Source organism: uncultured Sphingosinicella sp., from assembly GCF_963974575.1.
GTDB lineage: Bacteria > Pseudomonadota > Alphaproteobacteria > Sphingomonadales > Sphingomonadaceae > Sphingosinicella.
The window spans coordinates 336818-394488 of sequence record NZ_CAXBBQ010000003.1 but is presented as its reverse complement, the minus strand read 5'-3'; the positions used below and the strand labels follow the sequence as shown (position 1 = coordinate 394488).

General features: G+C 61.3%; 47 protein-coding genes (2 of these 47 running past the window's edge). 30 read left to right on the top strand and 17 right to left on the bottom strand.

The window, feature by feature from the left end; translation table 11 throughout:
* Together AAC014_RS07670 and AAC014_RS07665 are read left to right on the top strand one after the other, a co-directional pair.
* Positions 1-962: the 3' portion of a cytochrome P450 gene (locus AAC014_RS07670; RefSeq protein ID WP_339706409.1), read on the top strand. 337 nt of this gene lie to the left of the window's left edge; 962 of the gene's 1299 nt are visible here — the last part of the coding sequence; its start codon lies beyond the left edge, outside the window; it ends in the stop codon at positions 960-962.
* Positions 963-976: 14 nt separating this feature from the next.
* A complete protein-coding gene (locus AAC014_RS07665) occupies positions 977-2215 on the top strand; it encodes a cytochrome P450 (protein WP_339706406.1) in 1239 nt (412 codons plus the stop codon).
* Between the two features lie 15 nt (positions 2216-2230).
* On the opposite strand, the gene AAC014_RS07660 is transcribed toward AAC014_RS07665, so the two are convergent.
* Entirely contained in the window at positions 2231-3277 is a 1047-nt protein-coding gene (locus AAC014_RS07660; protein WP_339706403.1) for an aromatic ring-hydroxylating dioxygenase subunit alpha, read from the bottom strand.
* Positions 3278-3339: 62 nt separating this feature from the next.
* On the opposite strand from AAC014_RS07660, the gene AAC014_RS07655 reads away from it, so the two are divergent.
* The 11 genes from AAC014_RS07655 to maiA all read left to right on the top strand — a co-directional run bounded on the left by AAC014_RS07655 (position 3340) and on the right by maiA (position 16289).
* Complete coding sequence (locus AAC014_RS07655; protein ID WP_339706400.1) at positions 3340-4233, top strand: IclR family transcriptional regulator; 894 nt, start codon at positions 3340-3342, stop codon at positions 4231-4233.
* Positions 4234-4258: 25 nt separating this feature from the next.
* Positions 4259-5155 (top strand): LysR family transcriptional regulator, encoded by an 897-nt coding sequence (locus AAC014_RS07650; protein WP_339706397.1) that lies wholly within the window; start codon positions 4259-4261, stop codon positions 5153-5155.
* 250 nt (positions 5156-5405) lie between these two features.
* Entirely contained in the window at positions 5406-7718 is a 2313-nt protein-coding gene (locus AAC014_RS07645) for a TonB-dependent receptor (RefSeq protein WP_339706394.1), read from the top strand.
* A 22-nt stretch (positions 7719-7740) separates the two neighbouring features.
* Complete coding sequence (locus AAC014_RS07640; protein WP_339706390.1) at positions 7741-9540, top strand: thiamine pyrophosphate-binding protein; 1800 nt, start codon at positions 7741-7743, stop codon at positions 9538-9540.
* Positions 9541-9564: 24 nt separating this feature from the next.
* Positions 9565-10554 (top strand): SDR family NAD(P)-dependent oxidoreductase, encoded by a 990-nt coding sequence (locus tag AAC014_RS07635; protein WP_339706387.1) that lies wholly within the window; start codon positions 9565-9567, stop codon positions 10552-10554.
* Entirely contained in the window at positions 10551-11318 is a 768-nt protein-coding gene (locus AAC014_RS07630; protein WP_339706384.1) for an SDR family oxidoreductase, read from the top strand. The genes AAC014_RS07635 and AAC014_RS07630 overlap by 4 nt, the downstream gene beginning before the upstream one ends.
* Positions 11312-13018, top strand: coding sequence for a GMC family oxidoreductase (locus AAC014_RS07625; protein ID WP_339706381.1), 1707 nt, complete (start codon positions 11312-11314; stop codon positions 13016-13018). The genes AAC014_RS07630 and AAC014_RS07625 overlap by 7 nt, the downstream gene beginning before the upstream one ends.
* On the top strand, positions 13015-13869 hold the full coding sequence (locus AAC014_RS07620) for a TIM barrel protein (RefSeq protein ID WP_339706378.1): 855 nt from the start codon (positions 13015-13017) through the stop codon (positions 13867-13869). Before AAC014_RS07625 ends, AAC014_RS07620 begins: the two co-directional genes overlap by 4 nt.
* Positions 13870-13882: 13 nt before the next feature.
* Positions 13883-14944, top strand: coding sequence for a gentisate 1,2-dioxygenase (gtdA, locus tag AAC014_RS07615; RefSeq protein ID WP_339706375.1), 1062 nt, complete (start codon positions 13883-13885; stop codon positions 14942-14944).
* Between the two features lie 23 nt (positions 14945-14967).
* Positions 14968-15636 carry a fumarylacetoacetate hydrolase family protein gene (locus tag AAC014_RS07610; RefSeq protein WP_339706611.1) on the top strand — a complete coding sequence of 223 codons (669 nt, stop codon included), beginning with the start codon at positions 14968-14970 and terminating at the stop codon, positions 15634-15636.
* Complete coding sequence (gene maiA, locus AAC014_RS07605; protein WP_339706372.1) at positions 15636-16289, top strand: maleylacetoacetate isomerase; 654 nt, start codon at positions 15636-15638, stop codon at positions 16287-16289. The genes AAC014_RS07610 and maiA overlap by 1 nt, the downstream gene beginning before the upstream one ends.
* 5 nt (positions 16290-16294) lie before the next feature.
* Here the strand turns inward: maiA and terL are convergent, their stop codons facing one another.
* From terL to AAC014_RS07580, 5 genes are all read right to left on the bottom strand, one after another.
* The gene (terL, locus tag AAC014_RS07600) at positions 16295-17245 is read right to left on the bottom strand and encodes a phage terminase large subunit (RefSeq protein WP_339706369.1); all 951 of its coding nucleotides are present in this window, start codon (positions 17243-17245) and stop codon (positions 16295-16297) included.
* Positions 17246-17263: 18 nt separating this feature from the next.
* Entirely contained in the window at positions 17264-17926 is a 663-nt protein-coding gene (locus AAC014_RS07595) for a hypothetical protein (protein ID WP_339706366.1), read from the bottom strand.
* Positions 17923-18291 (bottom strand): DUF5681 domain-containing protein, encoded by a 369-nt coding sequence (locus AAC014_RS07590; RefSeq protein WP_339706363.1) that lies wholly within the window; start codon positions 18289-18291, stop codon positions 17923-17925. The genes AAC014_RS07595 and AAC014_RS07590 overlap by 4 nt, the downstream gene beginning before the upstream one ends.
* Before the next feature lie 87 nt (positions 18292-18378).
* The gene (locus AAC014_RS07585; protein WP_339706360.1) at positions 18379-19686 is read right to left on the bottom strand and encodes a DNA methyltransferase; all 1308 of its coding nucleotides are present in this window, start codon (positions 19684-19686) and stop codon (positions 18379-18381) included.
* A 30-nt stretch (positions 19687-19716) separates the two neighbouring features.
* Positions 19717-20412 (bottom strand): hypothetical protein, encoded by a 696-nt coding sequence (locus AAC014_RS07580; protein WP_339706357.1) that lies wholly within the window; start codon positions 20410-20412, stop codon positions 19717-19719.
* A gap of 1160 nt (positions 20413-21572) precedes the next feature.
* Between AAC014_RS07580 and AAC014_RS07575 the strand changes: the two genes are divergently transcribed.
* The 10 genes from AAC014_RS07575 (at position 21573) to AAC014_RS07530 (ending at position 32906) form a co-directional block, all read left to right on the top strand.
* A complete protein-coding gene (locus AAC014_RS07575; protein WP_339706354.1) occupies positions 21573-22523 on the top strand; it encodes a LysR family transcriptional regulator in 951 nt (316 codons plus the stop codon).
* A 96-nt stretch (positions 22524-22619) separates the two neighbouring features.
* Complete coding sequence (locus AAC014_RS07570) at positions 22620-24764, top strand: TonB-dependent receptor (protein ID WP_339706351.1); 2145 nt, start codon at positions 22620-22622, stop codon at positions 24762-24764.
* A 7-nt stretch (positions 24765-24771) separates the two neighbouring features.
* A complete protein-coding gene (locus AAC014_RS07565; RefSeq protein ID WP_339706348.1) occupies positions 24772-25764 on the top strand; it encodes a VOC family protein in 993 nt (330 codons plus the stop codon).
* The gene (locus tag AAC014_RS07560; protein WP_339706345.1) at positions 25764-26903 is read left to right on the top strand and encodes an FAD-dependent oxidoreductase; all 1140 of its coding nucleotides are present in this window, start codon (positions 25764-25766) and stop codon (positions 26901-26903) included. The genes AAC014_RS07565 and AAC014_RS07560 overlap by 1 nt, the downstream gene beginning before the upstream one ends.
* Positions 26904-26913: 10 nt before the next feature.
* Positions 26914-27942, top strand: coding sequence for an aromatic ring-hydroxylating dioxygenase subunit alpha (locus AAC014_RS07555; RefSeq protein WP_339706342.1), 1029 nt, complete (start codon positions 26914-26916; stop codon positions 27940-27942).
* Complete coding sequence (locus AAC014_RS07550) at positions 27942-28868, top strand: 3-keto-5-aminohexanoate cleavage protein (RefSeq protein ID WP_339706339.1); 927 nt, start codon at positions 27942-27944, stop codon at positions 28866-28868. Before AAC014_RS07555 ends, AAC014_RS07550 begins: the two co-directional genes overlap by 1 nt.
* Before the next feature lie 2 nt (positions 28869-28870).
* Positions 28871-29647 (top strand): cyclase family protein, encoded by a 777-nt coding sequence (locus tag AAC014_RS07545; RefSeq protein ID WP_339706336.1) that lies wholly within the window; start codon positions 28871-28873, stop codon positions 29645-29647.
* A gap of 1 nt (position 29648) precedes the next feature.
* Entirely contained in the window at positions 29649-30707 is a 1059-nt protein-coding gene (locus AAC014_RS07540) for an SMP-30/gluconolactonase/LRE family protein (protein WP_339706333.1), read from the top strand.
* Positions 30704-31738: an aromatic ring-hydroxylating dioxygenase subunit alpha gene (locus tag AAC014_RS07535; RefSeq protein ID WP_339706330.1), complete on the top strand. Its 1035-nt coding sequence runs from the start codon at positions 30704-30706 to the stop codon at positions 31736-31738. The genes AAC014_RS07540 and AAC014_RS07535 overlap by 4 nt, the downstream gene beginning before the upstream one ends.
* A gap of 10 nt (positions 31739-31748) precedes the next feature.
* Complete coding sequence (locus AAC014_RS07530; protein WP_339706327.1) at positions 31749-32906, top strand: alpha/beta fold hydrolase; 1158 nt, start codon at positions 31749-31751, stop codon at positions 32904-32906.
* 313 nt (positions 32907-33219) lie between these two features.
* Here AAC014_RS07530 and AAC014_RS07525 read toward each other — a convergent pair whose 3' ends face one another.
* Entirely contained in the window at positions 33220-36498 is a 3279-nt protein-coding gene (locus AAC014_RS07525; RefSeq protein ID WP_339706324.1) for an amidohydrolase family protein, read from the bottom strand.
* 88 nt (positions 36499-36586) lie between these two features.
* Positions 36587-37651: a PepSY-associated TM helix domain-containing protein gene (locus AAC014_RS07520; protein WP_339706321.1), complete on the bottom strand. Its 1065-nt coding sequence runs from the start codon at positions 37649-37651 to the stop codon at positions 36587-36589.
* Between the two features lie 183 nt (positions 37652-37834).
* On the opposite strand from AAC014_RS07520, the gene AAC014_RS07515 reads away from it, so the two are divergent.
* From AAC014_RS07515 to AAC014_RS07500, 4 genes are all read left to right on the top strand, one after another.
* Positions 37835-39238 carry a P1 family peptidase gene (locus AAC014_RS07515; protein WP_339706318.1) on the top strand — a complete coding sequence of 468 codons (1404 nt, stop codon included), beginning with the start codon at positions 37835-37837 and terminating at the stop codon, positions 39236-39238.
* A gap of 19 nt (positions 39239-39257) precedes the next feature.
* Positions 39258-40430 carry an acyl-CoA dehydrogenase gene (locus AAC014_RS07510; protein WP_339706315.1) on the top strand — a complete coding sequence of 391 codons (1173 nt, stop codon included), beginning with the start codon at positions 39258-39260 and terminating at the stop codon, positions 40428-40430.
* 125 nt (positions 40431-40555) lie between these two features.
* Positions 40556-42685 carry a TonB-dependent receptor gene (locus tag AAC014_RS07505; protein ID WP_339706312.1) on the top strand — a complete coding sequence of 710 codons (2130 nt, stop codon included), beginning with the start codon at positions 40556-40558 and terminating at the stop codon, positions 42683-42685.
* A gap of 120 nt (positions 42686-42805) precedes the next feature.
* A complete protein-coding gene (locus tag AAC014_RS07500) occupies positions 42806-43774 on the top strand; it encodes a LysR substrate-binding domain-containing protein (protein ID WP_339706309.1) in 969 nt (322 codons plus the stop codon).
* A gap of 6 nt (positions 43775-43780) precedes the next feature.
* Here the strand turns inward: AAC014_RS07500 and gabT are convergent, their stop codons facing one another.
* From gabT to AAC014_RS07470, 6 genes are all read right to left on the bottom strand, one after another.
* Complete coding sequence (gene gabT, locus AAC014_RS07495) at positions 43781-45094, bottom strand: 4-aminobutyrate--2-oxoglutarate transaminase (protein WP_339706306.1); 1314 nt, start codon at positions 45092-45094, stop codon at positions 43781-43783.
* 13 nt (positions 45095-45107) lie between these two features.
* Positions 45108-46571, bottom strand: coding sequence for an NAD-dependent succinate-semialdehyde dehydrogenase (locus tag AAC014_RS07490; RefSeq protein ID WP_339706303.1), 1464 nt, complete (start codon positions 46569-46571; stop codon positions 45108-45110).
* Positions 46571-47944, bottom strand: coding sequence for an aspartate aminotransferase family protein (locus AAC014_RS07485; RefSeq protein ID WP_339706300.1), 1374 nt, complete (start codon positions 47942-47944; stop codon positions 46571-46573). Before AAC014_RS07485 ends, AAC014_RS07490 begins: the two co-directional genes overlap by 1 nt.
* Positions 47945-48083: 139 nt before the next feature.
* Positions 48084-49037 carry a hypothetical protein gene (locus tag AAC014_RS07480; RefSeq protein WP_339706297.1) on the bottom strand — a complete coding sequence of 318 codons (954 nt, stop codon included), beginning with the start codon at positions 49035-49037 and terminating at the stop codon, positions 48084-48086.
* 19 nt (positions 49038-49056) lie between these two features.
* Complete coding sequence (locus AAC014_RS07475; protein ID WP_339706294.1) at positions 49057-50436, bottom strand: peptide MFS transporter; 1380 nt, start codon at positions 50434-50436, stop codon at positions 49057-49059.
* A gap of 28 nt (positions 50437-50464) precedes the next feature.
* Positions 50465-51550, bottom strand: coding sequence for a serine hydrolase (locus AAC014_RS07470; protein WP_339706291.1), 1086 nt, complete (start codon positions 51548-51550; stop codon positions 50465-50467).
* Between the two features lie 438 nt (positions 51551-51988).
* Between AAC014_RS07470 and AAC014_RS07465 the strand changes: the two genes are divergently transcribed.
* A complete protein-coding gene (locus AAC014_RS07465) occupies positions 51989-52663 on the top strand; it encodes a M24 family metallopeptidase (RefSeq protein WP_339706608.1) in 675 nt (224 codons plus the stop codon).
* Here AAC014_RS07465 and AAC014_RS07460 read toward each other — a convergent pair.
* The 3 genes from AAC014_RS07460 to AAC014_RS07450 all read right to left on the bottom strand — a co-directional run bounded on the left by AAC014_RS07460 (position 52620) and on the right by AAC014_RS07450 (position 55282).
* Positions 52620-52922: a hypothetical protein gene (locus AAC014_RS07460; RefSeq protein WP_339706288.1), complete on the bottom strand. Its 303-nt coding sequence runs from the start codon at positions 52920-52922 to the stop codon at positions 52620-52622. The genes AAC014_RS07465 and AAC014_RS07460 overlap by 44 nt on opposite strands.
* A gap of 132 nt (positions 52923-53054) precedes the next feature.
* Positions 53055-53504: a YaiI/YqxD family protein gene (locus AAC014_RS07455; RefSeq protein WP_339706285.1), complete on the bottom strand. Its 450-nt coding sequence runs from the start codon at positions 53502-53504 to the stop codon at positions 53055-53057.
* Positions 53504-55282: a DEAD/DEAH box helicase gene (locus AAC014_RS07450; RefSeq protein WP_339706282.1), complete on the bottom strand. Its 1779-nt coding sequence runs from the start codon at positions 55280-55282 to the stop codon at positions 53504-53506. Before AAC014_RS07450 ends, AAC014_RS07455 begins: the two co-directional genes overlap by 1 nt.
* 183 nt (positions 55283-55465) lie before the next feature.
* On the opposite strand from AAC014_RS07450, the gene AAC014_RS07445 reads away from it, so the two are divergent.
* Both AAC014_RS07445 and AAC014_RS07440 read left to right on the top strand, forming a co-directional pair.
* A complete protein-coding gene (locus AAC014_RS07445; RefSeq protein WP_339706279.1) occupies positions 55466-56149 on the top strand; it encodes a GntR family transcriptional regulator in 684 nt (227 codons plus the stop codon).
* Between the two features lie 207 nt (positions 56150-56356).
* Positions 56357-57671: the beginning of a TonB-dependent receptor gene (locus AAC014_RS07440; RefSeq protein ID WP_339706276.1), read on the top strand. The gene runs 1433 nt beyond the window's last position; 1315 of the gene's 2748 nt are visible here — the first part of the coding sequence; the start codon lies at positions 56357-56359; its stop codon lies off the right edge, out of view.

Here is a 57671-nt window from a genome sequence, read left to right as displayed (position 1 = left end):
CCAAGCGCGTTCTGGTCACTGTCTTCCAGAAGGCGCTCGTCGGAATGGACGACTGGATCGTGTCGCGTCTCAACCAGCTTGTCGACAGCTTTGTTGCCGACGGCGAGGCGGACCTCGTCTCCGCATTCACATGGCCGCTGACCGTGAGTGTCCTTTCACGTCTCATAGGCGTACCCCGCGAAGATACTCACCGTTTCAAGGAATGGGCCGAGAACTGGTTTGAACTTACCGGTTCCAACCAGCTTCCTCCCGAACGTGCGGAGGCGTGCTGGATGGGCTTCGTCGACTTTGAGGCGTTCGTGTTCGATCTCATTGAAGATCGCCGTAAGAATCCGCAGCATGATCTTATCTCCAGGCTCGTGGAAGCACAGGGGGGCGGAGCGCCAATCAGCGATCGCCAGATCGTCACCAATATGATTGGCTTGGTCGCTGCAGGAACCGATACCACGGCCAACTCCATTGGCCAGATGGTATACATGCTGCTCTCCAACCCGGAGCAGTTACGGGAAGTTCGTGAAAATCCCGCGTTTCGGCCGCAAATGATCGAGGAACTGCTGCGATTGCGTGGGCCGGTGCGCGGCCTCATTCGCACGACCACGCGTATGGTCGAGCTGGGCGGTGTTGCAATCCCGGAAGGCGCAAGGGTTTACGTTCATATCGGCTCTGCTTCACGCGATGAAACGGTATTCGATGATCCGCATCGTTTTGATATCCACCGCCCCAACATCCACAAGCACATGGCGTTTGGCGCGCTCAGCAGGCTCTGCCTCGGCGCTCCTCTTGCACGCCTTGAGATGCGAAAGGCGCTGGATGTGCTTCTCGACCGGTTGCCGGATTTGAGACTGGCTCCCGACCAGGGCCCGCTCCACTATACGCAAAGCCTGATCGTGCCGTCCCTGAAAGGCCTTCGGGTTCTTTGGTCCCCGCCTGCATCGGATACGCGGCCGCAGGTCGGTTTATGAGAGGAGTATCGGACGTGGGTGAGCAGCCGCTCTTTCAGGAATTCAAGCCGTTCTCGAAGGCTCAATTGGCAGACCCGTATACGGTGCTCGCCCGTGCACGCGATCAGGCACCCGTCTTCTATGCGCCCGAATTCGATTTCTGGGTTGTGACACGGTACGAGGACGTTAATCGCATCTACGGGGAGCCCGCGCTTTATTCCAGCTCGTCTGTGCTTTCGCCGCGTATGGAGCGGCCTGCCGAAATCGATCGCGAATTCGGGGATCGGCAGCTCGGCTTGCATCACCAGCTTGTGATGTCGGACCCGCCCGCGCATACGCGACTCAAGAAACTGATGTCTCCCGCCTTTCTTCCGCGCCGTATCCTTGCGCGCGAGGAATGGATTCGTGAGCTTACGCACAAGCTGATCGATGCCTTTGAAGCCAATGGCGAAGCCGATCTCGTGCGGTCTTACGCGGCGCGGATTCCGACAGCGGTCATCGGCAAGATCATTGGTGCGCCGGAAGATGACGCGCGGAATTTTGCGCACTGGGTCGACGATATCTTCACGCTTACGGGAGCCTGGGACATTCCGGAAGCAGAGCGTGCACGTGCATGGCGCGGCGTCTTCGCCTTCGAAGACTACATCCGGTCATTGATCGCCGAGCGGCGGTGCGAACCCCAGGATGACCTGACCACCGATTTCATTCAGGCGCGCTCGGATGACGGTAGCCCCGCAATGAACGACACCGAGGTGTTGTGGAACGTGTTCAACATTGCCGGCGCGGGGGCAGACACGACCGGAGTGTTGATCGCGCAACTTATCCATCTGCTGCTCACTCATCCGGATCAGTGGGAGGCCGTCCGGCGCGACAAGTCCCTGATCACGAATGCCGTTGACGAGACGATGCGCGTCCGCTCGCCCGTGCGCGGTCTGATGCGAAAGACCACCGCAGAGGTTTCGATCGCAGGCATCACCATTCCCGCCGGCGCATTCGTCTTCATCCATCTCGCGTCGGCAAACCATGACAGCCAGATCTTTACCGATCCGAGGCAATTCGACATTCGTCGTCCGAACGCCAACCGTCATCTCGGCTTCGGAAGCCGCAGTCATGCCTGTATCGGCGCCCCCCTTGCGCGCCTGGAAGCGCGTATTGCACTTGAGACACTCATTGATCGTTTGCCGGGGCTGGAACTGCTCGAAGACAGCAAGATCATACAATACAAGCCGAACCTCATGCTACCGGCAGTCGCATTCCTGAAGGCCCGTTGGTAGCGCCCCCGTCAGATTTCAAACGACATTGCGCAGAGGTATTGCTGTGGCTTCCTGACGCAGCGCACGATCAATCAGGCGCCGAACGAGGACACCGCCGCGGTCAGCGGCCAGGTCAACAACGGGCCGCGATGGGTCGCGCGCTAATGCGTGTTGCTGGGCTTCGAAGATGTCGACGTCTTCCATAAAAGTCCGATGGATTTCTTCGAAGATGGCATTGGTGACACTTTCCTCATCCGGCGAGAAATCGTGCGCCTGAGCCCAAAAATAATGGCTGCTGGTCTCCGTCTCGGGTGTAATGAGATTGATGTTCTGCATACCAATTCCACCGACGCGTTTACCCTCGCGGACACCTGTTCCGGCGGCGCAGGCGCCCACATCAATGCGGACCAGAGACGGCAGCGTGAAGTTAATGATCTGCCAGCGATCGACCGGACCAGTGAAGCCGCCCGCCCGGATGTAGGTAGGAGGCGGCTCCGCATTCATCATCCACCGTGTAACTCGAACGCTGGCATCGCCGGCCCGTTCGGCGCGAGTCTCGGCACCGATGATCGTTGCCGCATTGCCGATGGTCCGCCCGTGGACGAAGGTCAGGTGGGTCAGGTCCATGAGGTTGTCGATGATCAGCCGCCAGTTGCATTTGACGTTAAAGGTCGTGCCCCGTGCGCCCCAATGCGGGTGGGAAAGCCAGTACAGGTCCGGGATCTTGCTGCTGTCTGCCCGGGAGGCGTCGCCCGGCCAGATCCACAACAGGCCATTGCGTTCGACAAGCGGGAACGCCCGAACTCTTGCGCTCGGCGGAATTTTGTCTTGGCTTGGAATTCTGACGCATGTGCCCGTCCCATCGAATTCCATTCCATGATAGGCGCACCGCACAATACCCCGCTTCACGTCTCCCATGCTGAGCGGTAGCGCGCGGTGTGGGCAGCGATCCAGCAAGGCAGCCGCCGCCCCATCGCCAGAACGGAAAATCAACACCGGTTCGCCGAGAACGGTTCGGGCGATATTGCCGGACCCGAGTTCTGAAGCCCAACCGGCGACATACCAGCTTTCGCGAATGAACATCTCAACCTTGCTCCTCTGATTGATTTGAGTTAACAACTATATTGTACGTAAACAATATAGTTTTGATTCTTGTTTTCCGCGGGGCAATCACTCAGCGTGATGGAATGGAAATAACAAAAGGCATTCAGGCTGTTGAAACGGCCGCGCGTATCCTCGGAGTGCTGGCGGTCGAGAGTCATCCAGTGCCGTTGCGGCACATCGCAGCGGTTGCCGGCATTCCCCCGAACAACCTTCGTTTCTATCTGATCAGTCTTTTGAAAACGGAGCTCGTCGCGCAGGATCCCGTGAGCGGCTGTTACAGTCTGGGCCCCGCCATCATAGGGCTGGGCCTCTCTGCCCTTGCGCAGTTCGACATTGTTCATTCTGCCCGCCGCGAACTCCACCGGCTTGCCGACAGTCTTGGTTTCACGGCATTCCTGACCGTTTGGGGGAACCGCGGCCCGGTTGCCGTGGACAGAGTGGACGGACGTGTAAGAACCGTTCTCGAAATTCGCGTGGGGACGGTCTTTCCGATGCGCAGATCGGCGGTTGGGCGCTGCTTCCTCTCGACCCTGCCCCAGTCGGAGTGCGATCTCGCCTTGAAGATCGAACACGATGCGGCGGGCACTGGGCCATATCGTGACAATGCGATTGCCGAAGAAGTTGCGCGACTTCGAGCCGATTTCGAGCGTGACGGGGTAACAGCAGCGCGTGGTCTCCTGCTCTCGGAATTCACGGCGATGGCGGCTCCGATCCTTGATAGGGCGGGTTTCCCGCTCGCGACACTTTCCATTGTGGGCCCCGTCGGAATTCTTGATGACGACCCTTCCGGGCAGCCGGCAAAGCTATTGCGAGAAGCCTGCAACTCACTTTCGGGTCAACTGGGTTGGCGTACTGAGCGGGCGGTCGCAGGTAAAATTGCGGAGAAGAAAATCTCTGTCAGCCAGCGACGCCCGCCGGTTGATGGCAGGCTCTGAAGGACAAAAAATGGATTTAAGGCGAGTGCGCTATTTCGTGGCAGTGGCCGAATACCTGCATTTCGGGCGCGCCGCAGAGCGGATGAACGTCGTTCAACCAGCGATCAGCCAGCAGATAAAGCGGTTCGAAGAAGAGCTGGGAACCGATCTGTTCGAAAGATCGGGCAACGAGGTGCGGCTTACCGAGGCGGGGCGGCAAATGCTGCCGGAATGCATCCGCCTTCTCGAGCAGGCGGAAGAAGCGGTGAGGGTTGCCAAGGCCGCAGGAGCCGGAACGCGCGGTCGGATCAGGTTCGGTTTCGTGGACAACAGCATATGCGCCTTGCTTCCGCCTCTGGTCCGGGAGTTCCGGCGTCGGTTTCCCGATGTCGAGATGAACCTTGAGGCCATGACCCGTGCCGAACAAAGCGCGGCGTTGCTCGACCGCCGCCTTGATGTCGGGTTGATGCCCGGACCACTTCCCAAGGGCGATTTTGAAAGCGAAACTTTCGTCTCCGCTCCCCTTATGGTCGCACTGCCGGCAAATCACCGGCTTGCGTCGCATCGCGCCGTTTCGCTCGAGATGCTAACAAATGAACCGTTTGTTCTCTTTCCGGCATCCATGCGTTCACGCGTGCTTGAAATCATTCTCGCGGCGTGCGCCGCTGCATCCTTTACACCTTATGTGACTCAGGAGGCCACCCAAATGCACACGCTGCTTGCGCTTGTCGATGCGGGTCTCGGCGTGACTCTGGTGCCCCGATGGGTGGCGAGAGGAAATGTGCACCAAGTAGTATTCAGGCCAATCAAGGGAGATGCGTATCCCTACGAACTGATCTTCGCTTGGCATAAGGACCCGACAAATCCCGCGCTAGAAGGTCTGCGAGAGGTTGCACAGTACATAGCGCGCAGCTCTGATATAAACAGCCTGGCGACTGCATGAAGTATAGAATAACTATTTGATAAGGGCGCCGAACTGAGGTTCCGCCTTTCGAACGTTTTCGAGCCGTTCCGTATCTATCTGATAGCGGGTTGCAAGCGGCACCCGAAAAATCGCCCATAACGGAGTGTTATCAGCAAATCATAATAGATTAATGGACATGATGACGATCGTGGCTGACTAGTCTGGCTAACAGTCACGCTTCGCAATGGCTTCGAGTGCGCGACAAAAAAACTGTAGGGGAGGAAAACGGATGAAAATTACCGCGCACTACTATCTGCGCATCGCTCGCAGGCCGCTTGCCGGGCTTCTCGCTGTTGGAATCGGCGGCTTTGCATTGTCGGTGCCTGTGAGGGCGCAAGAAGCCACAGCGTCCGAGGTTTCGACCGATCAACTTCAGGAGATCGTGGTTACGGCCAACAAGCGCTCGGAAAATCTCCAGAAGGTTCCGATTGCAATTTCTGCGGTCACAGCCGAGCAACTTGCCAATTCCGGGATCAACAGTACTGCCGAGATCGCGCAGGTGGTGCCGGGCCTCGTTATTCAGAACAGCATGAACGGTACGCAAGCGCACCTGCGGGGCGTGGGCACCACGGCAATTCCCGCGGGCACCGAAAATTCAATCGCGACCTATATCGACGGCGTTTATATCCTGAGCCTCAGCGGTGCCATGATGCAGCTCAACAGTATCGAGCAAGTGGAAGTGCTGAAGGGGCCGCAGGGAACGCTTTTTGGTCGTAACGCAACCGGCGGCGTGATCAATGTACGCACCAGAGATCCGGATCAGGAGTTCGGCGGTAGCGGTGAAATACGGTACGGTAACTACGATACGGTCTCCGGTCAGCTTTACCTCACGGGCGGCCTCTCGACAAACCTTGCAATGGATGTCGCGGGCTATTTTTCGATCCAGGGAGATGGTTGGGGTAAGAACCTGTTCAACGGTCGCGATGCCAACAAGATGAATGAATATGCAGGACGGACGAAGGTCCTGTTTACGCCCGGCGATCGCGATGAATTCAGGTTTGCAATGGACTATTCAAGGTCGAAGGGGAGTACCTACAATAGTTTCAGTCCTGTAGGCGGACGGCCGACGCAATATGGCCCTGGGGCGACAACAGCGGCCGATCGTCCTGACCTGGCTGGTGCCGTAGAGTCCGGCGCGCTGGCGCCGATTGCGGTCGTCGGCGATCCCTATATCTTCCAAGGGGGCTTCTACGACATTGACCTTTATTCGCATCCCCGCTTCCTCTTCAAACATGGCGGCGCCAGCCTGCAGTGGGATCACGACTTCGATGCCATCCGGCTGACCAGTATCACTGCTTACCGCAAGGCCACGAAGGACCAGTACTGGAGCTCACAGCCGGTCCCTGCATTTGTCGCAAGTGCCGGATGGTATCAGAAGGAGTCGCAATTTTCCCAGGAACTCCAGCTCGGTTCAGACCAGAGCAGCGTCGTTCAGTGGGTGGCCGGGCTATACTACCTTAAGGGTAAAGCTAGCTACGATCCCTTCATTATTGAGGGGACGTCATTGCTGCCTCTGCAACAGCTGCGCTTTCTTGCTTTCACGGAGGTCGAGTCCGGAGCTGCGTTCGGTCAAGCGACGGTGCCACTTGGCGAAAACACAAACTTGACCGGCGGATTGCGCTACACGATCGAGAAGCGGTCGATCACAGGGCAGACCGAGGCCGATTTTATTCCGGCGCTTGAATTGCCAACAGCGATCAGTGGCGTAACCGACGCTGACAAGACCTTCCGAAAGCTCACCTGGAGGCTGGCGCTCGATCATCAGCTCGCATCAAATCTCCTTGTCTATGCGTCGTACAATCGCGGCTTCAAGAGTGGTATCTACAATACGATTCCACCTGGCGGTCCCGGCGCTCAGCCGGTCAACCCTGAGGTGCTCGATGCATATGAGGTCGGGATCAAGACTGATCTTCTGGACCGGCATTTGCGGGTGAATGTTGCCGGTTTCTATTACGACTATTCAGATCTACAGGTTACCGTATTCGACAATGTCGCGGCCGTGATCCAGAACGGGGCGAAGGCAGAAATTTACGGTCTCGATCTCGATGTTGTCGCTCGTATTGACGATCATCTCAATCTCTCGGCCGGCCTCAATTGGACGCATTCGAAATTCAAGTCTTATCCGAATGCAATCTTCCTTGTCCCGCAGCCAGTTTCGGCTGGCGGAGGCAATGCGCCTGTTTCTGGCAGCGCCCGGGGCAACGAGCTTCCCTATGCGCCCGATCTATCGATCAGCGCATCGGTCGATTATAGTGTTCCGGTTGGGGACGGCGAGGCCAGGTTCAACCTTAACTACAGTTATAACGACGGATGGTTTGCGGGGCCCGACAATATTCTACGGCAGCCTTCCTATCATCTGATGAACGGGCAGATCAACTATACCCTACCAGGCGGCGCCGTTACCGTTGGCGCATGGGCCAAGAACATCTTCAAAGAGAAATATTATGTGTTTCTCAGCGCCGGGAACAACCCGGGCGGATATGATGAGGGATTGGTCGGCGCTCCCCGAACGTACGGCGTCTCTCTTGGTTACAAGTTCTGAGCAATTTCTGGAGGTAGATGCCATGGATGACGATACGCTGAATACCAACCCCGTGGAGCAAGTATCGTCTTCGGGCTCGGCGCCGGCCAGCCGCTCGGGCGCCGAGGCGATCGTCGAAGCTCTTCACGCGTGCGATGTGGAGATGGTGTTCGGTTACTCCGGGGGCGGGACCGGCGCACTCATCCATCACATAGCCACCACCGGGCTTGCGAACATGAACGGCCGCACCGAGTTGTCAGGTGCATGGATGTCCTATGGCTACAATCGCATCTTGGGGCGTGCAGCCTCGGCCTGCGTCTTCCACTGCGTGGGCGCGTTGCATGCCAGCCCTGTGGTACATGCCGCACGCGTCGATAGCACGCCCTTCTTCATGATGGACGTGAACCTCGACAATGCACTCGATTTCCGCGAAGGGCTCCAGGACTCCGCGGAGGTCTATCCTGCGCTCAAGCAACTTTCCAAGTATGCGCGTAAAGTGGTCACGTCTGATGACTTGCCACTCGCAGTGCGCCAGTCGGTGCTGTCAGCCAGCACCGGTAGACCGGGGCCGAGCGTTCTCGACCTAGGCTTTCAGGTTCTCGTTAATAACACGTCCTGTCCCGCCGAACCGCTCATACTACCCGAGCCACCGGCGGCATCCGATGCGACCATCAGCCGTATTCTGGAGATGGTCGCCGCTGCGAAAAATCCCGTGCTATTTGTAGGCGCGGGTGTGCATCTTGCCAAAGCTGCGGTGGAGCTTCAGCAATTTGCCGAAGCACTCGGCATTCCCGTGGTCTCGACCTCGTGGGGCGGACGCGGTGCGATCTCGGACGATCATCCGCTGTTCGCTGGCGTGGTTGGCTCGTTCGGCTGGAACAGCGCCAACGAGGTCGTTCAGCGGTCCGACATGTGGATCGCTATAGGTACCACCTTCTCGCAGATGACGACGGGCGCGTGGAACCTTGAGAAGCCCGCGAACGTCATTCACATCGACATTGACCCCAACCAGCTTGGCAAGATTTTCCAGCCGACGCTCGGCGTCACCGGTCATGCCAAGGCAGTGCTTCAGCAATTGATCGATAGGGTCCGTCGCGACGGCCTCGAACGCCCGGCAAGCGCAGCGCGTCTCGAAGCAATTGCTACAGGGAAGCAGGAATGGCACGACTATCATAACCAGCTCTCCGGTGAGAGCGGGACGCCGATTAATCAATATTATCTGATCCGCCGGATGGCCGAGACCTTCCCAGCGGGAACGATCATGGTCGGTGATTCGGGTGGTCAGGCCTTCATGCTCTACCGCTCCTTCCACTACAAGGACATGACGCCGATGCCGCTCGGTTCGCGTTACATGTCGCTTGGTGCGGGTTTGCCCGTGGCCATCGGCGCAAAGCTGGCGGCTCCTGAACGAACGGTTGTCTGCTACCACGGAGACGGCGGCTTCTATTACGACTTCATGGAGCTTTCGACACTCGCCGAACGCAAGATCAAGGTGATCGTCGTCATCGACAACAATCACTGCCTTTATGCGAACCGTCAGGGAATGAAGCTGTGGGGTATTCAGAATCCTTGGGTTGATCTGCCTGAGTCCACCGATTTCGTGGCGCTCGCCAAGGCGCAGGGTGTTGATGGTGAGCGGGTCACAGATCCGGACGATATCGTTCCGGCCTTACAGCGCGCACTTGCGTCGGAAGGTAGCTACGTGATCGACGTATGGACTGATCCGGAAACCCGTATCCGGCGTGCGATTCGTGACGTGATCCCGATCCTCTCGGATCGCAAGCCAGAGCAGGGCGCGGAGCGCCACATCTCTCCGCCGCTCGAGGGAAGCTGGCCGAACTGATCGGGACAGGCGGGGTGTGTTGAAATGAACGAGATGCGTTTCGACGGTCGGGTCGCGATCGTAACCGGCGGTGGTCGTGGACTGGGCCGGGCGCACTGCCTCGAGCTCGCTTCCCGCGGGGCTATGGTGGTGGTTAACGATCTCGGTGTTACGATGGATGGAACGGGCTCATCCACGTCCGTTGCCGAGGAAGTGGTCCGCGAGATCGTTTCAACGGGAGGCATCGCTGTCCCCAACGTCAGCAGCGTGGCGAGCGAGGAGGGTTCCGCCTCGATTGTGCAGACGGCGCTTGATGCGTTCGGCAGGGTCGATGTGGTTGTGCATAATGCTGGTACGGTCACTTTCGCGCCCTTCTCGGAGCTGACGTTCGAGGAGTATCGCCGGCTCGTGTCGGTCCATCTCGATGGCGGATTCCTCGTCGCCAAGGCTGTCTGGCCGCATATGCTGCGCGCAGGCTACGGCCGCCTGGTTTTCACGACCTCGCAGGCGGCACTGGCCGGACTTCCCAACCTTGCCCACTATGGTGTTGCGAAGACTGGCCTGGTGGGTCTTTCGCGGGCGCTTTCAATCGAGGGCGCTGAGCACGGTATCAAGTCGAATGCCCTTGGTGTCGCTGCCTATACGCGCATGATGGAAGGATTTTTCAAGCCTTCGGAAACGGGTCGTCCGGACGCAATGCGTGGACAGGGCGAGAGCTGGTGGCGCCGCTACGTGCGTTCCGAAATCGTATCCCCCGCGGTTGCTTTTCTCGCCCACGAGGATTGTCCTCTTTCGGGCGAGATTCTTGACACGAGCGGAGGCCATACATCCTTCCAGTTTCTTGGCACGACCCGCGGCTATGGCGACCTCCAGCTCACGGCTGAAGCGCTGCGCGACCATCTCGACGAAATTCTCGATTCTGGAGGCTATCGCGTCTTCAGACTCGCTTCCGACTTCCTTGAATGGCGCAACGGCAAGGTCGTGGAAGCGGGGGCCGGCCCATTGTACGAAGATGACCGGAGGGAATTGGTATGAGCGGTCGGCTGGCTGGGAAAGTAGCGGTGGTAACTGGTATCGCGAGTGGTATCGGACGTGGCTGTGCGCTCATGTTCGCGCGTGAGGGAGCGCAGGTCGTCGGTTGCGACGTGGACGCGGTCAACGCGGAGGAAACCGGCGCGATGTCCGAGGCGGAAGGCTTTCCGATCGAGGTAAGGGCGCCCGTCGACCTCCTTGATGAGGTGCAGGTCGCGGCGTTGATGGATGAAACTGCTGCCAACCACGGCGGTATCGATATACTGGTCACGGCTGCTGGCCGCGTAGAGTTCGCGCCGATACCGGACATGACACTCGATCAGTGGCGCAAGACGATGGTCGGCGAGCTGGACATAGTGTTTCTTCCGGTTCGCGCTACCTGGAACCACATGGTCGCGCGCGGGGGCGGATCGATCATCAATTTCGCGTCGGTCGCCGCATGGGGCGGCGTGAAGGTTCTGCCGCAGGTGGCACATGCAACGGGCAAGGGCGGCGTCCTTGCGATGACTCGTCAGATGGCACTGGAAGGCGCGCCGCATCATATCCGGGCCAATACGATTTCGCCGGGAATGATCGTGACCCCCGCGACGCAATATGCCTTCGATCTCCTTCCCGGCTTCGAGCAAGCGATCCGTGAGAAAACGCTGCTGGATCGCTTTGGCCGGCCCGAGGACATCGCCTATGCTGCTACCTATCTGGCATCCGACGAGGCATCCTGGGTGACCGGTGCAGATCTTTGCGTCGACGGAGGGGTAACTGCATGGTGACGGGGTCTCCCGTCTCCGACGTCGGGGCTTGTGATTATCTCGTCATCGGTGGCGGATCGGCTGGCTGCGTCCTTGCTGCCCGCCTCTCGGAAAACGCAGCAGCGAAGGTTGTCCTCATCGAGGCCGGCGAGGGCGCCCCTCCGGGGAGCGAACCCGAAGCCGTGCGTGATACGCGTTTCCGCACGCTCAACGATCCCCGGTTCCTCTGGCCGGGACTGGTGGCCGAATACAGTGCTAACGGCTTCGGGCCGCTGCCTTTCGGTCAGGCACGCATCCTTGGTGGTGGGTCGTCGATCAACGGGATGCACGCGCAGCGCGGTCTACCCACCGATTATGATGAGTGGAGGCAACTCGGCGTGGTGGGCTGGGGGTGGGAGGATGTCCTGCCTTTCTTCAAGCGTCTCGAAAGCGATCGTGATTTTGGCGGAAATGTGCACGGTCGTGACGGCCCTCTGAACATAGAACGTGTACCCGAAAACGAATGGAGCGGCCTGTCCCGGTCAATCGCCCAAGCCTTGTCAAAACAAGGTCTGCGCTACCTGCAAGATCTGAACGGCGAGACAGGCGATGGTTTTGGGCCCGTACCGCTCAACGTTGGAGGGAATGCGCGACAGACCTCCGCTGCCGCCTATCTCACCGCCGCCGCCCGCGCCCGCCCGAACCTGCGTATCCTCACCGGATGCATGGCATCGCGCCTGTTGATCGATGGCGGCCGCGTCGTCGGAGCCATCGTCGGCGAAGGGACAGGTGCGATAACGATCCGCGCCGGCGAAACCATTCTCAGCTGTGGGGCGCTGCATTCCCCGGCGTTGCTGATGAGGTCGGGTATCGGCCCGGCCACCCAGCTCCGGGCAGCGGGGATCGATGTCGTTGTCGACCGTACGGGGGTCGGGGCCAACTTGCTGAACCATCCGATGTTCATTCTGGCAGCTCATCTACGGCCGGCAGGACGGCAGAAAGGGCACGTGCGCCCTCCCTGTCCCATGGTGGTCCGTTATTCGTCCGGAATGCCGGGCTGCCCGGAAACGGATATGCTGTTGAACGTCTGGGAGCGCACGCCGAACACGCTCGCATGGGATCCGCTGGGGCGGCAGGTGGCCAATCTCATGGTCATTATCAACAAGATTTTCTCGCAAGGCTCTGTTACCATCGAGGCAAACCGGTCGCTGGCGGTCAGGTTCAATCTGCTCGACGATATACGGGACCGTGACCGTATGGTCGCAAGCCTCCGTTTTCTTGCGACCCTTGTGCGCGATGAACCCGTTGAGCGCGTCGTTGATGCCGCGTTTGTGCCGGCGATGACACCTCTCGCCCTGTTGCTTATGCAGGACAATTGGAAGGCTCAATTCCTGAGCATTGCTGGGGCAGCGGCTTTGTCCGGACCGGGCGGACTGCGCGAGCGGATACTGCGCGAGGCTGGTATGCCTCTGGATGCAGTACTCGCCGACGAGGCAGGCCTCGATGAGTTCGTCCGTCGCACCGTGCTGCCGGGTGGCCATGTCGCCGGCACCTGTCGCATGGGAGATCCCGCACAGCAGACAAGCGTGGTCGATTCGCGCTGCCGCGTGATTGGCGTTGGCGGTGTCCGCGTCGCGGATGCGTCCATATTTCCGACACTGATGGCCGCAGGTACCAACCTGCCCGTGATGATGGCAGCCGAAAAGGTTGCAGAAATGACCAGGGAGGAGTCCCGGGCATGAGCCACGCGTGGAAACTTCGCTACGCCCCTCATCTTGGCTATCTGCCATCGGGTGAACCGCTGTTCAATAGGACAGTGGGGAATAGCGATCCATCGCATCATGTTGCCTTTGCCGCTGGGCAGGGGTTTGGCGGCGTGCTTTACCCTTGGGCCACCAGCCGCCCCGACGAGGAGGTGGCGCGCTTTTGTACCGCACTCGAGTCCTTCGATATCGCTTCGGGCTGCATCGTATTTGCTCCTCTCGAGGCGGTCATGTCACCCCTTTGGGTGCAGGATGGAATTGCAGCGTGGGAGAGCATCGGGGGACATTTCAGCCGCTCGATCCCATTGGCGCGCTCGCTCGGCGCGGGTGTCGTGGCCGTCCTCGTCACGGGTGACCCGCAGCGGGAGCGGAAGGCACAGGAAGATGCAGCTGTCGAGCATCTCCGGCGCGCCGGTGAGCTTGCCGCCGAGGCCGGAATCGTCATTGGCATTGAGCCCATGGTCGACCTTCCGAACATGCTGCTTACCAACACCGACGAGACATTGGCCCTGCTCGACAGGGTCGGCCATCCGGCAGTCAGAATGATCTTCGATACGGGCCACATCAAGACAATGGACGGCGATGTGCTCGCCGCTTACCGACGTGCGCGAAACCATATCGGTCTGATCCAGCTTGCAGATATGCCCGGCCGCATCGAGCCCGGGGCAGGAACCATAGATTTTGCTTCCCTGCTGTCCGAAGCATGGCGCGACGGCAATGCGGATGGCCTGATCGAACTTGAGCATGGCTGGAGCCAGCCAACTGTAGACGCCGAGCGCAAAGGGCTTGCGGCTCTGCGGAACATTGATGCCAACATCTCGAAGCAGTGAGGGCTGGGCGGGTATGACAACACAGTTGGGCGCTGTCTCCGAGGAGCGGCAGCGCTTCTACGAGGAAATCGAGACGCATAGTCTTTCGCCTCTGTGGCAGCGATTGCATGCACTCGTTCCCAAAACACCGGCTACACCGGCCGTGCCGATGAAGTGGGACTATGATGGCGTTGTGCGCCAGCATGTCTTCCGCGCCGGCGACATCGTGACCGCGGAGGAAGCTGAGCGGCGCGTGTTGATCCTCGAAAATCCCGGCCTACCTGGAAGCGCTTCGATCACGCATTCGCTGTATGCCGGGCTCCAGCTTGTAAAGCCGGGCGAGATTGCGCGTGCTCACCGCCACAGTCAGTCGGCGCTACGTTTCGTCATCGAAGGCTGTGGCGCCTATACGGCCGTGGACGGCGAACGCACTGTGATGCGCCCCGGCGACTTCGTCTTGACACCGAGCTGGCGCTGGCACGACCACGGAAACGAGAGTAACGAGCCCATGGTCTGGCTTGATGGTCTCGATATTCCGATCCTCTCATTTTTCGATGCGGGCTTTGCCGAAACGGGCGGTACCCTCTCGCAGCAGGAACAGCGCCCTGTAGGTGACAGCACGGTGCGCTATGGTAACAATATGTTGCCAGTGGATTGGAAACCCGGCGATCTTGCCTCGCCGATCCTGAACTATCCTTATGAGCGATCACGCGAAACGCTCGATGTGCTCGCACGCAGCGGTGATCCCGACATTTGCCATGGCCACAAGCTTCGCTTCGTCAATCCGGCCAGCGGTGGCTCTCCGATGCCGACGATCGCAGCATTCATTCAGCTTCTACCCGCAGGCTTTTCGACTGCACCCTATCAGTCGACGGACGGAGCCGTATTCACAGTAGTCGAGGGTGAGGGCGAGAGCGAAATCGGCGGCATCCGTATTTCTTGGAAACCGCGTGATATCTTCGTAGCCCCCAGTTGGCATCCGGTTGTGCATCGTTGTCGAACGACAGCAACCTTGTTCAGCTTCTCCGATCGAGCCGTGCAGGAAAAACTCGGCATCTGGCGGGAAGCGCGCGGCAATAGCGGAGAAAAGCGGTGATCCGAGATGAACTTTGCCTTGATATGCCGACGGCACCAACGGTGCCGGTCGTCGGCGGCGGGCGTTTCCCCGTCCACAGGATTTACTGCGTCGGCCGAAACTATGCGGCCCACGCCCGTGAAATGGGCTTCGAGCCGGATCGTGAAGCACCTTTCTTCTTCCTGAAGCCCGCCGATGCCGTCGTGGAGAACGGCGCCACCATTGCCTATCCGCGGATGACCGGAAACTACCATCACGAAGTCGAACTCGTCGTCGCGATTGGCGGTTCGGCTCGTGACGTGCCGGTCGAACGGGCGAGCGAGCTGGTCTTCGGCTATGCCGTTGGCTTGGATATGACACGGCGCGATCTGCAACTTGCGGCCCGCGATAAGGGCCGGCCGTGGGATACGGGCAAGGCGTTTGATTTTTCTGCTCCTTGTGCTGCCATTACGCGCAAGGAAGAGGCCGGAAACATCAACGCCGCCACGATGCGGCTCGAGGTCAATGGCGAGTTGCGACAGCAGAGCCCACTTTCCCTGCTCATCTGGAGTATCGATGAGATCATACACTGGCTGTCACTCTACTTTGATCTGATGCCGGGTGACCTGATCTATACGGGAACGCCAGAGGGCGTGGGGCCCGTCGTTTCGGGTGACACGCTGCGCGGCACGATTGGCGGTCTTGAGGCGCTGGAAGTAAAGATCGGCCGATAATGCAGGAGGGCGAATTTATCCTCCACGGTTATTTCCGTTCCTCGGCAGCATACCGGGTACGCATAGCGCTCAATCTGAAAGGGCTGACCTATCAAGGGGTTGCACATCATCTCCGTCGGGGAGAGCAATATGCAGCCGCCTACAGAAGCTTGAACCCCCAAGGGCTGGTTCCGACACTCGAGGTAAACGGTTTGGCTCTTACGCAGTCCCTGGCGATCATCGAATATCTCGAAGAGCGATATCCGGAACCTGCGCTGCTGCCTAAGACACCGGAATCGCGGGCGCGTGTCCGCTCGCTGGCGCAGATCACGGCATGCGATATTCATCCGCTGAACAATCTCCGTGTTCTCAACTATCTTCGTCAGGGTCTGGAACACACCGAGGATGTGATCCAAGCATGGTATGCGCACTGGGTGGTAGAAGGGTTCGACGCAATCGAGCGCTTTCTGTGTGAAAGTCCTGACACGGGACTTTTCTGCCACGGCGACAGCCCAACCGTCGCTGATGTTTGTTTGGTCCCGCAAGTGGCAAACGCCCGCAACTTCAAATTAGACCTTTCGCAGTTTCCGACCATTCAACGTATAGATGCCATTGCTTCAACATTGCCGGCATTCAGGAAGGCATTGCCATCGAATCAACCGGACGCTGAATAAGTGGGCTATTCCCGCAATCGAATGAACCCTCTCTGCATCAGTGCGCCGGCCTGCTGGGGTGTGACCCAGATGGTCCTGTCCGGGCCAATGAGGACATTTTTGCCATCGAGTTCGACGTGGCTGATGCCATCGGTTGCCCGCAGCAGGATCGTGCGATCCTCAGCATAGGCACGGCGCTGTTCATGCTGTTGCCTGTAGAAGTGATAGAGCCCGCCCGGGTTTCCCTCCTCGCGGAACCACGCGAGCGCCTGCGAGGTGGAATCCACCTGGTCGTCATGCCGGAGCCCCGGGAACCCGCAGAGTTCGTGGACATAGTCCTCGAGCCAGAGCGCGTGCTGGGGGAGGTGCACGCACCCGCCCTCGATCATCGCCGAGACGCCGGCAAGGCGGGTGATCTTGTCAGCCACCGGCTGCACGGCCCTCCCTTTCCAGAATCCGGAAGACTGCAGTTCCTGCAAAAGGCCGATGCCCGAGCCCTTGTCCTCGATGAGCACGAGCTCCGCCCCGTGACGATCGGCCTCGTCGATGACCCGGCGCTTCAGCGCCGGGAAGTCGAGCTTCTCGCGCACGACATCGAGAAGGTAAATGCGATTGTCCTTCTGGCCCCACGTCGTGCAGACGCTGTAGTCGTTAAGCTGCCCGGCCTTCGATGCCGTGTCCCACGACTGGATCACCCGGTCGGGGGCCATGATCTCGAACGGCATATAGTGCCTGAGCCAGCTCCGTTTCACGAGATTGCCCTCGAGCGGAACGGGCTCCTGCAAGTATTGTGCCGAGAAGAAGGCGCTGCTGAGCCATCGTTTCTGCTCCTCGAGCACCTCCAGCGGTTCCCGTTCCGGGTGCAGGGCTTCCCCGGCACGGCGCACATGGCGGCGCCGGCCGAACGGTGTCGCATAGTCGTATTCCTCGTCCTCCTGCGCAATGGCAGCAAAGGACAGGAGCCTGAACTCCATCATGGTACTTTCTCCTCGTGGTCATGCGGTCTTTCCCAACAGGTTGCCGATCACGTCGTCCTCGTGCAGCCGCTGCATGACGATGATGATCCGTCCGGTGCGCTTGTCATTGAGCCGGGTGAACAGCGTGTGCTGGATCCAGTTGTTGGTCGTGGACCGCTCAGTGTCGGAGAGCGCCTCCGAGGGTTTCATCGGATCATCGAGGATGATCCAGTCGGCTCCGAACCCGGTCAGCGTCCCGCCGACCGAAGTCGAGAACCGGCCGCCACCGGCCGTGGTCTCGAAGTTTGCGAGGGACTGACGCCCCTGCCTGAGGCGGGTGCCGGGGAACAGGCGTTGGTACCAGCCTGCCTGCATTATCTGCCGGCAGTCGCTGGCGAGCTTGTCGGCGAGCTCCTGTCCGTAGCTGACGCAAATGATCTTCAGCTTCGGGTCATGGCCGAGCAGCCAAGCGACGAACGCCACCGAGATGATGATCGACTTGAGGCTGCGCGGCGGCATGGCCACTGCCAGCCTCCGGTTCCGGTCATGCCGGAGTGCTTCGAGCTCCTCCATGATGACATGGATGTGGAAGTTGTCCTGGAACGCGGCGCCGGGATGAAGCTCGGCGAATACGCGCCGGAGGAATATAGCAAGAAATCTCCGGGTTATTGGGTCGAACGTGTCATAGGTCAGGGATTTCATGCGGGGTTCTCCGCGAGGTGCTTGCGGTATTCTGCGAGAAACCACTCGACGATTTGCTGGTCGTCAGGCGTCAGCGGAGCGTCCGCCGGTGCCGCGGACTGCCTCTCCCCTTCGCTGCGGGCCGCGAGGTCAAGGAGCAGCTTGCCGGCCCGGATGTCGCCAGCGGCGCCCTTGTTGGCGATCTGCGCCGCGGTTGCGTCGATCTTGCGGATCTTGCGACGCTTGCCGTTCTCGGTGGCGGTTACCTTCGCGTCGGCGGCGGTCAGAATGGCCGCACTGACGCTCCTGTCCTTGCGCGGGCGGCCTTTGGGGTTAGGACAGGCGCCCTTCCTGAACCGCCCTTTCTCGTCCCTCTTATCGATCATGAAAATTCTCCTTCAGGGGCTGATGCGTTAGCCCTGTCTGGGGATGTGAGAGCTGTCCGGTCACCGACAGGGGCAGAAACCTGCACGCTATTCCCCGGGAGCTGCCGCCTCGAGGTCATCGAACAGGGTGCCGTCAGCCCGGCGCGCCTTTTCTCCCGACCAGCGCTGCCAGCGCCGGACGATGACATCGACGAAGGCCGGCTTCAGTTCGAGGCCGCAGGCCTGCCGGCCGACCTTCTCCGCCGCGATGATCGTCGACCCGCTGCCGAGGAACGGGTCGAGCACGATGTCGCCGCGCTTTGTGCAGTCGAGCAGGATGTCCGCAACAAGCGCGACCGGTTTTACGGTCGGGTGCAGGGCAAGGAGATTGCCCTCGTCGCTCGCCCGGCTGAAGCTGTTGGCACCTGGATAGCTCCAGACGTTGGAACGAGACCGCCCGAAACGGCCGAGCTGGACGTTGTTGCGGTGCCGTGTCTTGCCCTTGCGCCAGACGCTGAACAGCTCGTGCTGGCTGCGATAGAGGGAGCCCATGCCGGGCGCGGTCTTCACCCACGCACAGAGATTGACTTGCTCGTCGTAGACGGCACGCGCTGCGCTCATCAGCTCGAACTGGTGCCGCCAGTCCATTGCCCAGTAGTGCAGCGAGCCATCCCGCGAGACGGCGACGACATTTTGCATGGTGGCCTGCAGGAACGCGGTGAACTCGGCTTCGCTCATCTCGCCCGCGGCCTGCACGAACTCCTCGTGCTGGATCCTGCCGAGCCCACCGATGTGCCCCTTTGTCGGAACGTTGAAGGGTGGATCCGTCACCACCGTGTCGGCCTGTTCATCGCCCATCAGCGTCGCCAGGCTCATGGATGACAGGGCATCGGCGCAAAGGACGCGGTGTTTACCAAGGCGCCAAAGGTCGCCCAGCACCGTGACGGCAGGTCCGGGCTCGGGGAGCGCGTTGCTGTTGTCATCCGGCTCGTCCTCCGGGTTCACGATGAGATCGATCTCGCCGACCGAAAAGCCGGTCAGCTCAATGTCGAAGTCGAGTTCGGCTTCCGAGAGCTCGAGCAGGATGGATGCAAGGTTCTTCTGGTTCCAGCGGCTGAGGTCATGGAGCCGATTATCGGCGACCATGAAGGCAAGCCGCTGTTTCTCGCCGAGGTGGGAAAGGCAGATAACCGGGACGTCGGTGAGCCCCAGCAGCTTTGCCGCCTCGAGGCGCGCGTGGCCTGCAACCACCCGGCCCTTCTCGTCGATGGCGATGGGCACGTTGAAGCCGAACGCCTTGATGCTCCTTGCAAGCAGCTTCACGTGATGCTTGCCGCGTGTCCGGGCATTGCGCGGGTCCGCTTGCAGGGTATCGGGGTGGACGTAACGGATACTGAGGGGTGAACGTGTAGGCATCGGTGGCTCCATCGCTCGAGGAGCCATCTATCAATAGCGCATCAGGATACCCGTCGAGGGGCAGAAACCTGTACGGCACTCCTGCCAATCGATGTCGACGAGTTGTTCGGCCATGCGTTCAAGTCCGCCGGTCGCCCTGATGTATCCCGCGATTTCATTTGCCTTTGCGACCCAGCGGCGCAGGAATCCGAGGTCGGTATAGTAAAACGCCATGTCTTTCCCGCTGGCAGCCCGTTCCCTGGCGAGATAGGCGAGCGCAGCAGCGAGATGGGCGAAGGGGTAACGTGGCCGAATCTGGCGTCGCTCGATGTCATGAAGCCGGTATTCATACCTTTCCCGGTCTTCACCGGGCAATCTTGGCCAGAGTGCTCGCGTTGCAAAGTCGATGCTTATGCGCTTGCCGCCGGTTCGCGGATGCAAGCTGGGCACCGTGTCCCTGATCAGGACCAATACAACCGCCCCCACGCGTTGCGCCTCTTCGAAATTCGCAATGATTCCCTTGCGCTCTGTACGATTACCACCGGCCAGGGCTGGAAATTGCTCGAGCAGGAGCGGGGCTTCATCGGGAGCATCATGGCGCAGCATCGCGAATCGGTCCGAACGTATCGACTCGATCAGCTTCTTGGTGCGCTCTGGTTTTACAGTCGGGTATGCGAGGAGAATGTGCAGAAACGCGGCAATTTCTGGTGGATCAAGCCGATAAGGGGCGAGATTCAATGGAGTCATGGCAGGCCTCGCTGAATGGGAATGGCTCCAGCACTGCCGCCCTTGCTCCGCATCGCCGATCGTCGGAGCCTGCCGCGTTACAGCCCTGTTGGCCTGCCTCGGCCCGGATGGCGTTATGATATCGGATTGGCGGTTAGCTACAAGGCGCAACTGCACCATGATGCTGCCTGATAGCGTCCTGTTACAGTCCTGTTTCTACGGGCGTTGAAGCACCGGGTGGAATTGCCGGAACTGACTGTATTCTGGGCAGCCTGAGCAGGTGACCTGTAAGTGTGCGCCTGTTTCAATAAAAAAAACAGGGGAAAACAGGCAAAACAGGGACCGAGACCTATTACCTCCGGACTGCGCTACGCACCATACATTTTCCAAAAACTTTGGATTTCGCGTTCTCTGGGTGAGCGGCCCGAGAGGGCCGCAGTTCTGCGGCGTTTGCGGGGCCAGGTGTTGCGGCCGATATTCAGAGACGTGTCTCTACTGCGTAATTCGTGCGATTTTCGCCGCTTGTCTCTGCGGCGCATTAAATTCGCGCACGGCGAATTTCGTGATGCTGAGGTGAAGCGAGGGAAGATGCGCTCAGCAGAAGCCGAGCGCGCTCCTGCTCGTCCCAGTCGAGCGGAAGATCGGCTTCAAGCAGCCGTGAGTGCGTGAGGCCGCGCGGTATATCACCGGTGTGAATGTGTTCGATGATCGACGGCGATAGCCGGAGAGTTTGACCAGCCGCCCAAGCTGGCGCCGGTCCTGCAGTTCCGATGTGCGGCGGTCGCGGCGCCTCCATGAGCTTGTAGCAGATCGTACCGTCGCGGCGGGTATCGCGCTGCAGGGGTTCCCCCTTCTTGCGGATGCCGGAGAGAAAGGCGCGGGCACCGTGCGGTTGCCACGTGGTCACCGTGGTGATGCCGTCGCCTTTTTCGCTTGCCAGAGGCTGCCTTCGTCAATGGCGCCGACATCGCCCTTGGTAGCGAGCATACCGCGTCACTCCTGCAAACTTCAATTTTCGAAGAGGCTTCATCATGCCCGGCATCGGAATGCAGCCGTTGATTCAAGGTCGCACGCCCTCTCGTCTTTGCGCGCGTACATGACTTGATTGAGAAATTGCACGCTCTCGTCTAGGCATGACATGGGTTCTTGACGATTTGGACAATCGGGGAGGAGGGTCAAGAATGCAGCTTAGTCATTTTGACCTCAATCTATTGCGCGCGCTTGACATATTGCTGGCTGAACGCAACGTCACCCGTGCGGCCGCGCGACTGTGCGTAACCCAACAGGCCGCGAGCAGCTCACTGCAACGTCTACGGCGGCATTTCAATGACGAATTGCTGACGCGTGTGGGGCGCAACCTGGAACTTACGCCGCTCGCTATTTCCCTTGTCATGCCCGTCCGCGAGGCGCTGCTGAATGTGCAGACAGCGCTCAGAACGCGGCCCCGGTTCGACCCGGCGACTGCAGCCTTCACATGGCGCATCGCCATGAGTGACTATTGCCTCCATGTTGTCCTGCCTCACCTTATTCAGCATCTGACAATGACGGCGCCACAATTGCGGTGCATGGTCGAAACGCTGGCCCCTGCGAGTTTCGAACGGCTCGAGATGGGAGAACTCGATTTCTGTCTCACTGCGCATGACATGCGTCTTTATGGTTCGCATCGGCCCAGCCGACATATCCGCACGATGCCACTCTTTCGCGATGATTTCGTCTGCGTTGCTGATCCCGCCCACGTCGATATTGCCAATGGCATGTCACTCGGAACATATCGAAAGGCACGTCACAATACCGTGGATTTCGGCGAGGATCTGAAAACGATTGTCGAGAGTGCGTGGGCGGCGACAAAGACCGATTTCAACATCGCAGTGATGGTGCCCAATTTCGCCGCGCAAATCTTTATGCTTCCCGGCACACCTCTTGTGGCGACATCGCAGCGCCGCCTTGCCAATACTCTTGCGCCGCGTCTTGGCCTTGCCGTCGCGGAGTGTCCAATGAAACTGCCGCTCCTACAGGAAATTTTATTCTGGCACGAACGCACGGAGCAGGACCCCGCCCGGGTTTTTATAAGAGAGGCGTTTGAACGCGTCATCGGTGAACTCGGGGAGGAGCCGCCTCGCAGGTACAACTGAAATTTGTATGAGGCATCCGCCGATATAGTTTCCGCCTGACCGGACCCGACTTCATGCTCTCCCTCAATAAGAAAAACTTGAGGGAGGTGATAAACAATGAAACGATCGATTCGTTTCCGCACAATTGCGGGCATTGTCGCTCTTGCATGGCCGAGTGCCGTTCAAGCCCAGATCGATAAGGAATCCGAGTCCAAGGATGGATTGGGCGTGGACGAGATCATCGTCACCGCGCAAAAGCGATCCGAAAGCGTGCAGGATGTGCCGCTGGCGGTTTCCGCAGTCGGCGGCGCAGCGCTTGACCGATTGGGCGTCAGCAATCCACTGCAACTCGGTGCCACCGTGCCGAACTTCAACCTGCAGACCAATAGCGGCGTGACTTACATCTATCTACGCGGCGTCGGGAACAATTTCCTTGGGCTCGGCATCGACAGCAACGTCGCCTACCACGCTAATGGTGTCTACGTCGCCCGCCCCCGTGCACAGGTCATGAGCTATTTCGATGTTGACCGGATCGAGGTCGTCCGCGGTCCACAGGGCGATCTCTACGGGCGCAACGCCACGGGCGGGTCAATCAATGTCATCACGCGCAAGCCAAGCGACGAATTTTCCGCGAATGCCACACTCAGCATCGGAAACTACGGACTGGTACAAGGTGAATTCGGCGTTGGCGGGGCGGTGGTGCCCGACAAGGTTTCGGTCCGCGCGGCCGGGTTCATCGTGGACCGTGGCGGTTACGGAAAGAACGACGCGACTGGTAGGGACGTCGATAACCGGAAGGAACAGGCAGGCAGGCTGACGGTCGAGTTGACACCGAGCGAACCCCTTTCGATCGAGATCATCGCCGATTATTTTCATGCTGACGACGCGTGGGGCGTCGTTCATCAGGCCGGCAGCGGCATCCCCGGCGCGCTGACGCTTGCCGAGGCCTTCGGAAATTTCCCCAGCCGCATCCGCAACGTCGTTTCCGGCGTCGATCCGAACCGGACGATCCGGGCCTGGGGTATCCAGGGAACGGCGACGCTCGACGTCGCCGACAACATATCGCTGAGGTCGATCACCGCCTATCGCAAATCGCGCTTCACCGCACTTGATGAGCTGATTGGTACGAATCCGTCGATGGGCGCGATTTCACAGCTCGAAAAACAGCACCAGTTCAGCGAGGAGGTCCAGCTTCTCGCTGACGGCACCGGGTGGGATTTCATTCTCGGCGGCTACTACTTCACCGAAAAGGTCGATGGCTTCATTCATATTCCGCTGTTTTTCGATCCAGCCGCGCAGTTCGACCAGCGCGGGACCGGTGACACGAAGGCCTATGCCGTGTTCGCGCACGGTTCGTGGGAGTTCGTGCCTACACTCAAGCTCGTGCTCGGTGCACGCTACAGCCATGAGAAGCGTACGTCCGAGGGCGTGTTTACCGCGCCATTTGACCCAATTCCGACAGGCGGACGCAAGAGCTTCAACGCGTTTACGCCGAAGGCCACGCTGCAGTTCGAACCTTCGGATAATCTCACGCTCTATGGCGGCGTTTCTAAGGGCTTCAAGAGCGGAGGCTTCACGATCGGCGTGCCGGGACCTGGCGTCGATCCCGAGAAGCTGTTGAGCTACGAAGTCGGAGCCAAGGCGCAACTCTTCGATCGCCGTTTGACCGCGAATGTCGCCGCCTTCTGGTATGATTACAAGGACATGGTTGTGACCCGCATCGTGGGCGCGCAGACCGTGGAGGAGAATGCCGGAAAATCGACGATCAAGGGCATCGAATTCGAACTCACCGCGCGACCCACGAATCGGTTGCGTATCGATGCCTCGCTCGGGCTTCTGGATGCGAAGTTCGACAGTTTCACCACGCCCGATCCGCTCAACCCAGCTGCAGGCCCGATCTCGCTCGCAGGCAACCGCCTGCCAGGTTCTGCCGAGTATACGGCACGGATCGGCGCGCAATACGACATCCCGATCGGCGATGCTTCAATGTTCAGCGTCAACGGCGATGTCTTCTTTTCGGGCGATATGTTCTTCGACCCGTACGAGCACAGCGGGTCCTATCAGTCCTCCTACGAGACCTATAACGCGTCCCTGACCTACGATAGCGGTCAGTGGTGGACGGTAACGCTCTGGGGCCGAAACCTCACCAATCGGACGATCGTTTCGAACCAGCTCATCTCCGCGGATTTCTGGGGATATCCGCGCCTCACCTATCTGCGCGATCCGCGCACTTACGGTGTCGACTTCAAAGTGAAATTCTGAGGCTGCAATGGCGATCACGGGTATCGAGTCTTTGATTTACGGCGTCGACGATGTCGCGTCTGCCACGCGTTTCTTCGAGGATTTCGGGCTGCCTCTGAAAGAGCGGTCCGAAACCCTCGGGCACTTCGTGCTGAACGAAGGGTCGAGCGTCGTCATCCGCCACCGCAAGGACCCCGCGCTGCCCGCCACGGCGATGGAAGGCATCGGGGTGAGGGAAGTCGTCTGGGGCGTGGATACGCCGGATGCGCTGGAAGCGCTCGCGGCCAGCCTCGCGAAATCCTGCGATGTGCGGCGTGACGCGGAGGGAACCGTCCGTTTCCACACCAGTTTCGGGCTTGCTATGGGGCTGCGGCATTTCAACCGGAAGCCGGTCGTTTATGCACCCGATCCGGTGAATGCGCCCGGTCGCATCAATCGGCTCAACCAGCATCGAAAATGGCGGGAACGGGCACGTCCAAAGGTGATCTCGCATGTCGTCTTCGCTGTGCCCGATTATGAAGCCGGCTATGCCTTCATGCGCGACGAGCTCGGTTTTCGTCTGTCGGACAGTCAGCGCGGGTTCGGCATGTATCTTCGCTGTGACGGATCGAACAATCATCACAATCTGTTTCTGCTCAACGCCAATGCGCCATTCCCCGACATGGACGGCAAGCTGCGCTTCCATCACGCGAATTTCGGCGTGGAAGATATCGACGAGATCATGGCCGGCGCGAACCACATGGTTCGCAAGGGCTGGGCGCATTCGCACCTCGGGCTTGGCCGACACCGCATCGACTCAGCGCTTTTTTACTATCTACCCTGTCCCGCTGGCGGGGAGGCGGAATACGGCGCCGATGCCGACTATGTGGACGACAACTGGGTCCCGCGTGACTGGCAGGAGCCGCTCTTCGGCTTCGCGCATTTCGTTCACAACCTGCCGCCTTTCCTCCAGCAGCCGCCAGCCTGGAACGTCCGCTACATGACAGAAGAGACGCCGCAGGTGCCCGGGGGCAAGCAGTAATGGCCGTTATCGAGAAAGCCCTGCTCATCGGCGGCGGCATCGGCGGACTGGTTGCGGCGCGCGCGTTGCGACAGCGGGGCATCGCGGTCGATCTGATCGAACGTGAACCGCGCTGGACCGTCTATGGCGTCGGGATCATCCAGCCGAACAATGCCCTGCGGGCACTCGACCGCGTCGGACTGGCGCAGCGCTGCCTGGAGCAGGGAGGTGCTTTCGGCGGCTGGCGCATTCACGACGCGAACGGCAATGTCCTGCTCGATCCCCCCGGTGACAACAGCGCGGCGCCTCATCTACCGTCCAACAACGGGATCACTCGGCCGAGACTGCATGATATCCTGATCCGGGGCGCGGAGGAGGTGGGGACGGATATCCGTCTCGGCACCACCGCGATCTCATTTCGCGACGATGGATCGGGGGTCGACGTAACCTTTAGCGATGGCAGCGTGCGCCGGTACGACCTGGTCGTCGGTTACGATGGCGTGTTTTCAGAAACCCGCCGAATGCTGTTCGGCGACACCTACAAACCGCGCTTCAACGGCCAAGGTGTGTGGCGGTACAATTTTGAGCGAACGGAGGATGTCGATACGGGCAAAGTCTACTTCGGGCCCGAGACCAAGGTTGGCCTCGTGCCGATGTCGCCCACACTCATGTACATGTTCATCGTGACGGCGGAGGCCGACAGCCGCTGGTATGACGGTCCTACCGCAGCGGAGGAGATGCGCTCGCGCCTCAACGGTTATGCCGGGCCGATCGCGCGCCTATCCCAGCTCATCACTGATCCGGCTAGCGTTGTCTATCGGCCGATGATGAACCATCTGGTCGACGATCCCTGGTACAGGGGGCGTATCCTGCTCGCCGGGGACGCCGCGCATTCCACCACGCCGCACCTCGCGCAAGGCGCGGCGATGGCCATTGAGGATGCCGTCCTTCTCGGTGAGCTTCTCGGTGGCGCGGAATCGCTGGATGCCGCGCTGGCGGAGTTCATGCGTCGCCGTTTCAGCCGGGTAAAATATGTGGTCGATACCTGCGACCAACTCGTGGAGTGGGAGCTGGAGGAGTGGCGCGGAGTCCACAATCCGGATGCAGACCAGGGCGGTTTGCTGCATCGTGCCACGCATGCCTTGATGGCCGAATACTGAGGAGACGGACATGCCCTTCCTCCGAAATTGCTGGTACGTCGCTGCGTGGAGCGATGAGGTTCCCGACGAAGGTACGTTCAACCGGCGTATTCTGAACGAGGACGTCCTGCTGGCGCGCGGCAGTGACGGTACGCTGCGTGCGATGCGCAACCGTTGCCCGCACCGTTTCGCGCCTCTCAGCCTGGGAGAACGGGTCGGCGACGTGATCGAATGCGCCTATCACGGGCTGAAATTCAATCTGAACGGGCAGTGCGTGCTGAACCCGCACGGCGGCGGGCAGGTCCCGCCCAATGCCAAAGTCCAGACTTACCCCGTTGCCGAGCGGCACATGCTGGCGTGGATATGGATGGGCGAGCCAGGCAAGGCGGATCCGTCGACGATTCCCGATCTCGTGGGCCTTGATCCCGGTCGCTTCGCAATCAACCGCGGCTATATGCATACGCCCGCCAATTACGAATACATGACCGACAATATCATGGACCTCGGTCACATCGAGTTCCTTCACAAAGGGCTCCTCGGCAGCGAAGCCATACGCCATGCGGAAGTCGACGTGGCGCAGGAGGGAAACGTCGTTCATTCCAATCGGCTGACGCGCAACGAGATCCTGCCGATGGCGCTCGAAGTGCTTTACGAGACCAGCGGCGAACCGGTGGATCGCTGGCTCGACGTGACCTGGTATCCGCCCGGTAACATGCAGCTTGTCGTCGGCGTGACGGCTGCTGGCGAGCCCGAACGGATCGGCCGGGAAACGCCTGGCGTGCATCTGATGACCCCCGAAACGGACGAAAGTACCCATTATTTCTGGTCAAACGCCCGCGATTTCCGGCTCGACGACGAAGCCTTGCACGCGGCGCTTGATGAGGGGTTCCAGATTGCGTTCGAACAGCAGGACAAGCCGATGATCATGGCGCAGCACGGTGCCATCGGCGGTGAGGACTTCTGGGATCTACATCCGGTCATTCTCGAAGGTGACGCCGGGGCGGTGCGCGCGCGGCGCATCCTTCGCAAGCTTATCAAAGACGAACAGGTAGCCGGATAATGGCGAAGATCATCATTTCCTGCGCGGTGACGGGCAGCGCGCACGTTCCCAGCATGTCGGATGCGCTACCGCTGACGCCGCAGCAGATCGCCGACCAGTCGATCGCAGCCGCCGAGGCGGGCGCGGCGATCCTGCACCTTCATGCGCGCGTTCCAGAGGACGGGCGTCCGACGGGCGATCCCGACGTCTATGCGCGCTTCCTCCCCGTCATCAGACAGGCGACCGACGCCGTGATCAACATCACGACGGGCGGCGCCGTCACAATGACCGTGGCGGAGCGGCTGGCGGCGGCTGCGCGGTTTAAACCCGAGATCGCCTCCCTGAACATGGGATCGATCAACTTCGCCTTCTTTCCTGCAGCGGCGCGGATCAAGAGCTGGAAGCATCCGTGGGAAGAGGCCTATGTGAAGAATTCGGATGACTATATCTTCCGAAACACCTTCCGCGACATTGCCTATATTCTGGAAACGATGGCGGACGCGGGCACGCGCTTTGAGCACGAATGCTACGATGTTGGCCATCTCTACACGCTTGCCCATTTCCTCGATCGGGGGTTGGTGAAGCCGGGTTTCTTCGTTCAGATGGTGTTCGGCATTCTGGGCGGAATCGGCGCTGATCTCGATAACCTCATGTTTATGAAGCAGACTTGCGATCGGCTGTTCGGCAAGGGCAGCTATCAATGGTCTGTGCTTGCCGCGGGGCGGCACCAGATGCCGTTCCTCACCCAGGCTGCGCTACTGGGCGGCCACGTCCGGGTGGGTCTGGAGGACAGCCTGTTCATCGAGCGCGGCGTGCTCGCCGCATCCAATGCCGAGCAGGTCGAGAAGATCAGGCGTATCCTCGCCGAAATGGGCCATGAAGCTGCGACACCCGCCGAGGCCCGCGAGATTCTGGGCCTGAAGGGCGGCGACAGGGTGGAGTTCTGATCATGGGGCGCAAGATCATCGATCTCTCAATCTATCTCGAAAACGACGTGATTTCCGATCCGCCTCCGTTCCGCCCGAAGATCGACTATATCGATCACAAGACGTCCGTGCCCGATCTGGCGGGGTTCTTTCCGGGCCTGAAACCCGAGGATCTACCAGATGGTGAGGCCTGGGCGATCGAGCGGATCGAGCTCATCACGCATAATGGCACGCATCTGGACGCGCCCTGGCATTTCGCCTCGACGATGAACAAGGGCGAGCGCGCCATCACGATCGATGAGGTGCCGCTCGACTGGTGCTTTCAGCCGGGCGTGAAGCTCGATTTCCGCCATTTCGATGACGGTTATGTCGTGACGGCTGCCGATGTCGAAGCGGAGCTGGACCGGATTGGTCACAGGCTCTCACCGCTCGAAATCATTGTCGTCAACACGGCTGCAGGTAAGCGCTACGGGCAGGACGACTATGTGACCGCCGGCTGCGGCATGGGTTACGAGGCCACGATGTACCTGCTCGAGCGCGGCGTTCGCCTGACAGGTACCGACGGCTGGAGCTGGGATGCTCCGTTCGTCCATACGCGGGAGAAATACCTGGAGACGGGGAATCCCGGCCTCATCTGGGAAGGCCACAAGGCTGGGCGCGACATCGGCTATTGCCACCTCGAAAAGTTGCATAATCTCGAAGTCTTACCCTCGGCCGGCTTCACCATCGCCTGCTTCCCGATGAAGATACGCGCCGCTTCCGCAGGCTGGACGCGTGCTGTCGCAATCATCGAGGACTGACATGATACGAGCCGATAATCCGCTGCGCGATTGGTGTGTCGATCCATCGGCAATCCGCTATCTCGGCCGGGATCTCCAGCGCCCCGAATGCATTCTTGCCGAGAAGGACGGCACGCTGTGGAGCGCGGACGCGCGGGGAGGCGTCATGCGTATCGGCAGCAACGGCTCACAGCAGCTCGTCGTCCAGGAAGCAGACCCGCATTTCGATATTTCCGTTGACGCTGCCGGGAGCCTGCTCGGCGGTACATTGCCAAACGGTCTCGCCTTCGCACGCAATGGCGATATTCTCATTTCGAATTTCGGAACCGACCGGCTGGAGGTAATGACGCGCGACGGCAGGACCCGCGTGCTCGCCGACAGCATCGACGGCAAGCCGATGGGCAAGGTCAATTTCGTGCTGCGCGATAGCCGCGATAGGCTGTGGGTGACGATCTCCACGAACATCAATCCATGGAGCGACGCGGTCACTCCCGCGCTGGCGGACGGCAGCATCTGCCTGATCGACAAAAAAGGCTCGCGCACCGTCGCGGACGGATTTCATTTCACCAATGAAATCCGTTTCGACGCGGCGGAAGAATGGCTTTATGTCGCTGAGACGACGGCCAAGCGTGTCACGCGCCTGCGCGTGCAGCCCGACGGATCGCTGACCGATCGCGAGGTTTACGGTCCCTCCAGCCTCGGCGACGGCGCAATCGATGGCATCGCGTTCGACGCCTACGGCAATCTCTGGGCCACGATGGTTTTCGCCGACCGCCTCGTGGCAATTACGCCCGAAGGCGACCTCCTCGAACTGCTTGCAGACGGCAATCCGTCCGCAACAGCCCGCTTCGAGGCCGAATTCGCGTCCGGGTCACCGGTCAGTTTCGACACGCTGATGGCGTGCGGCGGCACGATCTGCCCGTGGCTCGCCAGCATAACCTTCGGCGGCCCCGACCTCAGCACGGTCTATCTCGGCGGTCTACGAGCAACGCGGATACCCGCATTCACGAGTCCCGTCGCCGGTTTGCCGATGGTGCACTGGAATGAAGGCATCGGCCCCCGGAGAGGCAGCGTCGCATGAGTTTCCTCAGGAACTGCTGGTATGTCGCGGCTTGGGCCGACGAATTGAATGAAGGCATGCTCGCGCGCACCATCATCGGCGATGCGGTGCTGTTCTGGCGCGCCGATAACAGATTGTTTGCCGTCGCCGATCGTTGTCCGCACCGTCTGGCTCCGCTGAGCATGGGCTTAGTAGACGGTGGCACGGTGCGCTGCGGCTATCATGGGCTGGTGTTCAATGGTGCTTCGGGGGCATGCACGCACAACCCACATGGCTCAGCGACAAGCGCACTTTCGATTCGCACCTATCTGTGTCTGGAACGTCATGGAATCGTCTGGATCTGGATGGGTGACCCCGAACGGGCCGACCCGGATGATGTCCCCGCCATGAGCTTCATCGATAATGCCGGCGAGCACGCGTTCAGCAAGGGCTACATGTACACGGCAGCCGGCCACAAACTGCTTGAAGACAATATACTCGATCTCTCGCACGCCGATTATCTCCACCCCGATACGCTGGGTGGCGGATCGATCACGCGCTCACGCGCAAAGGTTGAGGAACGCGGCAACACCGTGTTCGTGCGCTGGTTCACGAGCGGTGAACCCGCGATTCCGATATTCCGTCCGGAAATGCCTGATCCGATGATGCAAACGGACATGTGGACCGAGGTGGTCTGGCATCCAAGCGGCGTGATGATCCTGCGTGTTGGCGCGACACCACTTGGCCGCGCGCCCGAACAGGGCATAGATACGTGGAACGCGCACATCATGACGCCTGAAACGCTGACCACATCGCATTATTTCTACTGCAATTCGAGGAACTATAAAACGGACGACGCCGCATACAACGCGGCCATGGCCGCCGGGCTACGCACCGCCTTCGAGCAGGAGGACAAGCCGATGATCGAGGCGCAGCAGCGAGCGCTCGGCCATGCCGATCTGTTCGATCTGAAGCCTGCGCTGCTTGCCATCGACAACGGTTCGACGCGCGCGCGACGCATCTATCAGCGGCTTGTGGCGGACGAAGCTGCTGCATCATCTCAACGCGTCTGAAGGAAACACGATGTACGAACCGTTCCCTGGAAACTACGTCTGGAATCTCGGCGTCAATATTTGCCTTTGTATGGGCGGCGCTATCGGCGAGATCGACCGCGCCAACGACGAAGTGCGCGAAATCGCGCGCGAGGGCGCTGACAAGGGAACGGCGGCGTTCTTCGAAAGCTGGGGCCGAATGGCTGATCGGTTGGTTGAACTTGGCGAGCAATGCGAAGCGGCAGGGCATGATCTGAGCGCGGGCGAAAAATACCGCCGTGCCACCGCTTATTACATGACGGCGGAGCGCATGCAGGCGCGTGACTACGAACCGCGCAAACAAATGTATCGCAAGATGCTGGAGACGATGCAGCGCGCGATCGACAAGTCGGGCCTCGGCTGGGAACGCGTCGAAATCCCGTTTGAAGGCGCGCGCTTTCCCGCACTATTCATCCCGGGCGAAGGCGTGGGGCCACGCCCGACCATGGTTTTCTGCAACGGTCTCGACAGCGTAAAGGAAATGATCGCGTTGTCGATCGGCGATACCTTCGTCCGGCGCGGCATCTCGGTTCTCGCGGTCGATCAGCCGGGCGTCGGCGAGGCGCTGCGCCTCAATGGGCTGCCCGCGATCCACGATTCAGAGCGCTGGGCTGGTGCGGCGGTCGATGCTCTGGAACGCCGGATCGATGTAGACAAGAACGCCATCGGCATGATGGGTTGGTCACTTGGCGGCTATTACGCGCCACGTGCCGCCATCTATGAAAAGCGCTTCAAGTTGTGCGTCGCATGGGGCGCCAACCACAACTGGGGCGAACTCCAGTCGCGCCGGCTCAAGAACGAAGGCGAAAACCCGGTGCCCCACTATTGGGATCACGTCATGTGGGTGTGGGGCCAGCCGGATATGGAAACCTTCATGGCCTTGATGCCGAAGGTGACGTTAAACGGTCATATGGACAAGATGACCGTGCCGTTCCTTATCACGCACGGGTCAAGAGACAGGCAGATACCGCGCGAATATGCCTACCAAAGTCGCGATCAAGCCGTGAACAGTCCTTGTGTCGAACTCAGATTGTTCTCGGAGCGAGAGGGGGGTGTCGAACATTGCAGCGCCGATAATATGGAGCCCGTCAAATCCTATATCGCGGATTGGGTGCGGGACCGTTTCTCGGAACTAGATGAAGCGAGTTGACGCCTATGGGAGCGTTGTCCGGTACGTTGACCGCACCGCGAATTATGGTCCTTTTTTGAAAAAGCACCTGAATCGTCAGTAAGAGGTGGCCCCATTCAGACGCTCTCACAATGAATGGATGTTCGCTTTCGGAATGATGAAATGCGCTGATAAATGTCTGATATGCCGCGAATGTGGTCCTTCTGCCGCTCCCAACCTGCTGGGAAATCCGGTTCTCAGATCTCCTGCGCGCCCAGAACATAGGGCCATCCGTCGATCATCAGGCGGCGCGCCCTGAAACGCGCACAGTGCGGCCACCGTGAGGATCTCGTGTCTAGCGCTCGCGTCCGACCTCTCCCCATGCAGGATTCCATGCGATCCCGTTCTGATTGGTCATTTCCCAGAAGAACTTGCTGCGTTTGCGCGGATGATTTCCGATCTCGTTCATCGTTTCGGAATCGTAGAGCCGGCCATTCACCATTGTGTAGCGCACGCTGTTCGTATTCTTGATGTCCGCGAGCGGATCGCGGTCTAGAACGATGAGATCGGCGAGCTTCCCGGTCTCGATCGATCCGAGCTGATGATCGAGGCCGTAGGTCCGTGCGCCGTTGATGGTCGCAGCGCGAAGGATGCTCATCGGAGCCATGCCGCCTTCGGCAAGAAGTTGCATCTCCCAGTGCATCGCAATGCCGGAGGCCTGGCCGTGGGAACCGACGTTCACGCGCACACCGGCATCGTCGAGCCGCTTGATCGAACGACTCACCGAACGGAACCCGACATCGTAGAGTTCGTCCGCCTGATGGATGGATTGCATTGCACGCACATAGAGCGGTGCATCCGAAGGGCCTGAGACCGGGTTGTATGCATTGTTGACGCCCGGAATGAACGTGCGGACCTTTGCCTCCTTCCACGGTTCCTGATGCTGGTAGATGTAGTTCTCGCCGAAAAGTTCGCCGAAGGTGACGATCAGAGTCGGCGTCGTCGATAGCTGTGAATTCCGGAAGAGCTGCAGGAGGTCATCATAGTAGGTGGCGACCGGCAGATTGTGTTCGAGGTTGGTGTAGCCATCGAGAATCATGCTGACATTGTCGTAGAAATGCCCGGCGCCTTCGGCGTCGACCATTTGGCCACCCTCGGCCGCGGCCTGAAGAAGCCGCTGCTTCTGCGCGCGCGTTGTCAGCTTGTAGCTCTTGAAGATCGCGCCGTCGGTGATCGCCGCCTTGCGCCTTGAAATCGCGCGGGCATCTTCCAGGCTTTCGATGCGGTTGAAAACGCGATCGGGTTTTCCGGCGCGGCCATAAATCACGTTTCCGGTGGTGATCCAGCGCGGCCCGACCATCTTGCCGGCGATCGTCATTTCGCCGGTTTCATAGCTTGGCAGTTCGTTCGCATAGGGATCGAAATTAGTGGTGATGCCATAGGCGAGCGCCGCATAGCGCGTCGGATGCTTCTGCGGCATCACGCTCGTCCCGTAGCAGCAGTCGATATGGCCGTGCGCGTCGAACAGGCCCGGCATCAATGTACGACCGTCGAGATCGATGACTTTTGCCTTCGCCGGAATTGTCACGCTGTCATCCGCGCCAACGGCCGCGATGCGATTGCCTTCAACGATAACCCTGCCGCGCGGGATAACGGTGTCGTCCCCGGTCATCGTGAGAATGCGGGCATTCGTAAAGGCGATGCTGCCATTGGGAATATCGGTTGGAGCGGCGAGGGCTATCATTCGTGCGGGCATGTCGACGATGCCACTATCGCCCGGTGCCGTACCGAAAAGGCTGGGCCCGAGCGTCCAGTGGAGGCGCGCCGAATCCGCGCTCCAGGCCATTTCGAAGCCCCCGGAACGTGTCAGAGTCCGCGCCGAGGGATTGGCCTTGGCTGTGATGTTCACCGGTGTCTTGGCGCCGGGTGCAAATGGCATCAGGTGAAGCTGTTGCTCCTCCTTGAAGGCGATCCATTTGAGATCGGGGCTTAGCGTGAAATCTCCCGCATCCGCAGTTTCGGCATAAGCATGGTCGTGTGCCTCCCCGCCGGCAAGGGCAATGCTGCGTAGGATGACCGCGCGCTTCGCACTGTAATCGGGCATGCCGGTGAAATAGATGCGCGCATCATCAGGCGAGAAGCGCACGAGCCCGGCAGCCTTTGAGAGGAAACGCGGATTGCGGCCATTCGTGTCGGTCACATAAAGGCCGCTTGGGTCGCTCGCCCCGCCCATGGCACTGTCGGGTTCCAGAATACGATAAGCAATGCGTTTGCCGTCGTTCGAGAATTTCGGTTCGCCGATGATGCCGCGGCTTTTGACGACGATGCTCTCGCGGCCGCTGCGGACATCGCGCAGGCGAAGCGTGCTTCCCGTTTCGTCGTCCCAATCGACATAGGCGATCGTTCGGCCGTCCCGAGACCAGGTTGGATCAGATTCAGCCCCCTTGCCAGTCGTGAGGCGGCGTGGCGGTGCGGCCCCAGCCATATCTTGCTGCCAGAGCGAGCCCAGAGCGCGGAATAGGATCGTTTTGCCATCAGGCGCAGGCGCGATCTGACGAATGATTTTCACGTCGACGCGCGCGGGCGCGAGATCGAGTTTCGTGCGGAGCGAGTCGTGAATGCGATGTCGCGCCGTGGCACGGAACGGAATCTCCGTCGCCGCGCCGGTCCGCATGTTCACCTTGTAGAGCTTGCCTTTGCCCCATATGGCGACGTGGAGATTGTCGGGGAACCAGTCGAACGCCGGATAATAATGTTCCTGCGCCAGATAGTCGGCCTGCAAATCGCGGTCGAGATCCTGATAGATTGCGGTCTGAACGCGTGTCTCGATATCGTAACGGAACAGCACGGTTTTCGCGCCGACACGGCGCACGAAAGCGATCTGCTTGCCATCCGGTGAAACCTGTGGGCTTGTCGCGCTGCCGAACCCGGAGACGAGATCGCTGGTCTCCCCCGTGGCGAGATCGCGGCGACGGATCACGAAGTTCGACAGGCCCGGATTGTGATAGACGTAATGCGTGCCGCCCACGCGTTCCGTGTAGTAGAGGACACGGCCATCGGGCGCGTACCGGGGCTCCTGTATATCCTTGCCACTGCTCGGCGGTTCGATGATTTGCGTATCGCCACCCGCCACGTCGAAGCGTCGAATTTCGGAGCTTCGCATTTCAAATACGGAAGCGCTGGTTTTCGTCGCTGCGATCGCTCTGCCGTCCGGCGACCAGGACGGCGCCGTGATCATCGCAAGCGTTTCGTGGCTGATCTGGCGGGGATTGCGACCGTCGGGATCCGCGATCCAGATGTTGTCCGCGCCGCTTTCATCGCTGAGATAGAGAATGCTTCGTCCATCGGGGTTGAACTGCGGACTGCGCTGGGTCGCGGGGCCGGAGAGGATTGGCTTCGCCTCACCACCGGCTGCGGGCATGGCATAGATGTCGTTCAGCAGATCAAACAGGATCGTTTTGCCGTCCGGGCTGACATCGACGCTCATCCACGTCCCTTCGCTAAGCGTCAGCGTAACGTCTTTGCTGGGGGAGGTGAGGATTTGGGGTGTTTGCTGCGCTGTTGCTGGCAATGCGGCGAAGCTGGTCGCTGCGGCGGCGATAAGCGCGCTGCGAAGTGCCGGTCTGAATGTCATGCCCGTCTCCCTTGTTCCCTTTGCCGCACTCTAGAAGTGCCCACTTTCGTCCGGTGCTGCCAATAGTGCGTGCGCCGGTGACCAGGTATCACCGCGCACGTCGGCGCATTTTCCACAGAACGAGGCCTAGAAAAGCCATCGTCAACAGCCAAAGCCCAGTGGCAACAACGGCGAGCCGTCCCGGCAGTCCTGCGATCTCGCCCGTGTGAAACGGGAAGATGCCATCGAGAAAGGCTCTGCGGGGCGGGGCTGCGGACGCTGGCAGACTCGCCAGAATCTGTCCGCTGTTGCCGCTTACGAATACCGTGGTCCGTCCGTAGGCGCGTCGCGCTTCGCCGTCAGTACGAAGCCTGACGCGCCAGACCGCAGAGTCGGGTGTTGGGAAGCTGACATCGGCGAGACGAGCATCGGGGTAGAGTGCCATGGCAGCCCCGACCACCTTGCCGAAACCCGGCGGCGATGCGGCTGTCCACGGTTCGGTGGGTTTGGCGATCGACGTCGGCGCCAGCCACGCCTCTGCGCTGTCCTGAAAGACGAGTAGAACCCCTGCCAGCGAAAGCGCGAGCGCAGGTAGGGCGCCCCAGAAGCCCACAGCGCGGTGCCAGCCATAGAGTCTTGGGATACCGCGCGCCGATTTGGCGGGAGGCTTCAAAGCGCGCAGCCTCTGTCGCCCCGGCCAGGCCAAGAAGAGCGCGATTCCGATGTTGCCTGCCAACAGGAGGCCACTGATGCCGACAATCCAGCGTCCCGTTTCACCGGCCAACAAATCATGGTGGAAGCCCACGATCGCATCGAACACGCCGCTTTCTGCGGGTGTCAGCGTTCGCAGGATGTTGCCTGCGCCGTCGATGCGGATGGTACGCTCTGCGTCTCCGTCCGGGGTCTCGACATAGACATCGTAGCGGTCTTTCGCGCCGCCGCTTGTCCATACCGATTCGATAACGAGACCGGAGCCGGGCGGCACCATTGTGCCGAGCTGCGTTTCGATCGCTGACGGGTCGGTCCGGATGTGCGGGGCACGGATCAGGGCGTCCTCGAGTTCCCAGTGAAACACGATCAGGACGCCGGAGGCCGCTTGCAGTACCCAGAACAGCATCGCTGAAAGGCTAAGCCAGCGATGAAGCGCGAGGAGACCGGATCGTGCGATTCCCAAGATGGTTGCCCCTTCTGAAAAGCTTGAGCGCCGCATCATAGGGGCATCCGGGCGCGTGCCTGTGAAGCTGACTGGAGCGTCCGCGGTGGTGCGCGTCGCGCAACGCTGGCCTTTGCATTTGCATCTCGTTTTCGTAGCCACGATCGTAATTCTGAAGATCGAGGCGCCGGGATGGAGGTTCTTATGAAGCGAGCAAGGGCATACAGGATGATGGGCGCGGCCTTGGCGGCGCTGGCCGCCGTGCTGCCGTTGCAGGCGCTACACGCCCAGTCCGCGGAGCAAGACGCTCTGAAACTTACGCTCAACGACGGCTACGACACGCCTGATGCGCTGCGCTTCGACTGGCCGGCTTTCAAGATCGGAACGGGCCAGTATGAGGCCGGCCCGACCGGACTCACGGTGTTCCGGTTCAATCGAAAGATGCTGGCGGCGGTCGATGTGCGCGGCGGTGGGCCGGGCACGGTGAATACCGAGTATCTGGGGATTGGCTACCCGTTCCCCGAAGTGGACTCGGTCGTTCTCTCTGGCGGGTCCTGGTACGGCCTCGAAGCCGTGACAGCCGTGAATACGGCGCTGAAGGACGAAGGCTATCGCGGCGGCAACTGGGACAATGTCGGCCTTACGGTAGGATCGATCATCTATGATTTCGGCAGGCGCCGCCTCAACGAAATCTACCCGGACAAGCGCCTTGCGCAGGCGGCGCTGAAGGCGGCGGTGCCGGGCGTGTTCCCGCGCGGCGCGTATGGGGCGGGGCGCTCGGCGGTCAGCGGGAGCATTTTCGGATGTAACGCGCATTCAGGGCAGGGCGGCGCGTTCCGGCAGGTCGGAGACCTCAAGATCGCGGCCTTCACGGTCGTGAATGCCCTCGGCGTCGTGACAGACCGCGAGGGCGGAACCGCGGCGTGCTATCCCGACAATACATGGCCCGCCGGGTTCAAGACTCACGATATTCTGGCGGGGACGCCGGGTAGCGGCAAGCCGGGCTGGACGGGCGTGGCGCCGTCTGCCGAAAAGAAGAATACGACGATCAGCCTCATCGTTGTGAACCAGAAGATGGAGCCTTGGGAGCTCAAGCGGCTGGCTATCCAGGTGCACACCTCGATGGCCCGCGGTATCCAGCCTTTCCAGACAGAATTCGACGGTGATGTGCTCTACGCGGTCTCCACGGCCGAGTTCACGCCTGCCGACGATAAACGTATCAGCCTGCTCGACATCGGTACGATCACGTCCGAGGTGATGTGGGATGCGATCCTCAGTGCCGTGCCCCCGCAGCCGAAGGCGACGTTCGATGCGCCGCCGCGCCGTGCGGTGGATGTTGCTGCACTTCGCAAGCTCGCGGGCCGCTATCGGTTCAGCGCGCTTGCCGAGCTCGACCTCAAGGTTGAGGACGGGCGTCTGTTTGGCCAGGCGGTGGGCGAACGCAAGGTGTTTGGCATTCCGAAAGAGAACGCCGTCGAAGTGATTCCCAGCGAAACCGGCGACTATGTAGTGCCGGGCCGATACCCGACCGTGCTGCGTTTCGATGGTCGCGGCGGGGTGACGATCAATCCCGGACGCTGGCAGCAGCACGGCCAGAAACGCCGATAAACCAAGGAGACAATACGGCATGCCTGACCAGTTTGACTGGACGGACCCGCTCGCCCTCGATTCAGAGTTGACGGACGAGGAGCGGCTGATCCGCGATACCGCTAGAAGTTACGCACAGACAGAACTGCTGCCCCGCATCGTGGACGCCAATCGAGAGGGTGTTTTCGACCGCGCGATCATGCGCGAAATGGGAGACCTTGGCTTGCTAGGCGCCACGATTCCAGAGGCAGATGGCGGTGTCGGGGCCAGCCATGTCGCTTATGGACTGATCGCGCGCGAGGTCGAAGCGGTCGATTCCGGGTACCGTTCCGCGATGAGCGTTCAATCCAGTCTCGTCATCCACCCTATCCATGCCTACGGTTCGGACGCACAGCGCGCGCGATGGCTTCCGGGCTTGATCGCAGGTGAGCTCGTCGGCTGCTTCGGGCTGACCGAGCCCGGCTCCGGCTCTGATCCGGGAAGCCTCGCCACGCGCGCAGAGAGAGTTCCGGGCGGCTACCGGCTCACCGGCACGAAGATGTGGATCACGAATTCACCCATTGCCGACGTGTTGGTGGTCTGGGCGAAGCTGGAGGGCGTGCTCCGCGGTTTCGTGCTCGAACGCGGTGCGGAAGGCCTGTCGACACCCGAAATCAAGGATAAGCTCGCACTGCGCGCCTCCATCACGGGTGAAATCGTGATGGACGGTGTGTTCGTACCCGAAGAAAACCTGCTGCCCAACGTGCAGGGGCTCAAAGGGCCGTTTGGATGCCTGAACAAGGCGCGCTACGGCATCGGCTGGGGCGCACTTGGTGCCGCCGGCGCGTGCTGGCAGGCGGCGCGGACCTATGCGCTTGAGCGGCACCAGTTCGGGCGGCCACTCGCGGCGAACCAGCTTGTGCAGCGCAAGCTCGTGGAAATGCAGGTGGAAATCGCGATCGGGCTGCAGGCCTGTCTCAAGGTCGGGCGGCTGCTGGACGCGGGCGCGTGCCCGCCCGAAGCGATTTCGATCATCAAGCGTAACAGCTGTGGCAAGGCGCTCGATATCGCGCGCGCCGCCCGCGACGTGCACGGCGGCAACGGCATTTCCGGTGCGTTTCACGTCATGCGCCACGTCTGCAACCTGGAGGCGGTCAATACGTACGAAGGCACGCACGATGTCCACACGCTGATCCTCGGGCGCGCGCAGACCGGCATTGCGGCTTTTGCCTGACCGCTTACCTGTCACCCATGGTGGTGCGCTCATTGCACCGCATGTCGCGATTTTCGCATCTGCCGTGGAAACGGCGCTGCCATAGCCTTTTCAATCAATAACGAGCCTGAAAAAAGGGGGTAATGATGGTTTCCAAAACGATATTTGCCGCGGGCGTTTCCGCGTTCGCGATGCTGGCGGCGACAACGGCTTACGCGCAGGAGTCCGTGGACGCGGTCGATAGCGGCCAGATCATCGTCGTCACTGCCCAGAAACGCGAGCAGCGCCTGATCGATGTTCCGATGGCTGTGTCGGTGCTCGGCGGTGAAGATCTCGAACGGCGCGGCATCGACAATGTGCAAGACCTGTCGTTTGCGGTTCCCGGCCTGACGATGCGCGAAGATGGCCCCGGCAGCTACACGATCTTCCTGCGCGGCCTCGCCAACCAGTCCGGCTCCGGCGCGCTTGTCAGCATGTATCTCGATGAAGCGCCGCTTTCGCTTTCCGGCTACGACCAGTTGAGCCCCGTTCCGCTCGATTTCGCGCGCGTCGAGGTGCTGAAAGGCCCGCAGGGAACGCTTTATGGCCAGGGGTCGGCAGGCGGCACGGTCCGCTTCGTGACGAACGACCCGAACACCAGCCAGTTCGAGGGCAAGCTCGAAGGCGAAGTTTACAATGTAGCCAGCGGAGAGCTGGGTACCAAGCTGAGCGGGGTGCTAAACATCCCCCTGGTTCTGGATCAGCTGGCGCTGCGTATCGCGGGTGCCTACGAGCAGGGCGGGGGCTGGATCGATCAGCCGGAAGCCGGCATCAAGGACGGGAACGGCACCGAGCTTATCAATGTGCGGGCCAAGCTGCTGTGGACGCCAAGTGACAACTTCCGCGCCGAGGGCATGGTGCAGATCCACCGCGCCGACACCAAGCTCGGTACGGGTTTCGAAGAGCCCGACCGCACGGTCGATATCGGCCCGGATCGCAGCAAGGTGATGATCCCCAAGGAATTCGATTTCGATCTCTACAATCTCGAACTCCGCTACGACATGGGCTTTGCGGAGCTGGTGAGCGCCACGACCTATATCGAGCACAAGCACCAGTATCCGTTCACCTACATTCCGCGCCCGGGCAATTATTCGTACAACATCGTCGAGGGCAACGACGACCGCTGGATCGACGCGGATCAATTCAGCCAGGAACTCCGCCTCACGTCTTCCGGCGGCCCGTTCGAATGGACGCTGGGCGCCTTTTACAGCGAAGGCGACAGGTCGCTGCTCGCCCTGTACGAATATCTCTACGCGCCTGATGCCGACATTTCCGAGGGCGGGGGATTCCTCATCGGCGATCAATACTATCTCTCGAAATCCAGCTCCGAGTCCTACTCGCTGTTCGCCGATGCGTCCTACAAGCTCTTCGACCGCCTCACGGTCGGTGCGGGTATTCGCTATTTCAAGGATAAGCAGACGAGCCTGATCGAGTATGCGCCCGGAACGGGCGTGGAGCAGTCGGCAAAGTTCGATTCCGTCGATCCGCGCTTCTACGTTTCGTACCAGTATTCGGATAACGCCAGCATCTACGCGAACGTCGCGAAAGGCTTCCGCTCGGGCGGCTTCAACTCCGCGCCGTTCGCGCCCTACAAGCCCGAGAAGGTCTTCACCTACGAGATCGGCACGAAGGGCATGACCTCCGACGGCGCGTTCAGCTACGACATCGCCGCGTTCTTCACGAAGTACAAGGATATGGTGCGCCGTCGCCTTGTGAACGTGAACGGTGCCTATCTCTCTGAATCGAGCAACATCGGCGAGGTTGAAGTGAAGGGCATCGAACTGGGTGCCGCCGTTCGCCCGACCACCGGGCTTACCTTCACGGCAAGCGCCGCGTATCTCGACAGCGAGATTGTTGCGACGGATGCCGCCGATACGGTCAACATTCCGGGTGACCGCACCGATTACACGCCGAAGTTCAGCATCACGCTTGGTGCGAACTACGAGTTCGACTGGTCAGCAAACGTGCCCGGCTTCGTGCGCGTGGACTATAGTTACCGTGATAAGGTGACCTACATCGATCGTTCGAGCTTCCTGCCGTCGGCGCTGCCGCAGGCTTCGGACGACATTGGGCTCCTCAATGCCCGGATCGGCGCGACATTGGGCGCGGTGGATATCGAACTTTACGGTCAGAACATCGCCAACGTGAACAAGGCGATTGACCCCTATCAGGGCTGGGCAAACTCCAATCGCACGCGGCCGCGGGTGGTTGGTATCAAGGGCTCGGTAAACTTCTGAGCGAAACGGGCGGCGCCTCAATGAGGTGCCGCCCGTATTCGAGCATTTCCAATGCTTAAATCACTGGTTCTTGACCCGAACGGGACGGGGTGGGAAGCTCGGCCCGGTCGGGAGGACTATGTGCTGGAGCGTAAGGTCAAGAGCGTCAATCCGCCGTCGCGCAAGTCGCTGCCGCCGTTTGAGGCCCTGCGCGCGTTCGATGCGGTCGCCCGCCTGAAGGGCGTGCGACGTGCGGCGCAGAGCCTCGGCCGCGATCACGCCGTCATCAGCCGCCACCTCCGAACCCTTGAAACCTGGACCGGAACAGCGCTCATCGAGCGGACATCCGCCGGGGTGGTGCTGACCGAATCCGGCGTCCGCTATCACGAGCAGGTCGCGATGGCGCTCGATCTGCTGGCCGATGCCACGATGGAATTGATCCGGAGGGGCAGCGAGCATCGTCTGCACATCTGGTGCATGCCGGGCTTCGCCCTGCACTGGATGTCGCGCCGCGTCGGGGCATTCGAGCGGCTGGACCCCACCGTGCAGATCGAAATTCGCCCCACGGATCGCAGCCCTGATTTCGGATCGCACGAGACGGATATCGATATCCGGTTCGTACCGACCTACGGCTCACCCTTCATGCTTGGTCCCAAGCTGCGTCATATCGAGTTGGCGAGAGTGCCGATTGTCGCCGTCGCAAGCCCGGACTATCTCGCGGCATCGGTGCCCATTGAAAAGCCCGGTGATCTGTTGCGGCATCGGCTGCTTCATGAGGACAATTTCGATTCCTGGGTGAACTGGCTCTCCGCGCACGGCATCTACGACGATATCGATCTGACCGGCCCCAAGCTTTGGCAGGGGCATCTGACGCTCGATGCCGCGCTGCACGGGCGCGGCGTTGCGCTCGCAAACCACCTTATCGCTTCCGACGATCTGGCAAGCGGTCGCCTCGTCGAAATCGGAAAAGGGCTGGAGAGTTTCCAGCCCTATAGCGACGGCATTTATCTTTTCATTGCGCGCGGCGACCGCTGGGACGCGCCGCTCATCCGCCGCTATCGCCGCTGGGTGAAGGACGCGATTGCGAAATCCCTCTCCGGCAAGGCCTGAGCGCCCTCAGCTTGCGTTGGCGAGCCGAGGGGTGAGGACGTCGAGCGCGGCGAGCGACTGCTCCAGGATCGCAAGGCCTTCTTCCAGCTGTGCGTCCGGGATGGTCAGCGGCATCAGGAAGCGGATGACATTGCCCTTGGTGCCGCACGAAATCAGGATCAGTCCCTGCTTCTGTGCTTCGGCGATCAGCGCGCGCGTGAGCGCGGCGTCGGCGACGTGCGGGGCTTCGGCGCTGCAAAGCTCCATCGCGACCATTGCGCCGAGGCGGCGGATATTGCCGATCACGCCCTTGCGCGCCCGCTGGCGCAGATCGATGAGCCGCGCTTCGATTGTCTGTCCGATCGCCTCGGCGCGTTCGCAAAGCCCTTCACGATCGATCACGTCCAGCACGGCGAGCGCGGCTGCGCAGGCGACGGGTGAACCGGCATAGGTGCCGCCGAGCCCGCCGATCGGGGATGCGTCCATCAGGTCGGCTCGTCCGGTGACGGCCGCGAGCGGGTAGCCGCCCGCGATGCCCTTGGCCATCGTGATGATGTCGGCCTCGATGCCGGCGCGAGCATGGGCGAAGTAGGCGCCCGTCCGCCCGAACCCCGTCTGGATTTCATCGATGATCAGCAGGATGCCGTGATCGTCGCAAAGCTTCCGGAGGGCCTGCAGAAGTTCAACGGAGGCGATGTTGAAACCGCCTTCACCCTGCACAGGCTCGATGATGATCGCAGCGACGCGGGCCGGATCGACATCCTCGTGGAAGATGTCGTGGATGCTTGCGATGCTGTCTTCCACCGTGATGCCCGCGGCCTCATCGGGGAAGCGCGCGTGGAACACTTCGGCGGGGAAGGGGCCAAAGCCGGCCTTGTAGGGTGTGACCTTGCCGGTCAGCGCCATCGTCATCATGGTCCGGCCGTGGAAACCGGCCGCGAAGGCGATCACAGCGGTACGGCCTGTCGCGACGCGTGCGACCTTGACGGCGTTCTCCACCGCTTCCGCTCCCGTCGAGACGAGGATCGTCTTGCGTGGGCTGTTGCCGGGCACGAGCGCGTTCAGGCGCTGCGCGAGTGCGACATACTGCGGGTACATGGCGACGTTGAAGCTGGTGTGCGTGAAGCGGTCGAGCTGGGCGATCACGGCGGCCTTCACGTCCGGGTGATTGTGGCCTGTGTTGCAGACGGCGATGCCGGCGGCGAAATCGATGTAGCGGCGTCCTTCAAGATCCCAGATCTCGGCATTCTGCGCGCGGTCGCAAACGATGCTGGTGACGTGGGACACGCCGCGCGCCACGGCTTCGACGCGCGCTTCAAGCACTTCATTGCTGGTCTTCATATCGCTCTCCTGTTCATGCCGCCGCGGCGATTCCGCCGAGCGCGAGATACTTGATTTCAACGAAATCCTCGATGCCGTAGCGCGATCCTTCGCGCCCCATGCCGGATTCCTTGATGCCTCCGAACGGCGCACCTTCGTTCGACGTCAGCACCTCGTTGGCGCCGACCATGCCATATTCCAGCGCTTCGGCTACACGGAACACACGCCCGATATCGCGCGACCAGAAATAGGCGGCAAGGCCATAAGGCGTATCGTTTGCGCGGGCGATGACCTCGGCTTCGGTTTCAAAGGGTGTGAGCGGTGCGACGGGTCCGAAAATCTCGGCGTGCGCGATGTCCATTTCGGGAAGGACGCCAGTGAGGATCGTCGGCGCGTAGAAGTTGCCGCCACGCCCGTGCCGCCCTCCGCCGAGCACGGCGACCGCGCCCTTGCCGAGCGCATCCTGCACGAGGCTGTCGACTTTCTCCACTGCCGCTGCATTGATGAGCGGGCCGATCTGCGTGCCGCCTTCGAAGCCGTCGCCGACGTTGAGCGCACGCACCGCCTCCGCATATTTTTGCGCGAAGGCCGCCATGACGCCCGACTGCACATAGATGCGGTTCGCCGACACGCAGGTCTGCCCGGCGTTGCGGAACTTCGTGGCCATTGCGCCCGCAACCGCGGCATCGAGATCGGCGTCTTCGAACACGATGAATGGCGCGTTGCCGCCGAGTTCGAGGCTGAGCTTCTTCACCGTATCCGCGCATTGGCGCATCAGCAGCTTGCCGACGCGCGTGGAGCCGGTGAAGGAGAGTTTGCGGACGTCGGGGCTTGCCGTCAGCACGCTGGCCACTTCGGCGGCGTGCGCTGCCGTGACAATTGTCATCACGTCTTGGGGGAGGCCGGCGTCCGCTGCCAGCACGGCGAGTGCGAGCGCCGAGAGCGGCGTATCTTCAGCGGGCTTCACGACGATCGTGCAGCCAGCCGCGAGCGCAGGGGCGACCTTGCGCGTGATCATGCCGCTCGGGAAATTCCACGGCGTGATCGCGCCGACGACGCCGACCGGCTGCTTCAGAACGAGGCAGCGCTTGTCGGGCGCGTGGGCAGGAACGATGTCGCCGTAGACGCGCTTCGCCTCCTCGGCGAACCATTCGATGAAATTCGCGCCGAACAGGATTTCGCCGCGCGCCTCGGCGAGCGGCTTGCCCTGCTCCAGCGTGAGGATTTCGGCGAGCACGTCTGCCTGATCGACGACGAGCCCGTGCCAGCGGCGGAGGATGGCGCCGCGTTCCTTCGCGGTGCGCGCGCTCCACGCCGGGAAGGCTGCCTTTGCGCTTGCGATCGCAGCGCGCATGTCGTCGCCATTCCGGTCCGCGACATCGGCAATGTGGGCGCCGTTTGCCGGATTGACCACCGCGAAGGTGCGCGCCGCCGGACTGCCCAGCGCCAACCCGCGCGCGATCAGTTCAACTGCCGCTGTCGAGACGGGCATCGTCATCACAGCACGCCGAAGGCTTGAGCGGTTGCGTCGAGACCCGCCTTCATCTTCTCGATCATCTCGTCGATCTCCGCGCGCGTGATGACGAGCGGCGGGCTCAGCACCATCGCCTGCCCGACGGCGCGGGCGATGAGGCCCTTGTCCCACAGCACCTCACGGCAGTGGATCGAGGCCTGCTCTTCAGCCGTGAAAAAGGTCTTCGGTGCCTTCGCGCGCACCAACTGCAGCGCGGCAACAAGGCCGACACCGCGGACTTCGCCGACAAGCGGATGCGCATCGGCGAGTTGGTGCAGCGACTGGTGGAAATAGGGGCCGACGTCCTCGCGGACGCGCTCGACGAGGCCTTCGTTCGCGATGATATCGATGTTGGCACTTGCCACCGCGCAGGCGACCGGGTGACCCGAATAGGTGAAGCCGTGCGCAAGCATGCCGCCTTCGTTCAAAACGTCGAACACCCTCGTGCCAACGGCAACGGCTGCGATCGGCAGGTAGCCGGAGGAAAGCCCCTTCGCCATCGGCATCAGGTCGGGCTTGATGTCGTAATATTGCGATCCGAACCATTCGCCCGTGCGGCCGAACCCGCAGATCACCTCGTCGGCAACGAGTAGGATGTCGTATTGGCTGCAGATGCGCTGGATTTCCGGCCAGTAGGTGGAAGGCGGATCGATCACGCCGCCCGCGCCCTGCAACGGCTCGCCGATGAACGCGGCGATGTTGTCCGGTCCGAGTTCGAGGATTTTTTCTTCCAGCGCCCGCGCGGCCTTCAGGCCGAATTCCTCGCGCGTCAGTCCGTCGCCGAGCAGATAGTGGTGCGGGTGCATGATGTGCGCGAAGCCCGGCAGCATCTCGGGCGCCATGCCGTGCATATGCGGCATCCCGCCAAGGCCGACGGCGCAGAGCGTGCTGCCGTGATAGCCGAGATCGCGGCCGATGAACGTCTGCTTCGTCGGCTTGCCCTGCAGCATCCAGTAGCGGCGGACGAGGCGGACGATCGTGTCGTTGGCCTCCGATCCTGAATTCGCGAACAGGATGTGATCAAGGCCCTCGGGCGTCAGCTTCGCGATCTTCTCGGCGAGTTCGATCATCTGCGGCGTCGAGGTGCCGAAGTGATTGTTATAGTAGGCCAGCTCGTTCATCTGCCGCGCGGCGATGTCCGTAAGCTCCTGCCGACCATAACCCACCGCGACGCACCACAGGCCGGCCATTCCGTCGAGCAGGCGATTGCCTTCATTGTCCCAAACGTAGCAACCCTTGCCCTGCGTGATGATGCGCGTGCCCTTCGCGGCGAGCGCCTTGGGGTCGGCGAAGGAATGGACGTGGTGCGCGGCATCGGCGGACTGGAGCGCGGCAGTATCGGCGAAGTTACGAAGCATGAACCTGAAATCCTCACGTTTCGGCCCGCCTTTGCGGTCGGGCCAATGCGTGCGATCATTCAGTCGCGGGCCAGACGGGCCAAGGCGACAAAGCGGCGGGCGGTGGTGCGTACACCGCACCAACGCCGCGCAGCGATTTTCAGCGGGCCGGGGCGGGGCCGATGCCCTTGCCAGCGATCGGGGAATCGGCGAGCGGCCGGTATTCGGCATCCACGCGCGGGTCGCCGGCGATGACGCCTTGGAGCGTTACGCCCGTCTCGCTCGTGTCGGTCGCATTGCCGTGAAGCGCGAGATTGCGACCCACGATACGGCTTTTCCCCGTGGCATTGAGCGCGATCGGCTTGCTTCCCACGATAAGGGAGTCCGAAACAAAGATCGCCGCGTCGTCTGCCGTATAGAGCCCGTCGTCGGCGCTCCGGTCGACGGCGATGTGCGCGAGATGGGCGACGCTGTCGTTGAAGGCTGCGACCGCAGAGGAATCGTTGTTGCGGAAGATCGCTCCGTCGAGCCTCAGGTATGCGCCCTCGTAGAGCCATGTTGCGACGTGGCCGTCGCGTATCTGTAAATCACGCACGTCGAGGATGGTGTCGCCGCGCCCCGTGAGGCCCATTTTCTGATAGCGGCTGATGGTAACGCCAGAGATGCGCGCGCGGCTGTCTACGGCGAAGATGCCGTGGCCTTCGTAAATGTCGTCTTCCTCGATGTCGAAACGGAAGCCGGTGATGGCGAGGCCACTGATCGTCACGTCCGCGTTCTTGAGGCCGATGGCCGTGGTCGGCAGGCCCGCACTGCCGTCGAGGACCGCGCCCTTCTCACCTTGAATGGTGAGGCGCTTGCCATCGACGGCGACGAATGCGCGAACGATGATCTCCTTGTATGGCAAATCCCTGTAGGCGCGCGGCGTGTAGACTCCCGCGCGCACAAAGATGGTGTCGCCATCTGCGGCCCTGTCGATCGCATCCTGTATCGCGCCGTCACCCTTGTAGGTGCAGCCCTTTGCAGCCGTGCCTGCCGGACAGGCGACGAGCGTTACGCCAAGCGCAGGGCATGCCGCGCCTGCAAGCAGGCCGATGGCCGCCAGCGTCATTTTCATTTGCAATCTCTCCCCGTGTTTACGCTGCCGCGCGCGGACGCAGTGTTCTGACGAGCCAAGGCCGGAGCAGGAGCACGAACACCGCGCCGCTTGCCACGACCGCCGCGTGCAGCGTCCAGAACCCAAGTGGGCCGACCGGCTCGTAGAAACGGCCGAGCCAGCCGCTGCCGATGCCGCCGATGAAAATGCCGAGGTAGTAGGCGCCAACCATCATGGCATTCACAGCCGCGGGCGCATCGCGCGATACAAGCGCCAGCGCGATCGGCGCGATGTAGAGATAGCCGACGGCACACAGGAAGTGAAAAACCACCGGCCAGATCAGTGCGACCTTGCCGCTGCCCGCGATAAGCTCGCCGATGCTGAGAAGCAGGCAGGCGCTGCCGAACGCGCAGCAGCCGATGGCGATTTTCGTCAGCTCGGCTGGCTGGGTGCCGCGCTTCGCTTGCCTTCGCCAGGCCACGACCATCACGGGCGCGAGCAGCAGCACGGCAAGCGAATCGAGCGACTGAAACCAGGTGACCGGCACGGTCCAGCCGAGGATGTCGCGGCCGACATGGTCGCGCAGCCATAGCGGATAGGTGTTCCACACCTGCGCCTGCGCAGTCCAGTAAAGCGCCGTGATCGCAAGGACGACAAGAAGCGCAATGATCACGCGGCTGTCGCCGGGCGCGAGCTTCGGCTTGTCGCCGCGTTCGATGGCGGTGCTTTCGGGCGGCAGGTAGCGGTAGCCTGCAAGATAGATGACGATGCCGGCGATCATGCCGATACCGGCCGCGCCGAAACCATAGTGCCAGCCGTAAAGCTCGCCGAGCGTACCGCAGATAAGCGGCGCGATGGTCGCGCCGACATTGATCGCGGTGCAGTAGATCGTGAAGGCGCCGTCGCGGCGGCTGTCATTCTTCTCGTAGAGATCGCCGACCTGCGCGGCGAGGTTGCCCTTCAGAAGCCCCGCGCCGAGGATCAATGAACCGAGCGCGGGCAGGAATGCCGCCTCGAAGGCCATCAGGAAATGGCCGATCGCCATAAGTCCGGCACCCGCGAGCACGGCACGCTTACGGCCTGTCACGCGGTCGCCGAGGAGGCCGCCCAGCACCGGCGTGAAATAGATGAGGCCTACGTAAAGCCCGAAGATCTGCGAGGCCAGCGCCTGCACGGAAAGCGGTCCGGTGACGGTTTCGATCGCTTCCCGAAAACCTGCGAAACCCCAAACGCCCTCGATCGTGCCGGGGTGCAGAAGATGTCCGGCCATGTAGAGGACGAGCAGCGCCTGCATTCCATAGAAGGAGAAACGCTCCCAGGCTTCGGTGAAGGCGATGTAGGCAAGTCCGCGCGGTTGCCCCCAAATTTCGCGGGGGCGCTGGTCGGACGGCAGGCAGGGTGCGTCGGCGGCGGTGGTCATCGCGTGGTGTTGCCTCCGCCCTTCATTGTCATCCAATAGCCTCAACGACCGCGTTGAAGAAGTCGTTGTCGAGGATGGCTTCAGCCCCTTTCGGTTTCGACCGCGCGCTCAACACCACGATTTGAATGCGCCGCGCGGGGTTCAGGTAGATATATTGGCCGAAGATGCCGCGCGCTGAAAAGGCACCATCCGCAAACGAGCCGTCGCGTGCCGGAACCGGCCACCACATATAGCCGTAATCGAGCCGCTGGCCGCCGACCTCGCGCGGGCGCGTGGCTTCCAGCGTCCAGTCTGCAGGGAGAACGCGCTCGCCATCGATCACGCCGCCTTCGAGGATGAAGCGGCCGAAACGCGCGTAATCGCGAAGCGTGGCACAAAGGCCGCTGCCTGCGACCTCAAGGCCGCCCGGCGCTTCCAGCCACCATTCCGCATCGGCTTCAGTGCCGATGCGCGACCAGATGCGCTCCGAAAGATAGTCTGCAAGCCACTTGCCCGTCGCGGCGCGAACCAGCGCGCCGACGACATGCGTTTCGCCGGTGCTGTAGTTCCAGAACGCCCCCGGCGCGTGCGCGCGCGGCAAGCTCGCCATGTAGCGCATGATCGCGCCCGCCTGCTGGGAAATCTGGAGATTCAGCATGTGCCGCCGTTCGGAGGCCGGATTGGTATGCGTATCATCCCATCGCACGCCGGACGTCATCAGCATAAGCTCGCGAACGGAGACGCCGTCGTATGCGCTGCCTGCAAGTTCGGGCAGGTAGCGGGTCAGCGGATCCGCGACAGAGGTGATATAGCCATCCTGGATCGCCGCACCCACAAGGGTGGTGCTGACGGATTTTGCCATCGACATCGAAAGCCAGCGTGTCGCGGCTGTGATGCCGAGCTCATACTGTTCGTGAATGAGCGTATCGCCGGACATGACGAGCAGTCCGGCCACACGATTGCGCGACATGTAATCGTACAGATCATACTGCGTTTCATTGGCAGCAATCGGGAATTCCGGCAGTCCGGGCGCAGCCTCTGAACCTAAACGCCGAACGTTCGTCCCGCTGCGGACCGTGCGTGTGGCGAAGGCGCGCTCGGTCTGCCCGAAGATCTTCACCTGTGCGTCGGGCATCAATTGACCTGCGTAAAGATCAACCATCAGGGACGCGACCGGAGTACGAATGGAGTCAGGCACGGCTTTGATTTCGGCGGTCTGCAATTCCTGCTCCATCCTCGGAGGCGGCGGCCACCTCGTTCTTCCTCCAGGCCGGTTATGCCGGATGTCAGGCTGTCGCTGAGGTGCGAAGCAAGCGATAGCCGGTGTGCGTCAATCACCAGCAGAGCCGCTCGGGCGGTGCATGCGCCGCACCGCGTTGGTCTCCAAAAGGCGCTTGCCCAAGGCTTGCGGGAACCGTCAGATGCGCGGGATCGGCGTGCGAGAGGAACTCGCAGGGGTCAATCGTCGGAGCGGTTGCCAAAAGGTGTGGACGCGATCGTGGGCCATGCCGGATAGGGCGCCGATTGGATGAGGTGCGTTGGGGGCACCAACAGGAAAGGGCACAACTTGAGCGTGGACGAGAAGCTGAAGGCCGAAGCGGTTGGTGGCCATTTCGATAGGGCGATGTTCCTGCACGTGCGCGAACGGACCCGGAAGGTCATCAACGATATCGCTGCGCGCATCCATCCCGGCATGCTCGAGGAAGACGCCATTGCCATGGCGAAGGACCAGCTCCGCGCGGCGGAAATGCTGCGCGGATGGCACGGGCTTCATGTGCGTTTCGGAACCAACACGCTGAAGAATTTCGGCCAGCCGTCAGAGCCGGGCGTGGTGCTTCGGGATAATGACATCTTCTTCATCGATATCGGCCCGGTCTGGCAGAAATGGGAAGGCGACGGCGGCGATACGTTCGTTGTCGGCAGCGATCCGGAAATGCTGGGCGCGCAGCGTGACGTGCGCGACCTTTTCGGCCGGGTCCGTGCGAAGTGGCTCGCCGAAGGGCTTTCGGGCATGGAACTTTACGATTTCGCTGCAGCCGAGGCTCAGACGATGGGTTGGGAACTCAATCTCGACATGTCTGGTCACCGTCTTGCAGACTTCCCACACGCCGTGCTGCACAAAGGATCGCTTGCCGAAGCATCGTTTGTTCCGTCACCGGGACTATGGGTCCTCGAAATCCAGATCAGGCACCCGGACCGGCCATTTAGTGCATTCTACGAAGACCTGCTGTTGGCTGAAGATGTGTAATAAAGCTTTGCTTCATTATGGGAACCTGATGCTGCGGTGATGCGAGGGAAGATGCGCTCAGCAGAAGCCGAGCGCGCTCCTGCTCGCCCCAGTCGAGCGGAAGATCGGCTTCAAGCAGCCGTGAGCGCGCGAGGGCACGCGGGATATCACCGGTGTGGATGTGTTCGATGATCGACGGCGACAGCCAGGAGAGTTTGACCAGCCGCCCAAGCTGGTGCGGGTCCATCCTCTGCGATGCGGCAATAGCGGCAAGCGACATTGCCGGATTCTCAAGACGGCCGCCTCGCCCCTGATCTTGTCAGCGCTCCAGCGACGAAAATTTACTTTTACTGCGTCCAGAAGGTCGGGGAAACTCAGTCGGCGGCGATCGACGTCGAGCAGATCATTGTCTTTAGACCTGTCGCTGCAGGCGGACGATTGCTTCGTCCAGTGCGGAGAGGAAGCGTGAGCGGTCGGCCTTGGTGAACGGGGGCGGGCCGCCGATCGCGTCGCCGTTGGCGCGCAGGTCGGCCATGATCGCTCGCGTGGCAACCGCACTCCCGATGGAATTGGCGGTGAAGGGCTTGCCATTTGGCCCGATGACGATCGCGCCCGCCTTCAGGCAGCGATCGGCGAGCAGTATATCGGCCGTGATGCAGACCGTGGCCCCATCCGCGCGCTCGGCGATCCAGTCGTCGGCCGCATCGAAGCCGTCGCTGACGACGACGCGGTTGATCAGTCCATGCGCGGGGGTGCGGATCGGGCTGTTGCTCACGATCGTCACCGACACTGCATGACGGAAGGCGACCTTGTATATCTCGTCCTTCACCGGGCAGGCATCAGCGTCGACGAGGATTTTCATCAGCGGGGGCGAGCCGGCTTCTTGTTGCTGCCCGGCTTGCGGCCGGGATGCCGGGCACCGCGCGCATCGGGACCCCGATCCGAGCCCCGTGCACCAGCACCATACGAGGGCTTCGGGCGATGCGGACGCGATGGTCCTGTCATGGCATTGTCCGCATTGCGGCGGTTGTCCCGCGCCGCTTCGCGCGGCTGCCCCTCGATGGGGACGATTTCCACGTCGTCGTCGCTCTCGCTCGCCGTGGATCGGACCATATTGAGGAAGCGGGCGGCGGCGGCTTGCTGGACTTCAAACAAGGTCTCGTTCGCCGTAATGCGGATCGCGCCGATATCGCTGCGGCTGACATGGCCCCGGCGGCAGAGCAGGGGCAGAATCCAGCGCGGATCGGCGTTCTGCCTGCGGCCCATGTTCAGCCGGAACCACGCGCTGCCTTCGAAGCCGTCGCGCGGCGCGCGCGGGCCGGGTGTGCCGTTCTCCGCGATCAATTCCTCCGGCTCGGGCAGCGCGGCGCGGTGGATATGCACCAGCGCTGCGGCGATCTCCTCGGGGCTGCGTTCCGCCAGCAGCCGACTGGCGAGGGCGCGGTCCTCGTCAGCGATCTCGGTCGGTGTGAGCAACCGGGCAAGCAGCCTTTCGCTATCGGCGCTGCGAATTTCGTCGGCCGAGGGCGGCGCGATCCAGTCCGCCGCGATGCGCGCATCGCGCAGCATGTACTCCACGCGCCGGCGCCGCGGATAAGGCACCACGAGGATAGCGGTGCCTTTCTTGCCGGCGCGGCCCGTGCGTCCCGATCGATGCTGCAGCGCCTCCGCGTCGCGCGGAATCTCGACATGGATGACGAGCGACAGGCCGGGCAGGTCGATGCCGCGCGCGGCGACATCGGTTGCGACGCAGACGCGCGCGCGCCGGTCGCGGAGTGCCTGAAGCGCCTGATTTCGCTCATTCTGGCTATGCTCGCCGGAAAGCGCCACTGCCGTGAACCCGCGCTCGGTCAGGCTTGCGTGCAGATGCCTCACATTGTCGCGCGTCGCGCAGAACAATATGGCGGTTTCCGCCTCGTGAAAGCGCAGCAGATTGACGACGGCATGTTCGATGTCGGACGGCGCGATGGCGACGGCCTGATAGCTGATATCGCCATGCCCGCGATTCTCCTCGACCGTCGAGATGCGCAGCGCGTCGCGCTGATAGCGGCGCGCCAGCGCGACGATCGGCTTTGGCATGGTTGCCGAAAACAACAATGTGCGCCGTTCCTGCGGCGTGGCGTCGAGCAGCTCTTCGAGATCCTCGCGGAAGCCCATGTCGAGCATTTCGTCGGCTTCGTCCAGGATGACGGCGGCGAGCGCGCGGAGGTCCAGCGCGCCGCGCTCCAGATGGTCGCGCAGGCGGCCGGGCGTGCCCACGACGATCTGTGCGCCGCGCGCAAGCGCGCGCCGCTCGAGCGAGGGGTTCATGCCGCCCACGCACGTCGCGACCCGGGCGCCGGTGCCGTCGTAGAGCCAGGACAACTCGCGGCTGACCTGGAGCGCCAGCTCGCGCGTGGGCGCGATAACGAGGGCGAGAGGGGCCTCGGCCGGCCGTGCCACGCTCTTCTCGTCTAGCAATTCGGCCGCGATAGCGAGCCCGAAAGCCACGGTCTTGCCGGATCCTGTTTGCGCGGAGACGATGAGATCGCGCCCCTGGGCCTCGGTTTCCAGCACGGCGGCCTGCACGGGGGTGGGCTCAGCGTAGCCGCGCGCGTGAAGCGCTTCGGACAGAAACGCGGGAATGTTCTTGAAAGTCATGTTCTCTTGCTTGTGCGTTCCGCGACACATGTCGGCGGCGGCAAGGCGCTATCGCCCGCTTTCGTGACGCGATAGGCCTGTCGCGGCGATGACGCAATAGATGAACCGGCAGGGCGCCTGTTTGACTTGATCCCTCCCGGCTGTACCAATCGGGCAACCGTGGAGACCCGATTCAGGACGAAGATGTCAGATCAACAGCCGGAGACCGACTCCCTCGATGTTTTCGATCGGATCATGGATGCGATCGTCACGCAGCGGCTGGAGCCCGGCCAGAAGGTTTCAGAAAATATCCTGACACGCATGTTCGGCATCAGCCGCACGGTGGCGCGAAACGCCATGGAGCAGATGACCGCGCAGCAGTTCATGGTCTCGAACTCGCCCCGGATAACACGGATCGCCCCGCTCACCCTGCGCGACGTGAAGGAGAACTTCACGATCCGCAAGATGATGGAGCCGAGCATTCTTTCGATGATCTCGCCCCAGATCGAGGAGGCTGAGTTCAAGCGGCGCAACGACGCAATCTTCCACGAAGGCCCGATCGAGACCGACGAGGATGCGCTGCGGATTCTGAAGGCGAACCGGAACTTCAACCTCTATATCGCGCAGCAGACGCAGTTTCAGCTGCTAATCAGCTGGGTCCGGCAGCTCGAGGAAACGACGATGCGGATTTACTGGATCTACATCAAGCTCACCAAATCCATGCCTTACCCTTGGGAGCAGCACAAAAGCCTGCTGGAGCTGGTGAAGAACAACCAGACCGACGAAATCCGCAGGCATACGCTGATGATGATCTCATCCTGCGAGGACAGGGTCCTCCATGCGATCTTCACGCACGGCAAGCTGAACGCGCACAGCCTGAGCCTCTGAGGGCCGGATTCCCGCCTGCGCCGGGGGAGGCCTTCAATCTTCACGCCTTCCCGGACGCGAAACGATCGGTCCTTCAGCGGAATATGGCAGCCTTAATTTTAGAAAAATCTCCAATAAGGCTGCTTTATTTCCAATCAGGAATGCTATATCAATCCCTTTACGCTGAAAAACTCGGTAGAACCGAGAGCGATCAAAGGGGAAATCCAGATGAAATTCAGGTCCAAATTCAAGAGCTTGGCTGGTGTGGCGCTGTGGGCTGTGGCAGCTCCGGCATTTGCGCAGGCCGCCGGCGACGCTGCTCAGGCGGATGAAGCCGCCGAGATCATCACGGTCACCGGCACGCGCATCAAGGGCAACTTCGAGGCGCCGACCCCGGTCCAGGCGATCGGCACCGAGCTTATCGACCAGCGCGGCACGACCAACGTCGCCAACGTGCTCAACGAAATTCCGGCCTTCACCGGCACGCTGACGCCCGCCTCGACCAACCTTAACAGCCGTCAGAACGGCGTGAACGTGGTCGACCTTCGCGGCCTCGGCCCCAATCGCAACCTCGTCCTCGTCAATGGCCGCCGCTCGACTCCGTTCGATGAATTCGAGAACGTCGACCTCAACGTCGTGCCGTCGCTCGCGATCGAGCGCGTCGACATCGTCACCGGCGGTGCTTCGGCTGCTTACGGTTCGGACGCGGTCTCCGGCGTCATCAACCTCGTATACAACGAGCGGCTCGACGAGTTGAAGCTGAACGCCCAGTACGGGCTTGCCGACCGCGGCGACGCGCAAAACCTGCGCCTGTCGGCTGCATGGGGCAGTTTCTTCGACGAAGACCGCGGGCACATCCTGCTGGCCGCCGATTACGACGACAACAAGGGGATCCCGAAGGCCTCCGCACGCAAGTGGCAGCGCCGCAGCCCGGCGATCGTCTCCAACCCGGATGACACTGGCCCGAACGACGGCATTCCGCAGTACGTGTTCCGCGATAACGCCGTCCTGTTCATTGGTAGCCCGAATGGCGTGACGCTTCCGTTGGGTTTTGCAACCGACAACCTCGAGTTCTTCCCGGACGGCATTGCGCGCACACGCATCCTCGGCGACATCGGCGGCAACCTGATGATCGGCGGCAGCGGCTCGCGTCTTGCAGACCAGACTGCGCTGGTGGTTCCTACTGAACGCTTCAACGTGCTCGGCGCAGTGAGCTATGAAGTTTCCGAAAGCGTCACAGTGTTCGGCGAAGCGAGCTTCGCGCGTTCGAAGTCGCGCGGCGCGCTTGTAAATGCCTTCTCTTTCGGCGACGTGGTGATCACGCCCGACAATCCCTATCTGCCTGCGGATGTGGCTGCGCTCGGCGATCCGGTCGTTCTGTTTCGCACCTTTGAGGAATTCGATCCGATCACCTCAGCTTCGCTGACTGAAAGCATGCGCTTCGTTGGCGGTTTCAAGGGTGAGCTTGGGTCGAAGTGGAACTGGGAAGTTTCTGCCCAGTACGGTCAGACCGATTTCAGCAACAAGCAATACAACAACCTGC

Bases quoted from the DNA above. Each gene is read 5' to 3' on its own strand.
- AAC014_RS07660 (WP_339706403.1), bottom strand. From the start codon at position 3,277: ATGTTCATTCGCGAAAGCTGGTATGTCGCCGGTTGGGCTTCAGAACTC.
- AAC014_RS07645 (WP_339706394.1), top strand. From the start codon at position 5,406: ATGAAAATTACCGCGCACTACTATCTGCGCATCGCTCGCAGGCCGCTT.
- AAC014_RS07640 (WP_339706390.1), top strand. From the start codon at position 7,741: ATGGATGACGATACGCTGAATACCAACCCCGTGGAGCAAGTATCGTCT.
- AAC014_RS07635 (WP_339706387.1), top strand. From the start codon at position 9,565: ATGAACGAGATGCGTTTCGACGGTCGGGTCGCGATCGTAACCGGCGGT.
- AAC014_RS07630 (WP_339706384.1), top strand. From the start codon at position 10,551: ATGAGCGGTCGGCTGGCTGGGAAAGTAGCGGTGGTAACTGGTATCGCG.
- AAC014_RS07625 (WP_339706381.1), top strand. From the start codon at position 11,312: ATGGTGACGGGGTCTCCCGTCTCCGACGTCGGGGCTTGTGATTATCTC.
- AAC014_RS07620 (WP_339706378.1), top strand. From the start codon at position 13,015: ATGAGCCACGCGTGGAAACTTCGCTACGCCCCTCATCTTGGCTATCTG.
- gtdA (WP_339706375.1), top strand. From the start codon at position 13,883: ATGACAACACAGTTGGGCGCTGTCTCCGAGGAGCGGCAGCGCTTCTAC.
- AAC014_RS07610 (WP_339706611.1), top strand. From the start codon at position 14,968: ATGCCGACGGCACCAACGGTGCCGGTCGTCGGCGGCGGGCGTTTCCCC.
- maiA (WP_339706372.1), top strand. From the start codon at position 15,636: ATGCAGGAGGGCGAATTTATCCTCCACGGTTATTTCCGTTCCTCGGCA.
- terL (WP_339706369.1), bottom strand. From the start codon at position 17,245: ATGATGGAGTTCAGGCTCCTGTCCTTTGCTGCCATTGCGCAGGAGGAC.
- AAC014_RS07595 (WP_339706366.1), bottom strand. From the start codon at position 17,926: ATGAAATCCCTGACCTATGACACGTTCGACCCAATAACCCGGAGATTT.
- AAC014_RS07590 (WP_339706363.1), bottom strand. From the start codon at position 18,291: ATGATCGATAAGAGGGACGAGAAAGGGCGGTTCAGGAAGGGCGCCTGT.
- AAC014_RS07585 (WP_339706360.1), bottom strand. From the start codon at position 19,686: ATGCCTACACGTTCACCCCTCAGTATCCGTTACGTCCACCCCGATACC.
- AAC014_RS07580 (WP_339706357.1), bottom strand. From the start codon at position 20,412: ATGACTCCATTGAATCTCGCCCCTTATCGGCTTGATCCACCAGAAATT.
- AAC014_RS07575 (WP_339706354.1), top strand. From the start codon at position 21,573: ATGCAGCTTAGTCATTTTGACCTCAATCTATTGCGCGCGCTTGACATA.
- AAC014_RS07570 (WP_339706351.1), top strand. From the start codon at position 22,620: ATGAAACGATCGATTCGTTTCCGCACAATTGCGGGCATTGTCGCTCTT.
- AAC014_RS07565 (WP_339706348.1), top strand. From the start codon at position 24,772: ATGGCGATCACGGGTATCGAGTCTTTGATTTACGGCGTCGACGATGTC.
- AAC014_RS07560 (WP_339706345.1), top strand. From the start codon at position 25,764: ATGGCCGTTATCGAGAAAGCCCTGCTCATCGGCGGCGGCATCGGCGGA.
- AAC014_RS07555 (WP_339706342.1), top strand. From the start codon at position 26,914: ATGCCCTTCCTCCGAAATTGCTGGTACGTCGCTGCGTGGAGCGATGAG.
- AAC014_RS07550 (WP_339706339.1), top strand. From the start codon at position 27,942: ATGGCGAAGATCATCATTTCCTGCGCGGTGACGGGCAGCGCGCACGTT.
- AAC014_RS07545 (WP_339706336.1), top strand. From the start codon at position 28,871: ATGGGGCGCAAGATCATCGATCTCTCAATCTATCTCGAAAACGACGTG.
- AAC014_RS07540 (WP_339706333.1), top strand. From the start codon at position 29,649: ATGATACGAGCCGATAATCCGCTGCGCGATTGGTGTGTCGATCCATCG.
- AAC014_RS07535 (WP_339706330.1), top strand. From the start codon at position 30,704: ATGAGTTTCCTCAGGAACTGCTGGTATGTCGCGGCTTGGGCCGACGAA.
- AAC014_RS07530 (WP_339706327.1), top strand. From the start codon at position 31,749: ATGTACGAACCGTTCCCTGGAAACTACGTCTGGAATCTCGGCGTCAAT.
- AAC014_RS07525 (WP_339706324.1), bottom strand. From the start codon at position 36,498: ATGACATTCAGACCGGCACTTCGCAGCGCGCTTATCGCCGCCGCAGCG.
- AAC014_RS07515 (WP_339706318.1), top strand. From the start codon at position 37,835: ATGAAGCGAGCAAGGGCATACAGGATGATGGGCGCGGCCTTGGCGGCG.
- AAC014_RS07510 (WP_339706315.1), top strand. From the start codon at position 39,258: ATGCCTGACCAGTTTGACTGGACGGACCCGCTCGCCCTCGATTCAGAG.
- AAC014_RS07505 (WP_339706312.1), top strand. From the start codon at position 40,556: ATGGTTTCCAAAACGATATTTGCCGCGGGCGTTTCCGCGTTCGCGATG.
- gabT (WP_339706306.1), bottom strand. From the start codon at position 45,094: ATGAAGACCAGCAATGAAGTGCTTGAAGCGCGCGTCGAAGCCGTGGCG.
- AAC014_RS07490 (WP_339706303.1), bottom strand. From the start codon at position 46,571: ATGACGATGCCCGTCTCGACAGCGGCAGTTGAACTGATCGCGCGCGGG.
- AAC014_RS07485 (WP_339706300.1), bottom strand. From the start codon at position 47,944: ATGCTTCGTAACTTCGCCGATACTGCCGCGCTCCAGTCCGCCGATGCC.
- AAC014_RS07480 (WP_339706297.1), bottom strand. From the start codon at position 49,037: ATGAAAATGACGCTGGCGGCCATCGGCCTGCTTGCAGGCGCGGCATGC.
- AAC014_RS07475 (WP_339706294.1), bottom strand. From the start codon at position 50,436: ATGACCACCGCCGCCGACGCACCCTGCCTGCCGTCCGACCAGCGCCCC.
- AAC014_RS07470 (WP_339706291.1), bottom strand. From the start codon at position 51,550: ATGCCCGACGCACAGGTGAAGATCTTCGGGCAGACCGAGCGCGCCTTC.
- AAC014_RS07460 (WP_339706288.1), bottom strand. From the start codon at position 52,922: ATGTCGCTTGCCGCTATTGCCGCATCGCAGAGGATGGACCCGCACCAG.
- AAC014_RS07455 (WP_339706285.1), bottom strand. From the start codon at position 53,504: ATGAAAATCCTCGTCGACGCTGATGCCTGCCCGGTGAAGGACGAGATA.
- AAC014_RS07450 (WP_339706282.1), bottom strand. From the start codon at position 55,282: ATGACTTTCAAGAACATTCCCGCGTTTCTGTCCGAAGCGCTTCACGCG.
- AAC014_RS07445 (WP_339706279.1), top strand. From the start codon at position 55,466: ATGTCAGATCAACAGCCGGAGACCGACTCCCTCGATGTTTTCGATCGG.